Annotated in this window: 53 protein-coding genes and 1 pseudogene (1 of these 54 cut by a window edge); 25 read left to right on the forward strand and 29 right to left on the reverse strand. The window is 59.6% G+C overall.

The annotated features are described in order from the left end of the window. Positions 1-809 precede the first annotated feature (809 nt). From BMY73_RS18690 to BMY73_RS18710, 5 genes are all read right to left on the reverse strand, one after another. The gene (locus BMY73_RS18690) at positions 810-1,511 is read right to left on the reverse strand and encodes an ABC transporter ATP-binding protein (protein WP_062387842.1); all 702 of its coding nucleotides are present in this window, start codon (positions 1,509-1,511) and stop codon (positions 810-812) included. Further along, positions 1,512-2,279 carry a high-affinity branched-chain amino acid ABC transporter ATP-binding protein LivG gene (gene livG / locus BMY73_RS18695; RefSeq protein ID WP_092408935.1) on the reverse strand — a complete coding sequence of 256 codons (768 nt, stop codon included), beginning with the start codon at positions 2,277-2,279 and terminating at the stop codon, positions 1,512-1,514. Beyond that, complete coding sequence (locus BMY73_RS18700) at positions 2,279-3,541, reverse strand: high-affinity branched-chain amino acid ABC transporter permease LivM (protein ID WP_062387838.1); 1,263 nt, start codon at positions 3,539-3,541, stop codon at positions 2,279-2,281. Before BMY73_RS18700 ends, livG begins: the two co-directional genes overlap by 1 nt. Next, positions 3,538-4,467, reverse strand: coding sequence for a high-affinity branched-chain amino acid ABC transporter permease LivH (livH, locus tag BMY73_RS18705; protein ID WP_062387836.1), 930 nt, complete (start codon positions 4,465-4,467; stop codon positions 3,538-3,540). The genes BMY73_RS18700 and livH overlap by 4 nt, the downstream gene beginning before the upstream one ends. A gap of 217 nt (positions 4,468-4,684) precedes the next feature. Further along, entirely contained in the window at positions 4,685-5,812 is a 1,128-nt protein-coding gene (locus BMY73_RS18710) for a branched-chain amino acid ABC transporter substrate-binding protein (RefSeq protein WP_062387834.1), read from the reverse strand. 328 nt (positions 5,813-6,140) lie between these two features. On the opposite strand from BMY73_RS18710, the gene BMY73_RS18715 reads away from it, so the two are divergent. Further along, positions 6,141-6,440, forward strand: a complete 300-nt coding sequence (locus BMY73_RS18715) for a DUF2288 domain-containing protein (protein ID WP_175500215.1) — start codon at positions 6,141-6,143, stop codon at positions 6,438-6,440. A gap of 194 nt (positions 6,441-6,634) precedes the next feature. On the opposite strand, the gene BMY73_RS18720 is transcribed toward BMY73_RS18715, so the two are convergent. After that, a complete protein-coding gene (locus BMY73_RS18720) occupies positions 6,635-7,054 on the reverse strand; it encodes a YkgJ family cysteine cluster protein (RefSeq protein WP_092408937.1) in 420 nt (139 codons plus the stop codon). A gap of 280 nt (positions 7,055-7,334) precedes the next feature. On the opposite strand from BMY73_RS18720, the gene BMY73_RS18725 reads away from it, so the two are divergent. Beyond that, positions 7,335-8,690, forward strand: coding sequence for a spinster family MFS transporter (locus tag BMY73_RS18725; protein ID WP_092408939.1), 1,356 nt, complete (start codon positions 7,335-7,337; stop codon positions 8,688-8,690). Between the two features lie 155 nt (positions 8,691-8,845). Here the strand turns inward: BMY73_RS18725 and rapA are convergent, their stop codons facing one another. Next, a complete protein-coding gene (rapA, locus tag BMY73_RS18730) occupies positions 8,846-11,692 on the reverse strand; it encodes an RNA polymerase-associated protein RapA (protein WP_092408941.1) in 2,847 nt (948 codons plus the stop codon). A gap of 206 nt (positions 11,693-11,898) precedes the next feature. Here rapA and BMY73_RS18735 point away from each other — a divergent pair, with 206 nt between their 5' ends. The 3 genes from BMY73_RS18735 (at position 11,899) to ccoM (ending at position 12,752) form a co-directional block, all read left to right on the forward strand. Next, positions 11,899-12,273, forward strand: coding sequence for an aspartate-semialdehyde dehydrogenase (locus tag BMY73_RS18735; RefSeq protein WP_092408943.1), 375 nt, complete (start codon positions 11,899-11,901; stop codon positions 12,271-12,273). Positions 12,274-12,339: 66 nt separating this feature from the next. Then, positions 12,340-12,501 (forward strand): hypothetical protein, encoded by a 162-nt coding sequence (locus BMY73_RS28355; protein WP_092408945.1) that lies wholly within the window; start codon positions 12,340-12,342, stop codon positions 12,499-12,501. Between the two features lie 134 nt (positions 12,502-12,635). Then, positions 12,636-12,752, forward strand: a complete 117-nt coding sequence (gene ccoM, locus BMY73_RS28650; protein ID WP_062387817.1) for a cytochrome c oxidase subunit CcoM — start codon at positions 12,636-12,638, stop codon at positions 12,750-12,752. A gap of 930 nt (positions 12,753-13,682) precedes the next feature. On the opposite strand, the gene BMY73_RS18745 is transcribed toward ccoM, so the two are convergent. Both BMY73_RS18745 and BMY73_RS18750 read right to left on the reverse strand, forming a co-directional pair. Beyond that, positions 13,683-14,153: a MaoC family dehydratase gene (locus tag BMY73_RS18745; RefSeq protein WP_092408947.1), complete on the reverse strand. Its 471-nt coding sequence runs from the start codon at positions 14,151-14,153 to the stop codon at positions 13,683-13,685. A gap of 57 nt (positions 14,154-14,210) precedes the next feature. After that, complete coding sequence (locus BMY73_RS18750; RefSeq protein WP_092408949.1) at positions 14,211-15,155, reverse strand: alpha/beta hydrolase; 945 nt, start codon at positions 15,153-15,155, stop codon at positions 14,211-14,213. A gap of 212 nt (positions 15,156-15,367) precedes the next feature. Here BMY73_RS18750 and fadD2 point away from each other — a divergent pair, with 212 nt between their 5' ends. The 4 genes from fadD2 (at position 15,368) to BMY73_RS18770 (ending at position 24,749) form a co-directional block, all read left to right on the forward strand. Beyond that, complete coding sequence (fadD2, locus tag BMY73_RS18755) at positions 15,368-17,056, forward strand: long-chain-fatty-acid--CoA ligase FadD2 (protein ID WP_092408950.1); 1,689 nt, start codon at positions 15,368-15,370, stop codon at positions 17,054-17,056. A gap of 394 nt (positions 17,057-17,450) precedes the next feature. Next, positions 17,451-19,148 carry a long-chain-fatty-acid--CoA ligase FadD1 gene (fadD1, locus tag BMY73_RS18760; protein WP_092408952.1) on the forward strand — a complete coding sequence of 566 codons (1,698 nt, stop codon included), beginning with the start codon at positions 17,451-17,453 and terminating at the stop codon, positions 19,146-19,148. A gap of 309 nt (positions 19,149-19,457) precedes the next feature. After that, positions 19,458-23,369: an ATP-dependent RNA helicase HrpA gene (gene hrpA, locus BMY73_RS18765; protein WP_092408954.1), complete on the forward strand. Its 3,912-nt coding sequence runs from the start codon at positions 19,458-19,460 to the stop codon at positions 23,367-23,369. Positions 23,370-23,627: 258 nt separating this feature from the next. Continuing rightward, complete coding sequence (locus BMY73_RS18770) at positions 23,628-24,749, forward strand: beta-ketoacyl-ACP synthase III (protein WP_092408956.1); 1,122 nt, start codon at positions 23,628-23,630, stop codon at positions 24,747-24,749. A gap of 177 nt (positions 24,750-24,926) precedes the next feature. Here BMY73_RS18770 and BMY73_RS18775 read toward each other — a convergent pair whose 3' ends face one another. Beyond that, positions 24,927-26,210 (reverse strand): putative porin, encoded by a 1,284-nt coding sequence (locus tag BMY73_RS18775; protein ID WP_062387793.1) that lies wholly within the window; start codon positions 26,208-26,210, stop codon positions 24,927-24,929. Positions 26,211-26,488: 278 nt separating this feature from the next. Between BMY73_RS18775 and BMY73_RS18780 the strand changes: the two genes are divergently transcribed. After that, the gene (locus tag BMY73_RS18780; protein WP_062387790.1) at positions 26,489-27,616 is read left to right on the forward strand and encodes a GNAT family N-acetyltransferase; all 1,128 of its coding nucleotides are present in this window, start codon (positions 26,489-26,491) and stop codon (positions 27,614-27,616) included. 836 nt (positions 27,617-28,452) lie between these two features. Here the strand turns inward: BMY73_RS18780 and BMY73_RS18785 are convergent. The 4 genes from BMY73_RS18785 to BMY73_RS18800 all read right to left on the reverse strand — a co-directional run bounded on the left by BMY73_RS18785 (position 28,453) and on the right by BMY73_RS18800 (position 32,890). Next, the gene (locus tag BMY73_RS18785; RefSeq protein ID WP_092408958.1) at positions 28,453-30,312 is read right to left on the reverse strand and encodes an ABC transporter ATP-binding protein; all 1,860 of its coding nucleotides are present in this window, start codon (positions 30,310-30,312) and stop codon (positions 28,453-28,455) included. Positions 30,313-30,475: 163 nt separating this feature from the next. Next, positions 30,476-31,033 (reverse strand): peptidylprolyl isomerase, encoded by a 558-nt coding sequence (locus BMY73_RS18790; RefSeq protein ID WP_062390985.1) that lies wholly within the window; start codon positions 31,031-31,033, stop codon positions 30,476-30,478. Positions 31,034-31,170: 137 nt separating this feature from the next. Next, entirely contained in the window at positions 31,171-31,953 is a 783-nt protein-coding gene (locus BMY73_RS18795) for an alpha/beta fold hydrolase (RefSeq protein WP_092408960.1), read from the reverse strand. Between the two features lie 10 nt (positions 31,954-31,963). Continuing rightward, positions 31,964-32,890: a LysR family transcriptional regulator gene (locus BMY73_RS18800; RefSeq protein WP_092408962.1), complete on the reverse strand. Its 927-nt coding sequence runs from the start codon at positions 32,888-32,890 to the stop codon at positions 31,964-31,966. Positions 32,891-32,940: 50 nt separating this feature from the next. Between BMY73_RS18800 and BMY73_RS18805 the strand changes: the two genes are divergently transcribed. Both BMY73_RS18805 and BMY73_RS18810 read left to right on the forward strand, forming a co-directional pair. Continuing rightward, positions 32,941-33,255, forward strand: a complete 315-nt coding sequence (locus tag BMY73_RS18805; protein WP_062390991.1) for a hypothetical protein — start codon at positions 32,941-32,943, stop codon at positions 33,253-33,255. A gap of 159 nt (positions 33,256-33,414) precedes the next feature. Beyond that, complete coding sequence (locus tag BMY73_RS18810) at positions 33,415-34,014, forward strand: FMN-dependent NADH-azoreductase (RefSeq protein WP_062390993.1); 600 nt, start codon at positions 33,415-33,417, stop codon at positions 34,012-34,014. Positions 34,015-34,043: 29 nt separating this feature from the next. Here BMY73_RS18810 and BMY73_RS18815 read toward each other — a convergent pair whose 3' ends face one another. Beyond that, a complete protein-coding gene (locus tag BMY73_RS18815) occupies positions 34,044-34,259 on the reverse strand; it encodes a hypothetical protein (RefSeq protein WP_062390995.1) in 216 nt (71 codons plus the stop codon). 294 nt (positions 34,260-34,553) lie between these two features. Here BMY73_RS18815 and BMY73_RS18820 point away from each other — a divergent pair, with 294 nt between their 5' ends. Further along, positions 34,554-34,787 (forward strand): hypothetical protein, encoded by a 234-nt coding sequence (locus BMY73_RS18820; RefSeq protein ID WP_092408964.1) that lies wholly within the window; start codon positions 34,554-34,556, stop codon positions 34,785-34,787. 104 nt (positions 34,788-34,891) lie between these two features. Here BMY73_RS18820 and BMY73_RS18825 read toward each other — a convergent pair whose 3' ends face one another. After that, entirely contained in the window at positions 34,892-36,151 is a 1,260-nt protein-coding gene (locus BMY73_RS18825) for a mechanosensitive ion channel family protein (RefSeq protein ID WP_092408966.1), read from the reverse strand. Positions 36,152-36,330: 179 nt separating this feature from the next. Between BMY73_RS18825 and BMY73_RS18830 the strand changes: the two genes are divergently transcribed. Next, on the forward strand, positions 36,331-37,683 hold the full coding sequence (locus BMY73_RS18830) for a DEAD/DEAH box helicase (RefSeq protein WP_062391003.1): 1,353 nt from the start codon (positions 36,331-36,333) through the stop codon (positions 37,681-37,683). A 186-nt stretch (positions 37,684-37,869) separates the two neighbouring features. Here BMY73_RS18830 and BMY73_RS18835 read toward each other — a convergent pair whose 3' ends face one another. Continuing rightward, positions 37,870-38,145 carry a hypothetical protein gene (locus BMY73_RS18835; RefSeq protein WP_092408968.1) on the reverse strand — a complete coding sequence of 92 codons (276 nt, stop codon included), beginning with the start codon at positions 38,143-38,145 and terminating at the stop codon, positions 37,870-37,872. A gap of 181 nt (positions 38,146-38,326) precedes the next feature. Between BMY73_RS18835 and BMY73_RS18840 the strand changes: the two genes are divergently transcribed. Further along, positions 38,327-38,737, forward strand: a complete 411-nt coding sequence (locus BMY73_RS18840) for a hypothetical protein (protein ID WP_062391007.1) — start codon at positions 38,327-38,329, stop codon at positions 38,735-38,737. A gap of 370 nt (positions 38,738-39,107) precedes the next feature. Here BMY73_RS18840 and BMY73_RS18845 read toward each other — a convergent pair whose 3' ends face one another. The 4 genes from BMY73_RS18845 to BMY73_RS18860 all read right to left on the reverse strand — a co-directional run bounded on the left by BMY73_RS18845 (position 39,108) and on the right by BMY73_RS18860 (position 41,802). Beyond that, a complete protein-coding gene (locus tag BMY73_RS18845; protein WP_092408970.1) occupies positions 39,108-39,977 on the reverse strand; it encodes a DUF6279 family lipoprotein in 870 nt (289 codons plus the stop codon). Positions 39,978-40,041: 64 nt separating this feature from the next. Beyond that, positions 40,042-40,785, reverse strand: a complete 744-nt coding sequence (locus BMY73_RS18850; RefSeq protein WP_092408972.1) for a TorF family putative porin — start codon at positions 40,783-40,785, stop codon at positions 40,042-40,044. A gap of 161 nt (positions 40,786-40,946) precedes the next feature. After that, on the reverse strand, positions 40,947-41,432 hold the full coding sequence (locus BMY73_RS18855; protein WP_092408974.1) for a hypothetical protein: 486 nt from the start codon (positions 41,430-41,432) through the stop codon (positions 40,947-40,949). Between the two features lie 190 nt (positions 41,433-41,622). Further along, positions 41,623-41,802 carry a hypothetical protein gene (locus BMY73_RS18860; RefSeq protein WP_037012170.1) on the reverse strand — a complete coding sequence of 60 codons (180 nt, stop codon included), beginning with the start codon at positions 41,800-41,802 and terminating at the stop codon, positions 41,623-41,625. 379 nt (positions 41,803-42,181) lie between these two features. On the opposite strand from BMY73_RS18860, the gene BMY73_RS18865 reads away from it, so the two are divergent. Both BMY73_RS18865 and BMY73_RS18870 read left to right on the forward strand, forming a co-directional pair. Next, positions 42,182-43,018: a CvfB family protein gene (locus tag BMY73_RS18865; protein WP_062391016.1), complete on the forward strand. Its 837-nt coding sequence runs from the start codon at positions 42,182-42,184 to the stop codon at positions 43,016-43,018. Positions 43,019-43,176: 158 nt separating this feature from the next. Further along, positions 43,177-43,581, forward strand: coding sequence for a DUF2177 family protein (locus BMY73_RS18870; protein ID WP_092409024.1), 405 nt, complete (start codon positions 43,177-43,179; stop codon positions 43,579-43,581). Positions 43,582-43,754: 173 nt separating this feature from the next. On the opposite strand, the gene BMY73_RS18875 is transcribed toward BMY73_RS18870, so the two are convergent. Next, complete coding sequence (locus BMY73_RS18875) at positions 43,755-44,135, reverse strand: hypothetical protein (RefSeq protein ID WP_062391018.1); 381 nt, start codon at positions 44,133-44,135, stop codon at positions 43,755-43,757. Positions 44,136-44,389: 254 nt separating this feature from the next. Here BMY73_RS18875 and BMY73_RS18880 point away from each other — a divergent pair, with 254 nt between their 5' ends. The 3 genes from BMY73_RS18880 (at position 44,390) to def (ending at position 46,474) form a co-directional block, all read left to right on the forward strand. Next, the gene (locus tag BMY73_RS18880; protein ID WP_062391020.1) at positions 44,390-44,581 is read left to right on the forward strand and encodes a CsbD family protein; all 192 of its coding nucleotides are present in this window, start codon (positions 44,390-44,392) and stop codon (positions 44,579-44,581) included. A 243-nt stretch (positions 44,582-44,824) separates the two neighbouring features. Then, a complete protein-coding gene (locus BMY73_RS18885; protein ID WP_092408976.1) occupies positions 44,825-45,874 on the forward strand; it encodes a YihY/virulence factor BrkB family protein in 1,050 nt (349 codons plus the stop codon). Positions 45,875-45,934: 60 nt separating this feature from the next. Beyond that, positions 45,935-46,474, forward strand: a complete 540-nt coding sequence (def, locus tag BMY73_RS18890) for a peptide deformylase (RefSeq protein ID WP_092408978.1) — start codon at positions 45,935-45,937, stop codon at positions 46,472-46,474. 143 nt (positions 46,475-46,617) lie between these two features. Here the strand turns inward: def and BMY73_RS18895 are convergent, their stop codons facing one another. Together BMY73_RS18895 and BMY73_RS18900 are read right to left on the reverse strand one after the other, a co-directional pair. Beyond that, positions 46,618-47,448 carry a class I SAM-dependent methyltransferase gene (locus BMY73_RS18895; protein ID WP_092408980.1) on the reverse strand — a complete coding sequence of 277 codons (831 nt, stop codon included), beginning with the start codon at positions 47,446-47,448 and terminating at the stop codon, positions 46,618-46,620. 107 nt (positions 47,449-47,555) lie between these two features. After that, positions 47,556-47,957: a GNAT family N-acetyltransferase gene (locus BMY73_RS18900; protein ID WP_092408982.1), complete on the reverse strand. Its 402-nt coding sequence runs from the start codon at positions 47,955-47,957 to the stop codon at positions 47,556-47,558. 238 nt (positions 47,958-48,195) lie between these two features. On the opposite strand from BMY73_RS18900, the gene BMY73_RS18905 reads away from it, so the two are divergent. The 5 genes from BMY73_RS18905 (at position 48,196) to BMY73_RS18925 (ending at position 52,202) form a co-directional block, all read left to right on the forward strand. After that, entirely contained in the window at positions 48,196-48,972 is a 777-nt protein-coding gene (locus BMY73_RS18905) for a phosphate/phosphite/phosphonate ABC transporter substrate-binding protein (protein ID WP_092409026.1), read from the forward strand. A gap of 318 nt (positions 48,973-49,290) precedes the next feature. Continuing rightward, complete coding sequence (locus BMY73_RS18910) at positions 49,291-50,304, forward strand: ABC transporter substrate-binding protein (protein ID WP_092408984.1); 1,014 nt, start codon at positions 49,291-49,293, stop codon at positions 50,302-50,304. A 209-nt stretch (positions 50,305-50,513) separates the two neighbouring features. Next, positions 50,514-51,077 (forward strand): GNAT family N-acetyltransferase, encoded by a 564-nt coding sequence (locus BMY73_RS18915; RefSeq protein WP_256571217.1) that lies wholly within the window; start codon positions 50,514-50,516, stop codon positions 51,075-51,077. A 106-nt stretch (positions 51,078-51,183) separates the two neighbouring features. Continuing rightward, a complete protein-coding gene (locus BMY73_RS18920) occupies positions 51,184-51,702 on the forward strand; it encodes a hypothetical protein (RefSeq protein WP_092408987.1) in 519 nt (172 codons plus the stop codon). Positions 51,703-51,764: 62 nt separating this feature from the next. Next, positions 51,765-52,202 carry a nucleoside deaminase gene (locus tag BMY73_RS18925; RefSeq protein WP_062391028.1) on the forward strand — a complete coding sequence of 146 codons (438 nt, stop codon included), beginning with the start codon at positions 51,765-51,767 and terminating at the stop codon, positions 52,200-52,202. Positions 52,203-52,910: 708 nt separating this feature from the next. Here the strand turns inward: BMY73_RS18925 and BMY73_RS28920 are convergent. From BMY73_RS28920 to BMY73_RS18945, 5 genes and pseudogenes are all read right to left on the reverse strand, one after another. Further along, a complete protein-coding gene (locus tag BMY73_RS28920; protein WP_371914990.1) occupies positions 52,911-53,444 on the reverse strand; it encodes a methyl-accepting chemotaxis protein in 534 nt (177 codons plus the stop codon). Positions 53,445-53,450: 6 nt separating this feature from the next. Continuing rightward, positions 53,451-54,230 (reverse strand): annotated as a pseudogene (locus tag BMY73_RS28925) (PAS domain-containing protein); the annotation flags it as partial. 477 nt (positions 54,231-54,707) lie between these two features. Beyond that, entirely contained in the window at positions 54,708-55,709 is a 1,002-nt protein-coding gene (locus tag BMY73_RS18935) for a diaminopimelate epimerase (protein ID WP_092408989.1), read from the reverse strand. A 177-nt stretch (positions 55,710-55,886) separates the two neighbouring features. Next, positions 55,887-56,489, reverse strand: a complete 603-nt coding sequence (locus BMY73_RS18940; RefSeq protein ID WP_092408990.1) for a LysE family translocator — start codon at positions 56,487-56,489, stop codon at positions 55,887-55,889. Between the two features lie 54 nt (positions 56,490-56,543). After that, positions 56,544-56,755, reverse strand: the 3' portion of a protein-coding gene (locus BMY73_RS18945) for an AraC family transcriptional regulator (RefSeq protein WP_092408991.1). The gene runs 625 nt beyond the window's last position; 212 of the gene's 837 nt are visible here — the last part of the coding sequence; its start codon lies beyond the right edge, outside the window; the stop codon is at positions 56,544-56,546.

Genomic DNA, 56,755 nt, shown 5'->3' on the forward strand with positions numbered 1-56,755 from the left:
TCGCTTTCTTGATGCGTGCATCAATCGTCCGCGCTGCATTCTTAACTGTAGGAGCGTGGCTTGTCCCGCGATCTGCCGGGAACCGGCAGCAAAACCGGTGCATGCGGAGTGTCAGGTATAACCGGTTGCCTGATTTTGCTGCCGCTGCGCGCCAGATCGTCCGAGTGCGGCCCAGAGCAAGCTTGTTCCCACGGCCTCTGGTCAGAATCAAAAGCCGCGAGCCGTGTTAAATACCGATACCGTCTGGTGTAGGAGCGCGCTTGCCCGCGATCTGCCGGGAACCGGCAGCAAAACCGGTGCATGCGGCGTATCAGGCATAACCGGGTTGCCTGATTTTGCTGCCGCTACGCGCCAGATCGCGGGACAAGCCACGCTCCTACAAGAGAGAGGTGTGCGGGAAATGGATGCACGAACCAAGAATGCGAGGAGCGTTAGCTCCAGCCCGAGTTGCTCTTGTACGCGACAGTCCAGACACCACAAATCGCGACTTGGGCGCAGGCCAAACGTAGATGACGCGCAGTGGGTCGAGCGGCATGGATGCCGCGAGAGCGCCGTCAGGGCATGGATGCCCGTTCGGCGCGTGCCCACGGAGCGTCGTCGGAGTGCGGGAACCCGAGGAACGAGGGCCAAGCCAGGAGCAAAGCGTTTTTGGTTACTTTTGTCGCTTTTTACAAAAGTGACCCGCTGTAAGAGCGGAACCACATGTAGCCGTTACCGCAGCAACGGATATACACCCAGCCCCCATGCCCAATAAAAAGGCCCCCGAAAAGGGGCCATTTCTAAAGCTTTGCAAGCTGCAAGAGAAGGGTTCACCCCCCCAAATACGCATCCCGTACCTTCGGATCCACCAGCAACTCAGCCCCCGAACCCTGCATCACCACCCGGCCGTTCTCCAGCACATACGCACGGTCGGCGATTTTCAAGGCCTGGTTGGCATTCTGCTCAACCAAAAACACCGTCACACCATCCCGACGCAACTGTTCGACGATCTCGAAAATCTGCTGAATGATGATCGGCGCCAGACCCAGCGACGGCTCGTCGAGCAGCAGCAGCTTAGGCTTGCTCATCAGTGCGCGACCGATGGCGAGCATCTGCTGTTCGCCACCGGACATGGTGCCGCCGCGCTGGTTGAAGCGTTCTTTCAGACGCGGAAACAGGGCCAGCACCTTGTCCATCTGCTCTTGATAATCACCCTTGTCCGTGAAGAAACCGCCCATGGCCAGGTTCTCTTCCACGGTCAGGCGAGCGAACACGCGGCGGCCTTCCGGCACCACGGCAATGCTCTTGCGCATGATCACCGAGGACTCCAGGCCCACCAGCTCTTCACCCATGTAACGGATGCTGCCGCTGTGCGCGCGCGGCGAACCGCAGAGGGTCATCAGCAGGGTGGATTTGCCGGCACCGTTGGCGCCGATCAGGGTCACGATCTCACCCTGTTGCACGTCGATGCTGACGCCATGCAGCGCCTGGATCTTGCCGTAGAAGGTGGAAACGTTGTCGAACTGCAGCATTTACGCTTCCCCCAGGTAGGCTTTGATCACTTCAGGATTGTCACGGATCTGCTCGGGTGTGCCGTCGGCCAGAGGCGTGCCCTGGTTGATTACCACGATGTGGTCGGAAATGCTCATGACCAGTTTCATGTCGTGTTCGATCAGCAACACCGTGGCGTTGTGCTCGTTACGCAGCACGCCGATCAGCGCCTTGAGGTCTTCGGTTTCCTTGGGGTTCAGACCCGCAGCCGGTTCGTCTAGCATCAGGATGCGCGGACGGGTCATCATGCAGCGGGCGATTTCCAGACGACGCTGCTGCCCGTATGCCAGCGTACCGGCAGGGCGGTTGGCGAAGGCTTTGAGGTCAACCGCTTCGAGCCAGTGTTCGGCGTATTCCATGGCCTCGCGCTCGCTCTTGCGATACGCCGGCGTCTTGAACAGACCGGACAGGAAGTTGGTGTTCAGGTGACGGTGCTGGGCGACCAGCAGGTTTTCCACGGCGGTCATTTCCTTGAACAGACGCACGTTCTGAAAGGTACGCACCACGCCCTTGCGCGCGATCTCGTGACCGGCCAGCCCTTGAATCGGTTCGCCGTCTAGCAGGATGGTGCCCGCTGTCGGCTTGTAGAAGCCCGTGAGGCAGTTGAACACGGTGGTCTTGCCGGCACCGTTAGGGCCGATCATCGACACCACCTGTTTCTCGTTCACGGTCAGACCTACGCCGTTGACCGCCAACAGGCCGCCGAAGCGCATGCTCAAGCCCGAAGCTTGCAGAAGTGGACGGCTCATCAGCGTTCCCCTTTGAGTTTCATGACGGGACGCTGCATTGGCAGGAAGCCCTGAGGACGCCAGATCATCATCAGCACCATCAAGGCGCCGAAGCCCAACATCCGGTATTCGCTGAATTCGCGCAGCAGTTCAGGCAACAGAATCATCACCACCGCAGCGAGAATCACGCCCAATTGCGAGCCCATGCCGCCCAATACCACGATGGCGAGGATGATCGCTGACTCAAGGAACGTGAACGATTCCGGAGTAATCAGGCCTTGGCGCGCGGCAAAGAAGCTGCCGGCGAAACCGGCGAACGCGGCACCCAGGGTGAACGCGGAGAGCTTGATCACGGTAGGGTTCAAGCCCAGTGCGCGGCAGGCGATTTCATCTTCGCGCAGGGCTTCCCACGCGCGACCGATCGGCATGCGCAACAGGCGGTTGATTACGAACAGGGCCAACAGCGCCAGGAGCAGGGCGATCAGGTAGAGGAAGATCACCTTGTTGATGGAGTTGTATTCCAGGCCGAAATATTCGTGGAAGGTCTGCATGCCTTCAGCGGCCCTGCGTTCGAAGCTCAGGCCGAACAGCGTCGGTTTTTCGATGTTGCTGATGCCGTTCGGACCGCCGGTGATGTCGGTCAGGTTACGCAGGAACAGGCGAATGATTTCGCCGAAACCCAGCGTCACGATGGCCAGATAGTCGCCGCGCAGGCGCAGCACCGGGAAGCCCAGCAGAAAGCCAAAGGTCGCTGACGCCAGACCGGCCAGCGGCAGGCAGATCCAGAAACCGAGGCCGAAGTAATGCTGCAGCAGGGCATAGGTGTAGGCGCCGACGGCGTAGAAGCCGACGTAGCCCAGGTCCAGCAGACCCGCCAGGCCAACCACGATGTTCAGGCCCAGACCCAGCATCACGTAGATCAGGATCAGCGTGGCGATGTCCACCGCGCCACGCGAGCCGAAGAACGGCCAGACCAGGGCGGCGATGACGATTGCACCGAGGAACCAGCGCTGGGTCGACGGCAGGGTCAGGAAATTGCTGGCCTTGTCCGACACCAGTTGCTTTTGCGGGCGCGAACGCCACATGGCGCTGATCTGCTCATTGAACAGCACGCGCAGAAACATCAGCAACGCGGCGGCGAAAATCACCAGCACGGTGGTGGTGCTGGCACCGACAACCGCCAGGTTGACCCCGACGATGTCCAGTTTGAGCCCGAGAATCGGGTAAGCGACGGCCAGCACCAGCACTGCGCTGAAGAGGGCCGATTTGAGATTCCTGGTCATACTTTTTCAACCTCCGGACGGCCGAGCAGGCCGGTTGGCCGGAACAACAACACCAATACGAGAAGACTGAACGCCACCACATCCTTGTACTGGTCACCGAAAATGTCGGCGCCAAACGCTTCAGCCACACCGAGCACCAGACCGCCGAGCATCGCGCCCGGGATGCTGCCGATACCGCCCAGTACCGCTGCAGTGAAGGCCTTGATGCCGACGAGGAAACCGGCGTTGGGGTTGATCACGCCGTACTGCATGCTCAGCAATACCGCGGCGACCGCCGCCAGCGCCGCGCCGATGACGAAGGTCAGGGCGATGATGTTGTTGGTATTGATGCCGAGCAGGTTGGCCATCTTGATGTCTTCGGCACAGGCACGGCAGGCGCGACCCAGGCGGGAACGGGAGATGAACCACGTCAGACCGAGCATGGCCACTACGGTGACAATGAAGATCAGGATCTGCATGTACGAGATCACCACTTCGTGCGTGCTGCCGGGGCCGAAGACGAAGTTGCCGGGGATCAGGTTCGGGATCGATTTGTCCTTGGAGTCCTGCGACAACAGCACGGTGTTCTGCAGGAAGATCGACATACCGATTGCGGAAATCAGGGGGATCAGACGGTTGCTGCCACGCAGCGGACGGTAGGCAACCCGTTCGATGGCGTAACCATAGGCACTGGTCACCACGATACTGGCGACGAATGCAGCCGTGATCAGCAGGGGCAGGTTGTCCAGCCCGAGCATGGTCAGGCCCGCCAGGGCGATGAACGCCACGTACGAACCGATCATGTACACCTCGCCGTGGGCGAAGTTGATCATGCCGATGATGCCGTAGACCATGGTGTATCCGATGGCGATCAAGGCGTAAGTGCTGCCAATGGTCATGCCATTAACCAGCTGTTGGAAAAAATGATAGAGATCTATCTCGGGCATTGCCGCGCTCCTAAAAACCTTCTCGGTGTTCCACTGGTGAAGTCTTTTTCCCGCTCGCGCGTCGTGATCTACGTCCGCGTTCGGCACGAGCCCAGTGAATCACTGGTGCGGTTTCAAGATGTTCAGGGCATCAGGGTTCTTGTGAAACCCCGCGTCCCAACTAAAACAAAGCCCACTGCGGTTGCAGTGGGCTCCGGGTTCAACATGAGGCGTGTGATTACTTCACAGGGGCTTCAGTCTTGGTGCCATCTTTGTGCCAGGTGTAAACGACGAATTTGAAGTCTTTCAGGTCACCCTTGGCGTCGAAGGACAGATCGCCGGTAGGGGTCTTGAAGGTGCCTTTGTGGATGGCGTCAGCCACTTTGGCGGTGTCTTCGGACTTGGCGGCTTTGATGCCTTCGGCGATCACTTCAACAGCAGCGTAGGCCGGGAACACGAACGGACCGCTCGGGTCTTCTTTCTTCGCTTTGAATTCTTCTACCAGTGCCTTGTTGGCGGGGTCCTGGTCGAAGGACTTCGGCAGGGTCACCAGCAGGCCTTCGGAAGCGTCCTGAGCGATCTGCGAGATCGACGCGTTACCCACGCCTTCCGGACCCATGAAGCCGGCTTTCAGGCCTTTTTCCTGTGCCTGACGCAGGATCAGACCCAGCTCAGGGTGGTAGCCGCCGTAGTAAACGAAGTCGACGTTGGCTTGCTTCATTTTGGCGATCAGCGAGGAGAAGTCCTTGTCGCCGGCGTTGATGCCTTCGAACAGGGCGACTTTCACGCCGTCTTTTTCCAGCGTTTGTTTAACGGCAGTGGCGATACCTTCACCGTACTGCTGCTTGTCGTGGATGACCGCAACGATCTTCGGCTTGACCTGTTTGGCAATGTATTCACCCGCCGCCGGGCCTTGAGCGCTGTCCAGGCCGATGGTGCGGAACACCATTTTGTAGCCACGGTTGGTGATTTCCGGGCTGGTGGCCGCCGGAGTGATCATGATGACGCCTTCGTCTTCGTAGATGTCGGACGCAGGCTGAGTGGAGCTGGAGCACAGGTGGCCGACCACGAATTTCACGCCGTCGTTGACCACTTTGTTGGCGACTGCGACCGCTTGTTTAGGGTCACACGCGTCGTCGTATTCAACGGCTTCGAGTTTCTTGCCATCGACGCCGCCTTTGGCGTTGATGTCAGCGATGGCCATTTTGGCGCCGCTGAACTGCATGTCGCCGTATTGGGCAACAGCACCGGTCTTGGGACCGGCGATACCGATCTTGATGGTGTCAGCTGCGAACGAATGGCTGGCAACCCCCGCCAGAACCAGTGCGGCAAACAGCTTGGAAATCTGATTAATACCCTTAGTCATGATGCTCCACTCTTGCGTTGTAGTTTTTATAATCCTGACGGCCAAAAGCTGCAGGACCGGATTGATATATCCAGGCCACACCCCCGGCAACTGTACCGGAACAGTTTAGAGCGCCGGTCGAGCGCTTGAAAAGCTGGCTGCAGGGGGCAAAACCTGTTGATGTCGCTTAATCGAAAGAAAGATACACAATCAAGCCGGTCTATCGACGAACCGGAGCCGTCTATCCACCGACCTGAGCGAAGTTCTCTGCAATCAATCACTTGAATCCGGGTTTGTCGGCCGGGAAGGCGGCGCTATCATGACGCCGATTTTCCAAACGGTGAAACCCATGACGCAAGAACCTAGCACCCTCTATGCCAAACTGCTTGGCGAAACGGCCTCAATCTCGTGGAAAGAATTGCAACCTTTCTTTGCCAAGGGTGCCCTGTTGTGGGTCGAGCCTTCGCAGGATTTGATCGCGGTTGCCGAATCATTTGCCGAGAATGCCGAGGCGAAGGTCGCGGCCTGGCTGGGCACGGGGGAGGTCGGCAAGGTCTCTGAATCAACGGCTCTGGACTTGCTGGAGCGCGACCCGCCGCTTTGGGCGGTCGTGGTTGCACCTTGGGTGTTGATCCAGGAAAGGGCGTGAGGGTTGGTTGTGCGCTGATTTGGTGCGGACGCTGATGGCAAAGTGGGTAGGTTGGTAACTGACGGTGTGCACTTGGTACCGGAAGATCAATCCCTGCGGGAACGCCACCCCGGGGCGCTCCCACGGTTAAGAACGCGGCAGGGCGACTGATGCACTAATCATAAAAGTCTTGTGCAACGTGGGAAGAGGGCCCATTAAACCCTCAATTCAAACCCTCCGTCCTCCACGCATACTGATTCAGAAATCACTCCCGTCGACCATGCTGCTCCAGAAAGCACCGGCTGAATGATGGCCGCGAGCCCAAATGCTGCACGGGCAGCGTCACAGTCCGGATTGTGCTGGCCATCGGTCCATGAGGCCTCGAACTCTCTGCAGGTGCTGGAGCGCTGCGCGTAGATCGAGCAACGCGTTCCTGTCCCCACTTCCCCCTCAAGGGCGGTGCAGCGCACGGATTTGCAATCGGTTCCCAGCATCGCGACCCGGCTGGGGCTGATGCTGCTGACCAGCTCGTCGGGCACGGTTCCACCCGCCGATGTGCATTCTCCCCAAAAAAAAGACACACGAAAGTGTGAACAGCAGGCACCACAATTCAGGCACGGACTGGCTTCGGACATGGACGTTAACCGAGGAGAATGAGTCAGGAAAGGGGATGAATCGGCGGGCTATTCTAGGCTTTCCATGGCGGCTGGGAAGTAGGCCGAGAAAATATTTCTGGATGTGTATGACGCTTGAAATGCGCAGGCATGAGGGGAGTGTCTGGCCATCTGGAAACGCCCTTGAGATGGGCTTACATCAGCCTTGCGAATGATCAAAGACAAGGCCGGCATCCCTGACTAGATTCCATATCTCCGGCTTAGTGGTGTCTGGCCAAAAAAACAATAAAGAGATCGACACATGGATCATTCGACTCAGGCAGCGAACGCGTGGCGCATATTGTTTTTGCTGTTTCTGGCCAACCTGTTCAATTTCTTCGATCGCACCATCCCCGCGATCATCATCGAGCCGATCCGCAAGGAGTGGCTGTTGAGCGACTTTCAGCTGGGCATCATCGGTACGGCGTTTACCCTGGTCTACGCCATCGCCGGTTTGCCGCTCGGTCGCATGGCGGACAACGGGTCGCGCCGCAAGCTGATGGGCTGGGGGCTGGCCGTGTGGAGTGGTCTGACGGCAGTGAATGGCCTGGTCGGTAATTTCTGGGCGTTTCTGTTGGTGCGCATGGGCGTGGGCATTGGCGAAGCGAGCTACGCGCCTGCGGCCAACTCGTTGATCGGTGATCTGTTTCCTGCGCACAAGCGGGCACGGGCGATGGGGATATTCATGCTCGGCTTGCCGCTGGGCCTGTTGCTGGCCTTCTTTACCATCGGCGCGATGGTCAAGGCGTTCGACAGCTGGCGAGCGCCGTTCTTCATCGCCGCTGTACCGGGGTTGCTGCTGGCGGTGTTCATGTTTTTCATTAGGGAGCCCGCACGCGGCGCCGCTGAAAGCGTGGCGATGTCGCAGGAAAAGATCGACCGGCCAATCCGTCGCGTCTTGGCGGTCCCCACGTTCCGCTGGCTGGTGCTGGCGGGCCTGGCGTTCAACTTTGCGACCTACGCGTGCAACTCGTTCATGGTGCCGATGCTACAGCGGTACTTCCTGCTCTCGTTGCAGGACGCCGCGATGGCGACGGGGATCATCGTCGGTGTGACCGGGCTGGTGGGTTTGACGCTGGGAGGCTGGATCGCTGACAAACTGCACCAGCGTTTCGCCAACGGGCGACTCATGTTCGCGGCGTTGAGCATGGCCATCGCGTGCCTGTGTACCGGCTATTCGCTGCACGCCGGGCGCATCGAGATCGGTGTGTTCGTGGCTGTGTTCAGCGTTGGCTGGTTGTTTTCCTACAACTTCTATACCTGCGTTTACACGGCGATTCAGGACGTCGTGCAGCCTCGACTGCGGGCCACGGCGATGGCGCTGTTCTTTGCCGGGCTGTACCTGTTGGGTGGCGGCCTGGGACCGGTGGTGGTGGGTTTGCTGTCTGATCACTTTGCCCATTCGGCGATGTACGCCGCCCAGGTGGAACAGATGACCGAACCCTTCAAGGCGGTCGGCCTGCATGATGCGATGTACCTGATCCCGGTCGCCTTGTTTTTTGCGCTGGTATTCCTGGCGCGGGCGTCTAAATGCTTCAGCCGCGATGCGCAGCGGATGCGCGAAGGGATGGTGGCCGATGAGCCGGTGGGGCAGGGCGTGAAGCCGTCGGTGGTGTAACCCTGGTACGAAACTGTTTGCGAACCCCTGTAGGAGCGCGCTTGCCCGCGATGGCGTCGGCACATCCAACAGAGTGGGTGACAGACATACCGATATCGCGGGCAAGCGCGCTCCTACAGGTTTTGTGTTCGCCGCATCATCTGCGGCAAGGCGGGTTAACCCGCGACCAACACCCGAATCGCTTCCAGCCGAAGGGCCGCTTTGTCCAGCATCGCCAGTCCCTGCTCACGCAGTTCGCGCAGCGCGGTCAGTTCGCTGTCGCGAACGGTCGGGTTGACCGCTTGCAGTGCGGTCAGACGGGCCAGTTCTTCGTCGGTGTCGGCGGCCAGACGACGCTGTGCTTCCGCTACGCGTTCGGCATGTTTCGGTGCGATCTTGCTTTCGGCGGCGGTGATCTGCGGGTTGAGCACGTCGCGCTGGGCCTGGATGAACTTGTTGGCGCTGGCCCGCGGTACGCTTTCCAGCTGATCGTTCAGCGTGGCGAACGAGACGCGGCTCGACAGATCGTTGCCATTGGCGTCCAGCAGGCAACGCAGGGCGGCCGGTGGCAGGTAGCGCCCCAGTTGCAGCGAACGCGGTGCAACCACTTCACTGACGTAAAGCAGCTCAAGCAGCACGGTCCCCGGTTTAAGCGCCTTGTTCTTGATCAGAGCGACGGCGGTGTTGCCCATCGAGCCGGACAACACCAGGTCCATGCCGCCTTGCACCATCGGGTGTTCCCAGGTGATGAACTGCATGTCTTCGCGGGACAGCGCCTGGTTACGGTCGTAGGTGATGGTCACGCCTTCGTCGTCGCCCAGCGGGAAGCTGGCGTCGAGCATCTTCTCGCTCGGCTTGAGGATCAGGGCGTTTTCCGAATGGTCCTCGCTGTCGATGCCGAACGCGTCGAACAGGGTTTCCATGTAGATCGGCAGGGTGAACTGATCATCCTGCTCAAGGATGGCCTCGACCAGCGCCTCGCCTTCGCCTGCGCCGCCCGAATTGAGTTCCAGCAAGCGGTCACGACCGGTGTGCAATTCGCTTTCCAGGCGTTCGCGTTCCGTACGGGCCTCAGCCACCAGCGCCTGCCAGTCATCCTCGTCACCACCTTCCAACTGCGGCAATAGACGCGCGCCGAACTGATGTTGCAGGGCATTCCCGGTCGGACAGGTGTTGAGGAAGGCGTTGAGTGCTTCGTGATACCACTGGAACAGGCGCTCTTGCGGGCTGGTTTCCAGATACGGTACGTGCAGCTCGATGATGTGCTTCTGGCCGATTCGGTCCAGACGGCCAATACGTTGCTCCAGCAAATCCGGGTGAGCGGGCAGGTCGAACAACACCAGGTGATGGGCGAACTGGAAGTTACGGCCTTCGCTGCCGATTTCCGAACAGATCAGCACCTGTGCGCCGAACTCTTCGTCAGCGAAGTAGGCGGCGGCGCGGTCACGTTCCAGGATGTTCATGCCTTCGTGGAACACGGTTGCCGGGATACCGGAGCGCACCCGCAGTGCGTCTTCCAGGTCCATTGCCGTTTCGGCGTGAGCGCAGATCACCAGCACTTTGACGCGTTTGAGCATCTTCAGTGTGTCGATCAGCCAGTCAACGCGAGGGTCGAAACGCCACCAGCGTTCTTCTTCACTGGTTTCGCCCTGCGCCTGGAAACTGACTTCCGGGTACAGGTCGGCGTGCTCACCGATCGGCAATTCGAGGTATTCGGCCGGGCACGGCAGCGGATACGGGTGCAGCTTGCGCTCCGGAAAGCCCTGCACGGCGGCACGGGTATTACGGAACAGCACGCGGCCGGTGCCGTGACGGTCAAGCAATTCGCGGATCAGACGGGCGCTGGCTTCGGTGTCGCCATCGGCCACGGCACCCAGCAGTGCTTCGCCTTCGGCACCGAGGAAGCCGTGAATGGTCTTGTGTGCTTCCGGCGAGAGACGGCCCTGATCAAGGAGTTCCTGAACGGCTTCGGCGACCGGGCGATAGTTTTCGCTCTCGGCGCGGAAGGCGTGCAGGTCGTGAAAACGGTTCGGGTCGAGCAGGCGCAGACGGGCGAAGTGGCTGTCCTGGCCCAACTGCTCCGGCGTCGCGGTGAGCAGCAACACGCCGGGAATCACTTCGGCCAGTTGTTCGACCAGCGAGTATTCCGGGCTGGCTTTGTCCTCGTGCCATACCAGATGGTGCGCTTCGTCGACGACCAGCAAGTCCCAGCCCGCCGCGAACAGCGCGTCCTGGGCCTTCTCGTCGTCAACCAGCCACTCCAGCGACACCAGTGCGAGCTGGGTGTCCTCGAAGGGGTTGCTGGCATCGCTTTCAATGAAACGCTCGGCGTCGAACAGCGCCACCTGCAGGTTGAAACGACGACGCATTTCGACCAGCCACTGGTGCTGCAGGTTTTCCGGAACCAGGATCAACACGCGGCTGGCGCGCCCCGACAGCAATTGACGGTGAATCACCAGACCGGCTTCGATGGTCTTGCCCAGGCCCACTTCGTCAGCCAGCAAAACACGCGGAGCGATTCGGTCGGCCACTTCACGGGCGATGTGCAGCTGGTGGGCGATAGGCTGTGCCCGAACGCCGCCCAGGCCCCAGAGCGAGGATTGCAACTGACGGCTGGTGTGCTCCAGCGTGTGATAACGCAGTGAGAACCAGGCCAGCGGGTCGATCTGCCCGGCGAACAGACGGTCGCTCGCCAGACGGAACTGAATGAAGTTCGACAGTTGGGTTTCCGGCAGGGTGACCTGCTGGTTCTGTGCGTTGAGGCCGTGGTACACCAGCAGGCCGTCGACGTCCTCGACTTCGCGAACGGTCATCTTCCAGTTCTCGAAGTGGGTGATGGTGTCACCCGGCGAGAAACGGACACGCGTGAGCGGGGCATTGCGCAACGCATACTGGCGAGTGTCGCCAGTGGCCGGATAGAGCACGGTCAACAAGCGGCCGTCCTGTGCCAGAACGGTGCCTAAACCCAGCTCGGCTTCGCTGTCGCTAATCCAGCGTTGCCCCGGTTGATACTGCTGCGCCATGCTGCCTGACTCCCGCCTTGAAAAAGCCGACTATGTTAACGGAACAAGCCGCCCAGGCCAAAGCCACAATGTAAAAACGCCCGTATTTATTGGGTTTGTGGCCGTGCGCTAGCACTTGTTGCGAAAAACATAGTCCAAACTTCCTCTGCAAACGGCTCAAGTCGACGAAACGGCAGCCGACAGCTTGATAACAGGAGACCATTACCATGCTGCCACCGCTGATTCCCTTGAGTGCAGCCCCCGTGACTGCGCAGCAGGACCCGGTCAAGCCCACCCCGGACATTCCTCCCGTCGCGCCCGTGCAGCCGAGTTCCAGCGACAGCACGATTAACATGCGGGAGCGCGATCCCGAGCAAGCCCAGTTGCTGCTGCGCGAAGAACAGCGCCGACAGCAAAGGCGTCGCCGTGACCGTCGTGCTGCCGACCGTCATCCCGATCTTTCTGAAGACACCCTGAACGAACCCCAACACGCCGGCCCGGCCATGCCTGGGGATTACCTGAATGCGGACAATACCGTCCCGGTCGTACCGATCATCGACGATGAACCGCGTCAGGGCTTGTGGGTGGATTTGAAAATCTGAGGTGCTGGTCAGCGCCGCCGGGATTACGCATTATTGTCGCCATTGGACATTCTAGAGCAGCACGCCATGAGCGATGACGAAAAACTGGTAGACCTGAGTGTCGAGCGCGCCAAGCGTGTTCACGATCTCAATGACAAACGCCTCAACGAAGTGCGCCAGGCCTTCGAGCAGGCGATGCCGCTGGGCAAGGGCAAGAAAAAAACCAAGAGCAAGCCGAAAAAGCGCTAGACCTCCTTTCTTTCTCCGATCCGTCAGTGCGCGGTCGCTTCGATGCGTCGCGCCATTGACCTGGGTCAACACTTCTTCTGCGTCGCCTGCGTAATCTGAACCTATCGAACAGGGTCACAGCAGGAGGGGCGCTTATGTTTCTCGATCATGCAGTGATAGCGGGTGTGATGACGGTCATGCTGATGCTGAGTTTTTTTGCTGGGTTGTCACTGTTTATCTGGAGGGACTCGCACAAGCGCGGCAAGGATTGAGTCCCTTATAAAAAGAGCACGCAAGGCATTTTGGGCGACTTCGGTTGCCCATTTTTTTTGGGTGGGGGTTGGGAGACTTGCTAAGGGGGACTATCCATTGCCGCGGTAACGGCGGCTTAGGGTTCCGCCCTTACGGCGGGGCACTTTTGTAAAAGCGACAAAAGTAACCAAAAACGCTTTGCTCCTGGCTTGGCCCTCCTTCGTCGGGTACCCGCACTCCGGCGACGCTCCGTGGGCCCGCGCTGAACGGACATCCATGTCCTAGCAGCGCTCTCGCCGCATCCATGCGGCTCGGCCCACTACGCGCCGCCTGCGTTCGGCCTGCACCCAAGTCGCGATTTGTGGCGTTTGGACCATTGATGTCGAAGAGCACAAGCAGAAGCAGAATATCAGTCTGACGCAGTCCCTGTAGGAGCGTGGCTTGTCCCGCGATCTGCTGCGAAGCAGCAGTAAAACCGGACACCTTGGCAGTATCAGGTCAACCGCATTCACAGGATTAGCTGCCGGTTCCCGGCAGATCGCGGGACAAGCCACGCTCCTACGGTTAGGGGGTGGCGTGGGAGATGGATGCACGAATCAAAAAAGCGAGGAGCGTTAGCTCCAGCCCGTGTTGCTCTTGTACGCGACAGTCCAGACACCACCAAACGCGACTTGGGTGCAGGCCGAACGCAGGTGGTGCGGAGTGGGACGAGCGGCAGGGATGCCGCGAGAGCGCCGTCAGGACAGGGATGTCCGTTCGGCGCGGGCCCACGGAGCGTCGCCGGAGTGCGGGTACGACGACGAAGGAGTCGCCAAACCAGGAGCTGGACACTTGGTTACTTGGTGTCTTTTCAAGTAACCCGCCGAAGGCGGAACGCTTCTGCCGTTAGGCAGAACAAGATCATCGCCGCCTAAATTAAAGGATATACATCCGCCCTCAGCGCAACAAAATCAGCCCACCGTAATAACCGGCAACTCCGCCAGACTCACCGTCTGCTCCTTACGCGGTGCCAGAATCTCCGCCTCGCCATCCACCACCAACTCATCGTTCTGGTTGAAAACGCGCGTCGCGATCCGCACCCGAAACTTCGGCAGTTTTTCCAGAATCTCCAAACGCACCGTCAACGTATCGCCGATCTTGACCGGCTTCTGAAAGCTCATCTGTTGACCCAGATAAATCGTGCCCGGCCCCGGAAGCTCGCAGGCCACGGCGGCACTGATCAATGCGCCACTGAACATACCGTGAGCGATACGATCCCTGAACATGCTTTTGGCCGCAAACTCCGCATCCAGATGCACCGGGTTACGGTCGCCGGACATTTCGGCAAATAGCTGAATATGGCGCTCTTCGACCGTCTTGCTGTAGCTGGCGGTCTGGCCGACTTCAAGGGCTTCGTACGGCGTGTTGGTGACTTGGGTCATGTTGCGGTCCTGTAACGTGGAAATGAAAAATGGATACAGCGCTGAAATCCCGACAGGTCATTCGGTGCGGGGCGGTCGAGGTTCGCTGAGGGCCTGTTCGAGCCAGGCGAGTAAATCATGGGTCACCTCCTCGCGGTTGGTTTCGTTGAAGATTTCATGTCGTGCCTGCGGGTATAGCTTCAGCGTTACGCGCGCGTGATCGGTGCCCGTCAGCGCATGTGCCAGATCCTTGAGACGTTTGCCCTCGCTCACCGGATCACATTCGCCGCCGATGATCAGGATCGGCAGGCTTTTATCGATCTGCGCCAGACTGGATTTCTTGCTGACCTGTTGCAGCCCACCGAGCATGTCCAGCCAGAACTGGTTGGTGCAACGAAAGCCGCAGAGCGGGTCGCTGATGTATTTGTCGACTTCTTCCTCATCGCGACTGAGCCAGTCGAACGGCGTGCGCACCGGTTTGAAGGCCTTATTGAACGAGCCGAACGACAGGAACTCGATGATCGCGCTACGCCCTGTAGCGCCCTGTCGCCAGCGTTCGAGACGGGCGATCACGGCAGCGCTGCGGTAGAGCGACACGGGTTGGAAGTTCGAGCCGCTGAGCACCGCACCCTGGACGCTGGCGCTATGATGCAACAGGTACGCTTGAGCGATGTAGCTGCCCATGCTGTGCCCCAGCAGAAACACCGGGACGCTCGGATGACGCTGGCCGATCGACGCGCTGAGGCTGGCCAGGTCGCCGACCACTTTGTTCCAGCCGTCCCGGTCGGCATAGTGCCCAAGCACACCGTCGGCGGCGGTGCGGCCATGGCCGCGTTGATCGTGGGCATACAAGGCGAAACCCGCCTGAGTCAATGCGGCGCCGAGGCGGGCGTAGCGTCCGCTGTGCTCGGCCATGCCATGAGACAACATGACCACGGCCCGCGGTTCGGCCAGCGGCGTCCAGGCGTTGACGTACAGGCGGATGTGATCACGGGTGTCCAGCCAAAAAGCATCGTGTTCCATGGCGTTTCCCTGGCCCTGTAAAGATTTGTCTTGAAATAGCGCTCTCTCGGTCGCCTGATTGCAGTGTATAGCGCTTGTCAGATGGCAGCCTGATCACCCGCAAGATTCACGTCATTGATGACGATTTGCCTTCCTGGTGGCAACTGCTAACGTCCGGCAAGCACCTGCTTCATCGCGGTGTCAGCACTCTCAGGTAAGAGGATAAAAAGAACATGCAACCTGATTTCTGGAACGACAAACGCCCGGCGGGCGTTCTCTCCGAAGTGGACCTGCACGCTTACAAGTCCGTGGTGGAGGTGTTCGAGCGCAGTTGCAAGAAGTACGCGGACCGTCCGGCCTACAGCAACATGGGCGTGACCCTGACCTACGCAGAGCTGGAGCGACACTCGGCCGCGTTCGCCGGATACCTGCAGCAGCAGACCGAACTCAAGCCCGGCGACCGTATCGCCGTGCAGATGCCCAACCTGATCCAGTACCCCATCGCGGTGTTCGGTGCGATGCGCGCGGGCTTGATCGTGGTCAACACCAACCCGCTGTACACCGCCCGTGAAATGCGTCATCAGTTCAAGGATTCCGGTGCCCGCGCGCTGGTCTACCTCAACGTCTTCGGCAAGAACGTCCAGGAAGTCCTTCCCGACACCGACATTCAGTACCTCATCGAAGTGAAGATGGGCGATATGCAGTCGGCCGCCAAAGGCTGGCTGATCAACACCGTGGTCGAGAAGGTCAAGAAGATGGTGCCCGACTACGACCTGCCGCAGGCCGTGTCATTCAAGAGCGTGCTCAAACTGGGACGGGGCGATCATCTGCAGCGCGTTCAACTGGACCTGGAAGACATCGCCGTTCTGCAATACACCGGCGGCACCACCGGTTCGCCAAAAGGCGCGATGCTGACCCACGGCAATCTGGTGGCCAACATGCAACAGGTCTATGCCTGCATGCTCCAGCACGGCCCGGACGGTTTGCCGATTTTCAGGCAAGGCAGCGAGATCATGGTCGCGCCGCTGCCGATGTACCACATCTATGCCTTTACCTGTAATTGCATGTGCATGATGGTCAGCGGCAATCACAACGTGCTGATTACCAACCCGCGAGACATCGGTGGATTCATCAAGGAGCTGAAAAAGTGGAAGTTCTCCGCGATGCTCGGCCTCAATACCTTGTTCGTTGCATTGATGGATCATCCGGATTTCAAGACGCTGGACTTCTCCAGCCTGCGCCTCACCAACTCCGGCGGTACCGCGTTGGTGAAGGCCACGGCCGAACGCTGGCTCCAGCTCACGGGCTGCCCGATCGTGGAAGGTTACGGCCTGACCGAAACCTCGCCGGTCGCCACGGCCAACCCTTATGGCAACCTGTCGAAACTGGGCACGGTCGGTATGCCGGTGCCGGGGACTACCGCCAAGGTCATCGACGATGAAGGCGTTGAATTGCCGATCGGCGAACGCGGCGAGCTGTGCCTGAAGGGGCCGCAGATCATGCTCGGTTACTGGCATCGCCCTGATGCAACCGCGGAAGTGCTGGACAGCGAAGGCTGGCTGAAGACCGGGGACATTGCGGTCATCGATCCGGACGGTTTCATTCGCATTGTTGACCGCAAGAAAGACCTGATCATCGTGTCGGGTTTCAACGTCTATCCCAACGAGATCGAGGACGTCGTCTCGCGTCACCCGAAAGTCGCCAACTGCGCGGTGATCGGGGTGCCGGACGAGCGCTCGGGTGAAGCGGTGAAACTGTTCGTGGTGCCGAGGGATTCGAGCCTCACCTGCGAAGAACTCAAGGCGTATTGCAAAGAGAACTTTACCGGCTACAAGATCCCCAAACAGATCGTGCTGCGTGAGTCGCTGCCCATGACCCCTGTAGGCAAGATCCTGCGAAGAGAACTGCGCGACACCGCCTGAAGCGGCTATAAACAGAAACGGCGTGTTGAGAAACACGCCGTTTTTTATTGGCGCAGAAACAGGTGTATGAGCGCGCTTGCCCGCGAATGCTGTGTGTCAGAAGGCAATTATTTCGGATGTGCCGAAGCATTCGCGGGCAAGCGCGCTCATACAATTATTGAGCGTTTTCGACATTTAGGTTCATTGCTCTAAACGTGACGTTTAATTATTCAAGAGTCATTTTTGTGACTGCGTGGGCCTATATTGGCTCTAGTCGGCCTCTAGCAAAGCTGCTACGCTCGGCCCGCTTTTTGTCCTGTCGATAAACAAAAAGCTGTGGCTACATCATTCCAAACACAAGAAATCATCGCATCGAGCGGTGTGTAGAAACGCTGTCGCTGAGGAGTCGGCTTCCATGATCGAAAACTTCTGGAAGGATAAATATCCGTCTGGCATTGCTGCCGATATCGATCCGGACGAGTATCCAAACGTTCAGGCGGTATTGAAACAGTCCTGCGAGCGTTTCGCCAACAAACCTGCGTTCAGCAGCCTGGGCAAGACACTCACTTACGGTGAGATGTATGAGCGGTCCGGTGCGTTTGCCGCCTACCTTCAGCAGCACACCGACCTGCAACCGGGCGACCGTATCGCCGTGCAACTGCCCAATGTGCTGCAGTACCCGGTTGCCGTGTTCGGCGCCATTCGCGCGGGCTTGATCGTGGTCAACACCAACCCGCTGTACACCGCGCGGGAAATGGAACATCAATTCAACGACTCCGGCGCCAAGGCCCTGGTGTGCCTGGCGAACATGGCGCACCTGGCGGAAAAGGTCGTGCCCAAGACCGGCGTCAAGCACGTCATCGTCACTGAAGTCGCCGACCTGCTGCCGCCGCTCAAGCGCCTGTTGGTCAACAGCGTCATCAAGTACGTGAAGAAAATGGTGCCGCCGTTTCACCTGCCCAAAGCCGTCAAGTTCAACGACGTATTGGCGATGGGGCAGGGCAAGCCGGTCAACGATGCCTCGCCAAAAAGCAGCGACGTCGCGGTCCTGCAATACACCGGCGGGACGACGGGCGTGGCCAAGGGCGCCATGCTGACCCACCGCAACCTGATCGCCAACATGCTGCAGTGCAAGGCGCTGATGGGGTCCAACCTGAATGAAGGCTGTGAAATCCTGATCACCCCGTTGCCGCTGTATCACATCTATGCGTTCACCTTTCACTGCATGTCGATGATGTTGATCGGCAACCACAACATCCTGATCAGCAACCCGCGCGACTTGTCGGCGATGGTCAAGGAGTTGTCGAAGTGGAAGTTCAGCGGCTTCGTCGGTCTGAACACACTGTTCGTGGCGCTGTGCAACAACGCCGATTTCCGCAACCTGGATTTCTCCTCGCTGAAAGTCACCCTGTCCGGCGGCATGGCGCTGCAACAAGCGGCCGCCGAACGCTGGAAAGACGTGACCGGCTGTTCCATCTGCGAAGGTTACGGCATGACCGAAACCAGCCCGGTGGCGACGGTCAACCCGATCCAGAAAATCCAGATGGGCACCATCGGCATCCCCGTGCCGTCGACGCTGTGCAAGACCATCAACGACGCGGGCGAGGAATTGCCGCTCGGTGAAGTTGGCGAGCTGTGCGTCAAAGGCCCTCAAGTGATGAAAGGTTACTGGCAGCGCCAGGAAGCCACCGATGAAATGCTCGACGCCGACGGCTGGTTGAAGACCGGTGATATCGCGGTGATTCAGCCAGACGGCTACATGCGCATCGTCGACCGCAAGAAAGACATGATTCTGGTGTCCGGCTTCAACGTGTACCCGAACGAACTGGAAGACGTGCTGGCAACCTTGCCGGGCGTGTTGCAGTGCGCGGCCATCGGTGTGCCGGACGAGAAGTCGGGCGAGGCGATCAAGATTTTTGTGGTCGTAAAACCGGGGGCGACCCTGGCCAAGGAGCAGGTCATGGAACACATGCGCGCCAACGTCACGGCGTACAAGGTGCCGCGCAGCATCGAATTCCGCGACGCGCTGCCCACCACCAACGTCGGCAAGATCCTGCGCCGCGAGTTGCGTGACGAAGAGTTGAAAAAGCTGGCGTTGAAGAAGCCGGCCTGATTCACGGCAATACCGACAGACCCCGCCAGCGTGCGGGGTTTGTTGTTTTATGAACAACGCCGCTGTCTGTAGGAGCGTGGCTTGTCCCGCGATCTGGCGGGAACCGGCAGTAAACCCGGTTGATGCGGTGCAGCTGACACGCCGGGGTAGTCTGGTTTCATTGTCGCTGCGCGCCAGATCGCGGGACAAGGTGGAGCGCCACCCCGGCAGCCCCTACAGGCTTTATGCCAAACCGCAGATATGCATCATCCCCACCAAATCTGCGACAATCCGCGCCCTGCATTCAGATAGAAAAGACTTCGCGCCCTGATGACCGACGAATCGACCTCAATCGACCAACTGTATAAAAACCTCGACCACGCGATGATCAGTGATCGTCATCGCCTGCGTCGCCAGTTGCACGAACTGCGCAAGAAGCCCGACGAGGCGAAGCTGGCACAGTGGGTTGAGCGTGTCCAGGCGTCGTGCGCGCAAGCCGTGAGCCGTAAGCAAAGCGTGCCGACGATCCGCTACGACGAAAACCTGCCGATTGCCGCCAAGCGCGATGAGATCAAGGACGCGTTGCTCAAGCATCAGGTGCTGATCATCGCCGGTGAGACCGGTTCGGGTAAAACCACCCAGTTGCCGAAGATCTGCCTGGAAATCGGGCGTGGCCAGCACGGTCTGATCGGCCATACCCAGCCGCGGCGTATCGCGGCACGCAGCGTCGCCAGTCGGGTCGCTGAAGAAATCGGCACGCCGCTCGGCGCACTGGTCGGTTATCAGGTCCGCTTCGAAGACCAGAGCGACAGCAACACCCTGATCAAACTGATGACCGATGGCATCCTGCTGGCCGAAACCCAGCACGACCGTTTTCTCGAGCGCTACGACACGATCATTGTCGACGAAGCCCACGAACGCAGCCTGAACATCGACTTCCTGCTCGGTTATCTGAAAACCCTGCTGCCGCGCCGCCCCGACCTGAAAGTCATCATCACCTCGGCGACCATCGACCTGGAGCGCTTCTCCGAGCATTTCGACAAGGCGCCGATCATCGAAGTCTCGGGCCGGACCTTCCCCGTCGACACCTGGTATCGCCCGCTGACGTCTGAGCAAGACGAAGAGGGCAACAGCGTCGAGGATGATCTGACCGTCGATCAGGCCATTCTGGCGACCCTTGATGAGTTGGCGGCATTCGAGCGCAGCGAACGCAAGTCGCCGGGGGACGTGCTGGTGTTTCTGCCGGGTGAGCGCGAGATCCGCGACGCGGCCGAGATGCTACGCAAGGCTCAGCTCAGACACACGGAAATTCTGCCGCTGTACGCGCGCCTGTCGCCGGCCGAACAGCAGCGGATTTTCCAGTCGCATCCGGGCCGTCGCGTCGTGCTGGCGACCAACGTGGCCGAAACCTCGCTGACCGTGCCGGGCATTCGCTACGTGATCGACACCGGCACCGCGCGTATCAGCCGCTACAGCTATCGGGCCAAGGTTCAGCGTCTGCCCATCGAAGCGATTTCCCAGGCCAGCGCCAACCAGCGCAAGGGCCGATGTGGGCGGGTCGAGCCGGGCTTGTGTGTGCGGCTGTACAGCGAAGAGGATTTTCTCTCGCGCCCTGAATTCACCGATCCGGAAATCCTGCGCACCAACCTGGCGGCGGTCATCCTGCAGATGCTGCACCTGCGTCTGGGGCAGATCACCGATTTTCCGTTCATCGAGCCGCCGGACGGCAAGGCGATCAGTGACGGTTTCAACCTGTTGCAGGAGCTGTCCGCCGTCAACCGCGAGAACCAGCTGACACCGTTGGGTCGCCAGTTGGCGCGCTTGCCGGTGGACCCGCGCATGGGGCGCATGCTGCTGGAAGCGGCCAGACAGGGCAGCTTGCAGGAAGTGCTGATCGTCGCCAGCGCCATGTCGATCCAGGACCCGCGCGAGCGTCCGCCGGAGCGTCAGCAGGCCGCCGATCAGGCGCACGCGCAGTGGAAAGATCAGGATTCGGACTTCGCCGGGCTGGTCAATCTGTGGCGCGGTTTCGAGGAACAGCGCCAGGCGCTGACGGCCAGTCCGCTACGCAACTGGTGCCGTCGCAATTTCCTCAATTACCTGCGACTGCGCGAGTGGCGCGACTCCCATCGCCAATTGAGCCTGATCTGTCGTGACTTGCAGTTGACGGTCAACAAAGAGCCGGCCGACTACCCGAAATTCCACAAGGCGGTGCTCTCCGGCCTGCTCAGTCAGATCGGACAGAAAACCGAAGAGGGTGACTACCTCGGGGCGCGCCAACGGCGTTTCTGGGTGCATCCGTCTTCCGGGCTGGGCAGAAAGCGTCCGCAGTGGATCATGGCCGCTGAACTGGTCGAAACCACCAAACTGTATGCGCGCATGGTGGCGAAGATCGAACCCGACTGGATCGAGCCGCTGGCCGGGCATCTGGTCAAGAAAAACCACTTCGAACCGCATTGGGAGAAGAAGCGCGGTCAGGTCGTGGCCTTTGAACAGATCACCCTGTTCGGTCTGATCGTGGTCGGACGCCGTCCCGTGCATTTCGGGCCGATCGACCCGGTGGTGTCGCGTGAGTTCTTCATTCGTGAAGGCCTGGTGCGTGGCGAGATTCAGTCGCGCGCCAAGTGCCTGAGCGCGAACGCCCGGTTGCTGGAAGAGCTCGACGAACTGGAAGCCAAGGCCCGTCGTCGCGACATCCTCGCGGACGAAGAAACCCTGTTCCGTTTCTACGACGAGCGCCTGCCCGCCGAGATTCACCAGACCGCGACGTTCGACGCCTGGTACCGGATGGAGAGCCAGAAGAACCCGCAGTTGCTGATCATGCGCGAGGAAGATGTCCTCGCCCGTGAAGCCAGCGAGGTCACGGCCAATCAATACCCGGACACCTTGCGGTTAGGCGAGCTGACCTTGCCGTTGACCTATCACTTCGAGCCCAATCACCCGCGTGATGGCGTGACCCTGCGCGTGCCTGCACCGTTGCTGCTGTCGCTGCCCGCCGAGCGTCTGGAGTGGCTGGTGCCGGGCCTGCTGGAAACCAAGTGTGTGGCGCTGGTACGCAACCTGCCGAAGGCGTTGCGCAAGAACTTCGTGCCGGTGCCGGACTTCGTCAAGGCCGCCTTGCAACGCATGGTGTTCGCTGAAGGGTCGCTGCCTCAGGCGCTGGGTCGAGAGTTGCTGCGCATGACCGGTGCGCGTGTCACCGACGAGGCGTGGGCCGAGGCGGCGCAACAGGTGGAAAACCACCTGAAAATGAACCTCGAGGTGGTCGACGCCAACGGCAAGTTCCTCGGTGAAGGCCGCGACCTGGATGAACTGACCGCGCGCTTTGCCGAAGCCGGACAGGCCGCACTGGCCGTGCCGCAAACCGAAAAGAGCCAGCAACCGGTCGAAGCCAAGGGCTTTGCGGCGGTTGCGGAAAAGACGCAACAGAAGATCGCCGGCCTGTCGATGACGGTGTATCCGGCGCTGGTGGAAGAGGGCGGTACGGTCAAAGAAGGGCGCTTCTCGACCCAGACCGAGGCCGAGTATCAACATCGCCGCGCGTTGCAGCGCTTGTTGCTGCAACAGCTGGCGGAGCCTGCGAAATTCCTGCGCAGCAAACTGCCGGGGCAGACCGAGCTGGCGCTGTTGTACCGCGACATGGGCCGGGTCGATGGGTTGATCGAAGACATTTTGCTGGCCAGTCTGGACACCTGCATTCTGGAAGGCGAGGCCAGCTTGCCCCGTGATGGCGCGGGCCTCATGTCACTGGCCGAGCGTAAGCGTGGCAGCCTGACCGAGCACGCCGAGCGTCTGGCGAGACTGACGCTGGAAATCCTCAAGCTCTGGCACGGGCTGCAGAAACGCTTCAAGGGCAAGATCGATCTCGCCCAGGCCGTCGCCCTGAATGACATCAAAGGGCAGTTGGGCAGGCTGGTCTATCCCGGCTTCGTGCGCGAGACGCCGGCGCAATGGCTGAAGGAGCTGCCGCGTTACTTGAAGGCCATCGAGATACGGCTTGAGAAGCTGGGCAGTCAGGTGCAGAAAGACCGGGTCTGGAGCATCGAGCTCGGCAACCTGTGGGCGCAATATCAGGCCCGCGCCGACAAGCACGCCCAGGAAGGCAAGCGCGATGACGAATTAGTGGTCTACCGCTGGTGGCTGGAGGAATACCGCGTGTCGCTGTTCGCCCAGCAGTTGGGGACCAAAGTGCCGATTTCCGATAAGCGCCTGAGCAAGCAGTGGAGTCAGGTCGAGGGTTGAGCAGCGGCGCGATCTTTTTTGTACAAGCCGGCTCCCACTGCCTTCGGCCAGATTCAATAGCCCGTTCGCACTGCCCGATAGCGCCAAATCCCGGCCGATATGGCAAACTTCGCGGCTTAAAACCTCAACGCTGTATCCAGATTCATTCCCGAATACGGGAAACTTTACCGTTGCATTGGTACTGTCGTTCCAGAAAACAGCCAGCACCGTGCTTACGCAGGCCCTTTGCCTGCTGCCGTCAATAAGAGAGGAACGACCGTGTACGACGTCGTGATCAGTGGCACAGGGCTCTACACCCCGGCCAACAGCATTTCCAACGATGAACTGGTGCATTCTTTCAACGCCTACGTCGCTCAATTCAATGCCGACAATGCTGCCGCCATCGAAGCGGGCGAGGTTCAGGCGCTGACCGAATCCAGCGCCGCCTTCATCGAGAAAGCCAGCGGCATCAAAAGCCGTTTCGTCATGGACAAGGACGGCATCCTCGACCCGCAACGCATGAAGCCACGTTTGCCTGAGCGCTCCAACGACGAGTGGTCGATCCTCTGCCAGATGGGCGTCGCGGCCGCCGAGCAAGCCTTGCAGCGCGCGGGCAAAACCGCAGCCGACATCGACGGCGTGATCGTCGCCTGCTCCAACCTGCAACGTGCGTACCCCGCGATCTCCATCGAGATTCAGTCGGCACTCGGCGTTCAGGGCTTCGGTTTCGACATGAACGTCGCCTGTTCCTCGGCCACCTTCGGCATTCAGGCCGCATGCAACAGCGTCAAGCTGGGTCAGGCCCGGGCAATGCTGGTGATCAGCCCGGAAATCTGCACGGCGCACCTGAATTTCCGTGACCGCGACAGTCACTTCATCTTCGGCGATGCCGCCACCGCGGTCGTGGTCGAACGTGCCGACCTGGCGACCTCGGCACACCAGTTCGACATCGTCAGCACCAAGCTGCTGACCACCTTCTCGAACAACATTCGCAACAACTTCGGTTTCCTCAACCGCACGGCGGAGGAAGGTGAGGGCAAGCCGGACAAGCTGTTCGTTCAGGAAGGCCGCAAGGTGTTCCGAGACGTATGCCCGATGGTGGCGGAGCTGGTGGGTGCGCATCTGGAAGAGAACAGCCTGAGCGTCAACGACGTGAAGCGCTTCTGGCTGCATCAGGCCAACCTGAGCATGAATCACTTGATCGTGAAAAAGCTGCTGGGCCGCGACGCCTCGGTCGAAGAAGCCCCGGTGATTCTCGACAGCTACGCCAACACCAGCTCCGCCGGTTCGGTCATTGCCTTCCACACCTACCAGGACGATCTGCCAAGCGGCGCGCTGGGCGTTTTGAGTTCGTTTGGCGCGGGTTATTCGATTGGTAGCGTGATTTTGCGCAAGAAGTGATCGGGCTCTGCTCTTCCTAGTAGGAGCGTTGTATCTGCAAAAAAACAGCCCGAAGCTGACCTGTCGGAACGGATGATGGGGATCCGACAGGCCAGCTCCGGGCTGAAGTGTGGAGCGGCCTCAGGCGGCGGGAGCATGCCGCCTGAGGCTTTGACTTGAAGCTTGCAGCTGCTTGGCTTAGAACTTCGCAAGCACGTCCAGTTGCAGCGTGTTCGCATCGGCGTCGCGCTGGCTGGCCACGGCGTAGTCAGCCTTGGTCAGGAAGTAAGTGGCGCCAAGCGTGAAGTTCTTGTCGATGTCGTAGGAAACGCCCAGCTTATGGCCACGCGAACCGGTGGTGCCGTTGGCGAAGTCCGAGTCGGTGAACGCGCCAACCACGGCGTTACGCTGAGTATCGCGGTAGTTATAGTCCAGACCGAAACCAAACACTTTGGTTTTCACGCCGGTCAACCAGCCAGTGTCTTCGTCGCTGTCTGTGGCGTTGTTGACCACGTACTGGCCATACACCGACAGTGGAACGGCCAGGCCGTTGATGTCCACTTGACCGAAGCCTTCGATCAGACGGAAACGGTTGGTGTTGTTGCCGTTGACCGACAACGCAGCGGCGTCTTTGTCGTTCTGGTACTGGTAGATACTGCCGCCCACGGTCACTTTCAGCGCGTCGATCGGTGCGATCCTGGCACCCAATTGAGCGGCGTTCAGGCGCAGGTCGTTCTTGAACTGTGTACCGTCGCCGTCGATGTTGTCCTTGAGGGTGTAGTTACCGGCGCTACCAAACAGCTCGAAACCTTTGGTGATCGGCAGGCTGTAGGTAGCAGCCAGACCCTCCGGGTTGATGTCGCTATCCCAAATGATGTCGCCCATGCTGACCCAAGGCTGATTCATCTTGCCGCCAATGATGTGCAGGTTCTTGATAGCGTCAGGGTGGTAGTCGATGTAACCCTGATCCAGCCACAGGTCCTTCTTGACGAAGTAGCCGTCCAGATCCTGGTTGGTCGAACGAGCATCGTTGCTGCCGCCGGTGGCGATACGGATGCCGGTGCTGACTTGTGGGTTGATCTCGGTGTAGGCGCCCAGACGAGCACGGATACGCTGGCGGTCCTTGTCCTGGCTGTTGTTCTGGCCATCGATCTTGATGGTTTCCTGACGGACGCGAACGTCGCCTTTGAACTGGGTCTTCGCGGCCCAGGCGACTTTCTGTTCGAAGGCGGACAGCTCGGACGACTTGGCGGTGGTAGCGGCGGCGATCTGGTCGGCTGTCGCCTTCTGGGCCTGTTGTTGAGCCTGCTGATCCTTGGCGAGTTCCGCTTGCAGTTCGGCGTATTGGGCTGGCGAGATCGAGCCGTTGGCCTTGAGCATGTCGAGCAGTTTCGCGTCGACTGCGGCGCTGGCCGGAACACTCATGGCCAGCAACAGACCGCCACACAGGGCTGCCGCAGTTTTAGTGGAAGCAACACGCATATCAATCTCCGTAGATGAGAGGGATGACAAAGCCATCCAGGGAACAACCGACCGGGGGCGGACGGAAAAAAGTCTGGTCTTTAGAACCAGGAGCTCTAAAAACTGGCGCCAGTATTGCGGGCGTTTATGACACGGGGATGGCTATGTGATGGCATGTCGGTGACAGTTGCAGAGGTCGTTGAACCCGCGGTCTAGAGCGCTGTAAGGACAAATTTCATGTGTGGATGTGTTTGATAGGTGATACTGCGCGAACGTTGGCGAGGGGATGGGAGGGGGCGATGTCGTTACACCGGTTGGATGCACTGTCGGACCTGAAGCCCGAAGAATGGGATGCGCTGATTCCCGGCGACTCGCCGTTTCTGCGTCATGGGTTTCTTAGTGCGCTGGAAGACAGTGGCAGCCTGGGACCGCGTTCCGGCTGGCGTGCCGAGCATTTGCTGCATTACGAAAATGACCGGTTGATTGCCGCATTGCCGGCTTATCGCAAGTGGCATTCCTACGGCGAATACGTCTTCGATCATGGCTGGGCCGATGCCTGTCGGCGAGCGGGGATTGCCTACTACCCTAAGCTGCTGATCGCCGTTCCATTCAGTCCCGTCAGTGGTCCGCGATTGCTGGCAAAGACACCGGAGGACGGTCGGGAACTGCTGGCATGTCTGCCGGGGTACGCCGAGGCTGAAACGCTCTCCAGCGTTCACGTCAACTTCACCGACCCCGTGGCCGATACGCTGCTGGCCGAGCAACCGGGCTGGTTGCAGCGCATCGGCTGTCAGTACCACTGGCAGAACCGTGGCTACCGTGACTTTCAGGACTTCCTTGACGCACTGAGCTCGCGCAAGCGCAAACAGATGCGCAAGGAGCGCGAACAGGTGGCGGGGCAGGGCTTTGATTTCGAGTGGCTGGAAGGGCATGAGCTGAGTCAGGCCCATTGGGATTTCGTGTATGCCTGTTATTCCAACACCTACGAGGTCCGTGGTCAGGCTCCGTACCTGACCCGGGAGTTTTTCAGCCTGGTTGCCGAGCGCATGCCCGAAGCGATCCGCGTGGTGCTCGCCAGACAAGGCTCACGGCCCGTGGCGATGGCCTTCAGTCTGATCGGTGGCGACAGTTTCTACGGACGTTACTGGGGCTGCTTGGCCGAGTTCGACCGATTGCATTTCGAGACGTGTTTCTATCAAGGCATGGACTACGCCATCGCCAACGGCTTCCAGCGATTCGACGCGGGTGCGCAGGGCGAGCACAAGTTGATCCGGGGGTTTGAGCCGGTGATCACCCATTCCTGGCATTACCTGGCCCATCCGGGGTTGCGCGAGGCCGTGGCGGACTTCCTGACCCAGGAGCGCGCGGGAATTCTGGCCTACGCCGAGGAAGCGCGTGGGGCGTTGCCGTATCGGCAAGGTGAGTGACTGAGCCACGCTGCGGTGAATAGGCCTGACGCAGCTCTGTAGGCCGCCTTCGCTGCCCTCGTAACCTCGGACGTCTCCCACAGGGTCCTGGGTAGATGCACGAACTTGTGTCCAGACCGCAGACCTGTAGGAGCCGGCTTGCTGGCGAAGGCGGTGGGTCAGCACCATCAACGGCGACTGAAGCACCGCATTCGCGGCCCTCGTAACCTCGGACGGCTCCTACAGGGACGGCGTCGTTCTGGAGCCCTGAGGACGACGCGGATACTGTAGGAGCCGGCTTGCTGGCGAATGCGGTGGGTCAGCAACATCTAGGGTGACTGATCCACCGCATTCGCTGCCCTCGTAACCTCGGACGGCTCCTACAGGGACGGCGTCGTTCTGGAGCCGAGGACGACGCGGATACTGTAGGAGCCGGCTTGCTGGCGAATGCGGTGGGTCAGCACCATCAACGGCGACTGAAACACCGCATTCGCTGCCCTCGTAACCTCGGACGGCTCCTACAGGATTTGCGTTGTCCCAAAGACTTGAGCGCGACGCGGATACTGTAGCCGGCTTGCTGGCGAATGCGGAGGGTCAGCACCATCAGCGGTGACTGAAACACCGCATTCGCGGCCCTCGTAACCTCGGACGGCTCCTACAGGGACGGCGTCGTTCTGGAGGCCTGAGGACGACGCGGATACTGTAGGAGCCGGCTTGCTGGCGAATGCGGTGGGTCAGCCCCATCAACAGTGACTGACCCACCGCGTTCGCCCGAATTGCGGCCCATACCCTCGTAACCTCGGACGGCTCCCACCTGTTACTGGCACGTCCCGAAAGCCCGGTCACCAGAACGGCGACTACAACGACTGGGGTGCCACGGGGAAATCTTCCACCCCGACAAACCCACCGGTCTGATGCGCCCACAGCCGTGCATACAGCCCTTTGTGCGCGAGCAGTTCGGCGTGGGTGCCGCTCTCGGCGATACGGCCGTCTTCCAGCACGATCAGCCGGTCCATGCGCGCGATGGTCGAGAGTCGGTGCGCGATGGCGATCACCGTCTTGCCCTCCATCAGGGTTTCCAGGCTTTCCTGAATCGCGGCTTCGACTTCCGAATCCAGCGCCGATGTCGCTTCGTCCATGATCAGGATCGGCGCATCCTTGAGCAGCACGCGGGTAATCGCGATCCGCTGGCGTTGGCCACCCGACAGCTTCACGCCGCGCTCTCCGACATGCGCATCCAGCCCGGTGCGGCCTTCGGAATCGGACAACTGCGGAATGAACCCGTCGGCCCGTGCCTTGCGCATGGCCTCCCAGAGTTCGGCCTCGGTGGCGTCCGGCTTGCCGTACAGGAGGTTGTCGCGAATCGAGCGGTGTAGCAGCGACGTGTCCTGCGTGATCATGCCGATGTGCGAACGCAGGCTTTCCTGAGCAACGAGGGCGATGTCCTGATCGTCGATCAGAATCCGGCCACCTTGCACGTCGTACAGACGCAACAACAGGTTCACCAGCGTGGATTTGCCGGCGCCGGAAGGGCCGATCAAGCCGATCTTCTCGCCCGGCTTGATGTCCAGGTTAAGCCCGTGAATCACGCCCTTGCCCTTGCCGTACTGAAACTCGAGGTTCTCGAATTTCACCTCGCCACGGCTGACCAACAACTTCGGCGCGGCGTCGCGATCGGTGACACCGACCGGCTGGGAAATGCTTTGCAGGCCGTCCTGCACCATGCCGATGTTTTCGAAAATGCCGTTGACCACCCACATGATCCAGCCGGACATGTTGACGATGCGGATCACCAGGCCGGTCGCCAGCGCAATCGCGCCGACCGAAATCAACGACTGGGTCCACAGCCACAGGGCAAGGCCGGTGGTCCAGACGATCAGAATACCGTTCAGCGTGGTGATCACGGTGTCCATCTCGGTGATGACGCGACCGGCGAGCTGGGTCTTCTCGGTCTGTTCACTGATCGCTTCGCGGGCGTACTGTTGCTCGGAGCTGGTGTGGGCGAACAGCTTGAGGGTGGTGATGTTGGTGTAGCCGTCGACGATGCGTCCCATCAACTTGGAGCGGGCATCGGAGGACACCACTGAGCGAGCCTTGACCCGTGGCACGAAATACCAGAGCGCCAGGATGAAACCGAGAATCCAGCTCAGCAGCGGAATCATCAGACGCCAGTCGGCCTCGGCAAACAACACCAATGCGCCGATCGAGTAGATCAACACGTGCCACATGGCATCCACTGTCTGCACCGCCGAGTCACGCAGGGCGTTACCGGTCTGCACGATCCGCTGGGCAATACGCCCGGCAAAGTCGTTCTGGAAGAAGTTCACGCTCTGTTTGAGCACGTAACTGTGGTTTTGCCAGTTGATCATGCTGGTCATGCCCGGGCTGATCGTCTGGTGCACCAACAGGTCGTGCAAAGCGACAAAAATCGGCCGCAGGACCAGTGCGACGACCACCATCCAGGTCAGCTCCAGCGCATGGTCGCTGAAGAAATTGGGGTTCGGTCCGCCTTGCGCCAGGTCGATGATGCGGCTCAGGTAGCTGAACAACGACACTTCGATCAACGCGCCGATCAGACCGACCACGAGCAACGCGACAAAGCTGGGCCAGACCTGACGCAGGTAATAGACGTAGAACGCCATGACCTGATTGGGCGGGGCGGCGGTGGGGGCATCGCGGAAAATATCGATCAGTTTTTCGAAACGACGATAGAGCATTGGCTATGACGCCCACGCTTGAGCGGGCTCTCCTTTTGGCGGGACCGAAAAATGTCCCTTGTTCTGACCGCGTGAAGGCGCGATTGCTCGCGTTGATTCACGCTGTTTCATCCTGAAAAGTAAAAAGCCGGGCAAGCGCCCGGCTTCCGCGCACCTGACTAGCTTAGTTCACGACTTTGACCGATTTGATGAGTATCGGGTCGACGGGCACGTTCTGCATGCCGCCTTTGCTCGTTGTCTGGGAATTGACGATGGTGTCCACGACGTCCATGCCTTTGACCACTTTGCCAAAGACTGCGTAACCGAAGTCCCGCACGCCGTGGTCGAGCATTTCGTTGTCCTTGACGTTGATGAAGAACTGGCTGGTGGCCGAGTTCACATCGGACGTACGCGCCATGGCGATGGTCCCGCGCACGTTATGAAGGCCGTTGTCGGCCTCGTTCTTGATCGGATCGTGCGTCTGCTTTTGCATCATCTGCGCGGTGAACCCGCCGCCCTGAACCATGAAGCCCGGGATCACGCGGTGGAAGATGGTGTTGGTGTAAAAGTTTTCGTTGGCGTAGGTCAGAAAGTTCTTAGTGCTGATGGGGGCCTTGTCCTGGTTCAGTTCGATTTCAATCTGGCCGAGGCTGGTGTCCAGCACGACGTGGGGAGCGGGCGCTGCCATCAGATTGGAGGCGAACAGCACGGCAGCGGCGGAGAGGGCAATTTTTTTCAGCATTAGGCAAATGTCCTGAAAGTGATTTCGACTGCAAACAGCTGGCAAGGGAAGCACGTTTGCAGGGATTTTGACAGGGGCGGGTTCCCATAAATGGTATGGCCACTGCTCCGTGTGCAGTAGCCGGCTTGCTGGCGATTTTAATGTCCGCCCAGGAATTTCAGCAGCACCCGATTGAACGCTTCCGGCTGGTCCAGCGGAGTGGCGTGCCTGGAGTCTTCGATGACGATCAGTTCTGCATTCGCGATCAGCCGGGTGTAAGCCTGTTTCAGCGCCACCGGCGTGTAGTCGTGATCGGCCGTCACGATCAACGTCGGGCAGGCTATTCGCGACAGCTTGTCCTGCACGCCCCACCCCACGATCGCATTGAAACTGGCGAGGTAGGCGCGTTTGTCGTTCTGGGCCCAACGCTGGGCGATCTTGTTTCGCAATTCCGCCTGTTCAGGCTTGGGAAACAGGTTCCTGCCCAGCCCTTTGCCGATGGTCTCCATGCTGAACACCCGGGCCAGTAACCAGCGTTTGGCGAACTGACGAAAGTCGTCGAAGCTTTTGACCTTCACTTCGGGGGCACTGTTGACGATGGTCAGGCTCTTGAGCCACTGCGGCTGATCCACCGCCAACTGGAAGCCGATCATGCCGCCCATGGACAGGCCGACCAGATGCACCGGCCCCGGTTGCAGATGTTCCAGCAGCGCTACGATGTCGTCGCTGAAGCCGGGAATGCTGTAGCGCTCATGGGGTTTGTCCGAGCGCCCGTGGCCGCGCACGTCGACGGCGATCACCCGATAGTGCGCCGCGAGGGCCGGGATCTGGTATTCCCAGTCCTGGGCACTCGAGCCCAAACCATGAACCAGCAATACCGGGCTGCCATGGCCGTACGTTTCGTAATGCAGTGAACAGCCTTCGTGGTCGAAGTAGGGCATCGTTTACACCTCAAACCGCCTGTCGTGGCGCCGCGAACGCGGCATCCAGCGGTGCGGTGTCGAACGTCTGGATTAGTTCGATCAGGATCTGGGTAGCAGGTCCCAGCGGTTTGTCCTTGCTGGAATAAAGGTAGAAGGTCGGGCTGCGACTGCCACCCTTGTCCAGCGGCAGCACCTTGAGCACGCCTTCTTTCATTTCGCGCTCGATCATGTGCCGAGGCAGCCAGGCAAACCCCAGCCCGCTGCTCACAAACGTCGCGGCAGTCGCCAGACTGCCCACGGTCCAGCGCTGCTCGGAGCCCAGCCAGCCAACGTCCCTTGGCTGGTTGCGACCCGAGTCACGAATCACGACCTGCAACTGGCTTTCCAGGTCCTGAAAGGTCAGTTCGCGCTGCATCTGGTGAAGCGGGTGTTCCGGGTGTGCAACCGCGACAAATTCCACGGAGCTCATTTCGGTGCCCAGGTAGCCCGGGATATTGAATCCGCTGATTGCCAGGTCTGCCACGCCCTCGAGCAAGACCTCTTCAACGCCGGACAGTACCTCTTCACGCAAGCGCACCCGGCAGCCGCGACTCTGCGGCATGAACGCGGTCAGGGCACGGACCAGCCGGGCGGTGGGATAGGCCGCATCGACGACCAATCGAACCTCGGCTTCCCAGCCTTGCTCCATGTGGTGAGCCAGGTCCTCCAGTTGACTGGCGTTTTTCACCAGTTGACGCGAGCGACGCAGCAGCACCTCACCGGCCTCGGTCAACACGGCCTTGCGGCCATCGATGCGCAGCAATGGCACGCCCAACTGGTCCTGCATCCTGGCGACGGTGTAGCTCACCGAGGACTGCGAGCGGTGCAGGGCTTCGGCGGCCTGGGCAAAACCGCCATGGTCGACCACGGCCTGCAATGTGCGCCATTGATCGAGGGTCACGCGGGGCGCTTTCATCTTTCGCTCCTGTTGTCCTAAGCTGGCGGTCCAATAATGAGGACTGCCGCATGAAAAAATTCTGTTGTGTGTTGCTGGCGATGCTGCCCCTGAGCGCCTTTGCCTACCCGATCGATGTGGAGAAGCACATCAACGGCGTGCAAATCGACTACAACAGCCACGACACCGCTTACGACATCGGCAACATCACGGTGAACAACTATGGCGACGTTCCGGCCAAGTGCACCGTGGTCTTCAGCAATGGCCCGGAGGCGCCGCGCACCCGTCGGGTACAGGTCGCGCCGAAGAGCAGCACTGACGTCACGGTTAAATTCAGCCGCGAGATCGTCAAGCTGCGCATCAAGCTCAGCTGTGAACCGCAATAAGCTGGCAATCCGGTGACAGGAGAGACTAGTGCCCTTCTGTCGACGAAACAAATTATTAGATATTTAGAAGCAGTTTTTTACGCTTTTTAATCGATCTGGTCACGTTTAACCTTCTCTCCATCGAATTCATTCACACCCATTCGCTGGAGGCCACACCCCATGTCTCGCGTCCTGATCATCGAAAGCAGCGCCCGTCAGCAAGACTCCGTCTCCCGTCAACTGACTCAGCAATTCATCAGCCAGTGGCGCGCCGCCCATCCAGCCGACGACATCACCGTGCGTGATCTGGCGGTCAAGCAGGTCCCGCACCTGGACATCGATCTGCTGGGTGGCTGGATGAAGCCGGAAGGCCAGCGCAGCCCGATCGAACAGGCCGCACTGGATCGATCCAACGAGTTGACTGAGGAGTTGGTCGCCGCGGATGTCGTGGTGCTGGCTGCACCGATGTACAACTTCGCGATTCCCAGCACGCTGAAATCCTGGTTTGACCATGTGCTGCGCGCCGGTGTGACCTTCAAATATGGCGAGACGGGACCTCAAGGCCTGCTGACCGGCAAGCGCGCTTACGTGCTCACCGCACGCGGCGGTATCTATGCTGGCAGCACGCTGGATCACCAGGAACCGTATCTGCGTCAGGTGCTGGGGTTTGTCGGTATCCACGACGTCACGTTCATTCACGCCGAAGGGCTGAACATGGGCGGCGACTTTTCCGAGAAAGGCCTGAATCAGGCTGTCGCCCGGCTCGCTGAAGTGGCCTGAGACCCTGCCGCACCGGACTTAATCGTCAGTTAATCCTGGCGCGTGATCATCCTCGCGTTCATCGACTCTCCCTTGGCACTTGAAACGCTCCTGAGTGCATCGCCCGATAGACCCGCCACCTTGCGTCGGGTCATCGGGTTTTTTATTGCCTGCTCAATACGCACGCTGTTTGTAGGCGCGCGCTTGCCCGCGATAAGTTTTTCAGCCACATAGATGTATTGAATGCCCCGGTCAATCGCGGGCAAGCGCGCTCCTACAGGCGTGAAGACTCAGAAAATCTCAAGACAAGGTTGCCCACCGCAGCCGCGGATGATGTTTTTCCGGTCGCGATCAGTTATCCACGCCTCGCCAAACACGCCTTACAGCGCCGAGACACTTGAGCTAGACACCCCGCACGACTGCATCATCGGGACTGATGTTTGATATTCCCAAGCGTGGTTTTTCATGCGTCGGCCAACCGAATAGATTGGCTCCAACGAAACGAATCACCGACTTACCGAATACCCAACTTACTAAACAGTTCAGCGGAGATCTCAATCATGAAAAAATCAATTGCCTTCGGTTTCGCACTTTCCATCCTGGCTGCGGGTTCTGCTTTCGCCAGTCCTGAAAAGACCTATCAACGTGCGCTGGTCGATGCTTCCAGTGCAACGGTTCTGGACAGCAAAGTCGCCAGCAAAGAGGCGTTCAAGCCTTTCGACAGTAAGTCGTCCAGCACAGTGATCGTCGCTGACAACCGTAAAGAGTTCGGTTCGAGCTATCAGCGTTACTGAGTGCACCGTCCAGTCCTACTTGAACGCACAGCAACAGCCCGGCCGATGCCGGGCTTTTGCTGTGTGCTGAAACAGGATCGACACGGGTCCGACAAGGACAGCGCTCAGGCCTGCTGCTTTGCCAATCCCACTCGCATGTCCATTCCGCTCGGCTGTTGATACAGGCTCAGGCCGAACTCGGGCAACACCGCCAGCAGGTAATCGAAGATGTCTCCCTGAATGCGTTCGTAATCCGCCCAAGTGGTGGTGCGGGTGAAGCAGTAGATTTCCAGCGGAACGCCCTGAGCAGTGGGTTCCATCTGACGCACCATGCAAGTCATGTCGGGGTGAATGTCCGGATGACTCTTCAGGTACGCCAGGGCGTAGGCGCGAAAGGTCCCGATGTTGGTGATCCGACGGCGGTTGGCCGAAAGCTCGGCGACGTTGCCATGAGCTTCGTTCCACGCCTTGAGTTCGGCCTTCTTGCGGCCCATGTAATCGGTGAGCAGTCGCACCTGCGTCAGTTTTTGTTCTTCGGCATCGGCGACGAACCGTACGCCGCTGGCGTCGATGAACAGGGCGCGCTTGATCCTGCGTCCGCCGGCTGCCTGCATTCCGCGCCAGTTCTTGAACGACTCGGACATCAAGCGCCACGTGGGGATGGAGACGATGGTCTTGTCGAAGTTCTGCACCTTGACCGTGTGCAGGGTGATGTCCACCACATCACCGTCGGCGCCGACCTGAGGCATTTCGATCCAGTCGCCCACCCGCAGCATGTCGTTGCTGGTCAACTGCACGCTGGCAACGAACGACAGCAGCGTGTCCTTGTACACCAACAGAATCACCGCCGACATGGCACCCAGGCCTGACAGCAGCAGCAACGGGGAGCGGTCGATCAGGGTCGCGACGATGATGATCGCGGCGAACACGTACAGGATCATCTTCGCCAGTTGCACGTAGCCTTTGATCGAGCGGGTTCTGGCGTGTTCGGTGCGGGCGTAGATGTCGAGCATGGCGTTGAGCAGTGCGCCGACGGTGAGCATCATGAACAGGATGGTGAAGGCCAGCGCGACGTTCCCCAGCACGTGGCTGACGGTCGGGTTCAGGGCGGGCACCAGGTTGAGCCCTAACTGGATGACCAGTGACGGGGTGATCTGCGCCAGCCGGTGAAACACCTTGTTGTGCAAAAAATCGTTGAGCCAGAACAACGCGGGTTGGCGCCCGAGCGCCTTCATGGCGGACAGAACGATGAAACGCACCAGACGCCCGAGGGCGAATGCCGCGACCAGCAGGATCAGCAAACCCAGGGTTGTGCGCAGCATCGGCTGGTTGTCGAGCATGTCCCAGAGGTCCTGGGCGCGCAGCCAGAGGGAGTGAGTGTCCATGAGGGGCATGATCTCCAGATAAAAATGGGGGGGAGATTAGAACATTGTTGCGGCAGGGAAAGCTGCATGGAGCAATTCCCGTAACAAAATAGGCCCATCGAGGTAAAGAAACTCGGCGAACACGGCTTAAACCGGTAACCTATGCGACTGTTTTTTTGTATTCCGCCGAGGTAACACCCGTGTTCTCCCAATTCGCCCTGCACGAACGCCTGCTCAAAGCCGTGGCCGAACTCAATTTCGTCGAGCCTACGCCTGTGCAAACAGCGGCCATTCCGCTGGCGCTGGAAGGACGTGATCTGCGGGTGACGGCACAGACTGGCAGCGGCAAGACTGCCGCGTTCGTATTACCGATGCTCAATCGCCTGATGGGCCCAGCCAAGGTGCGCGTCGACATTCGCGCGTTGATCCTGCTGCCGACCCGTGAGCTGGCCCAGCAGACCCTCAAGGAGGTCGAGCGGTTTTCCCAGTTCACCTTCATCAAGGCCGGTCTGATCACCGGTGGCGAAGACTTCAAGGTTCAGGCCGCCATGCTGCGCAAGGTGCCGGACATCCTGATCGGCACGCCAGGCCGTTTGCTGGAGCAACTGAACGCCGGCAACCTGGACCTCAAGCAGGTGGAACTGCTGGTGCTCGACGAAGCCGACCGCATGCTGGACATGGGGTTTGCCGAAGACGTCGAGCGACTGGCCGGCGAGTGCGCCAATCGTCAGCAAACCATGCTGTTCTCCGCCACGACCGGTGGTTCGGGTCTGCGCGAAATGATCGCCAAGGTGCTCAAGGATCCACAGCATCTGCAGGTCAACAGCGTCAGTGAGCTGGCGGCTGGCACGCGCCAACAGATCATCACCGCCGACCACAACGTTCACAAGGAACAGGTGTTGAACTGGCTGCTGGCCAATGAGACTTACCAGAAAGCCATTATCTTCACCAACACCCGCGCCATGGCCGACCGTATCTACGGCCGTCTGGTGGCGCTGGAGTACAAGGCGTTCGTGCTGCACGGCGACAAGGACCAGAAAGATCGCAAGCTGGCGATCGATCGCCTGAAGCAGGGCGGCGTCAAGATCCTGGTGGCCACTGATGTTGCGGCCCGTGGTCTGGACGTTGATGGCCTGGACATGGTCATCAACTTCGACATGCCGCGCACTGGCGATGACTACGTTCACCGCATCGGCCGCACCGGCCGTGCGGGTGGAGAAGGTCTGGCGATCTCGCTCATTACCCACGGTGACTGGAACCTGATGTCGAGTATCGAGCGCTACCTCAAGCAGAAGTTCGAGCGCCGTACCATCAAGGAAGTCAAAGGCACCTACACCGGGCCGAAGAAGGTCAAGGCATCCGGCAAAGCCGTGGGCGTGAAGAAGAAAAAGACCGATGGCAAAGGTGACAAGAAGGGCGACAAGAAGAAAACCGCCGCCAAGGGCCCGACCAAACGCAAGACGGTGAACCGTCCGAAGGCCGATCCGCTGGTGAGCCAGGACGGTCTGGCACCGTTGAAGAAGCGCGTTACCCGTCCTCCGGTCTCGGAATAACCGTCTGCTGTATTCGAAAATCCGTGCACCGTTGCTCTGTGCACGGAACCACTGTGGGAGTGAGCTTGCTCACGAAGACGTCAGTCCTTTCGCGCGATCTTTTGCGATTGAACGTCAGCTTTCCTGAGCAAGCTCAGTCCCACAGGTGCGATGTTCCCCGGTGAGTGACCACCGCCAGCATTGCGCTTATCCATCCGCCTTCTTCGCCGCTTCATCCATCTCCTTCAATCGCTGATCGATCAACTGGCACTTGTCCGGCAGGTCCTTGCTGGCGGTTTCCAGTTGCATGTCCTTGATCTCCTGATTCAGCTCCTTCGCTTTCGCGGGATTTTGCTGGGTCAGCTTTTGAACCTCCTGCGCCAACTGTTCCCGTTTGGCCTGGGCTTCCTCAAGCGTACAGGCCCAAGCCGGTGCGGCGGCCATCAGCGTCAGGGCGGCCGTGATACTCATCAGGGTTTTCATGATTGCCTCTGTTTCCATGACGGGCTTACTGAATGGAGAGGGCGGGCGAGGTAAAAGTTCAGCATGTGACCGCTGGGCCCTTGGGCTGAACGGGGGGCGTGGTACCCGGTCACACCTCAAGAGCGTGAAGCCCGAACACCGGACGTCACGGGTCAACCCTATCCTTCCTGGAGGTTGGAATATGTCTGCTGAATCCATCAACACACGCTATGACTGGGACTTGATCGAGCGCCTGTTGCATGAAGTCCAGAACAGCGCCGACAAGCCGTTCGCTCCGCGCAAATACGCTGAAGAACATGCGGCGGCCAAAGCGGCCGAGGGCGAAAGCACAGGCAATCTGGACACCTTGAAAATGGAGGCCGCGGACCTTGAAGCGTTATTGTTCAAGCGCGGCTTCATTGAATCGCGGCCGGAAGAGGAGGGCGGCAATGGCGAAAACTTCGTACTGACCCCGCGCGGCTCAAGCCTGCTGGCGATGATCGACAGCAGCATTCCCGGCAACGACCACCCTCGCCAAGTGCTGGACGAACAAGCCGATGCGCTGGATCCTGATACGTTCGATGAAGTGTCGTCCAAGCCGCAAGTAGCTTGATTTCGGCCTAATGTCTGCACCTGTTTCTGTTGGAACCGGCTTGCTCGCGACTGCAATGGGTCAGCAACATCCAGGGTGACTGATCCACCGCATTCGCGGCCCTCGTAACCTCGGACGGCTCCTACAGTATCCGCGTCGTCCCAAAGACTTGAGGACGACGCGGATACTGTAGGAGCCGGCTTGCTGGCGAATGCAATGGGTCAGCAACATCTAGGGTGACTGATCCACCGCCTTCGCTGGCCTCGTAACCTCGGACGTCTCCTACAGGGAATCGCGTCTTTCCAAAGACTTGAGGAGGACGCTGGCACTGTAGGAGCCAGCAGGTCGACTCCTGCCAGTCGTGCGAGCGCGTGCACATCGTCCGGCATCATTACGCTTTCTTGGCCCCTTTCAAGCAGCTCAAGTTCGTGAAGTCCTGGCGCACATCGGCGATTTTGTCCAGGAGCTTCTGGCGCTGTTCCGGTGAGCTCTGGGCCACCAGATCGGTAATCAGCGAAATGGCCGCCTGTTCGGTGTGGTCGTAGGCTTGCCGGTACTCCGGTGTCCAGAAGGTCTGGCGATCCTGAAGCAGCTTTGCAATCTTCTGATCAAACCCCGGCGCCTGACGCTGCTTGACCGCCGTCAGCAGCAGAGACTGCCAGTGCGCGCGGTTATCGATCCACAAGCGATTCTGCTCGCCCAGTGAGGTCGACCATTGCAGGACGCGAGCTTTCTGCGCCGGATTCAGTTTGCCAATCCACGGGTTGAGGCGTTTTTCCATGCGTTGAGCGCGGTCGCGGATTTGTTGATCCAGCGGTTGGTCGACGAACTCCGACTCATGCTTGCGCATGTCTTTCGCGAATGCGGCTTCCATCTCAGCCACTTGCTGGTCATCCAGTTGACGCAACAGTTCGACCGCTGACGGGGTGATTTCTCGGGAAATAGTGGCGATGGCCTGCCGTGCTTCGGCCGTGCGCGCTTTGAGCTGCGTTTCGTTGACCTGATTGCTCTCAACCATGCCTTGCAAACGATCGAGCCAGGTCAGGTAATCGGGAATCTGTGTGCTGCAATGCCAGCTCAGGTGTTCCTTCAGACGTTCATCGAGCCAGTCTTTTTGCGTGGAATCCAGATCCAGATAATCGTTGAGCGACCAGGGAATGATCAGATCCAGATGCCGGTACGTGAGACCAATCTGGCTGCAGCCTGTGATCAACAGCAATCCAAGCCACAGCGAAATGCAGGTCTTCAACACGATGCGCATGACAGCTCCTTGCCGGGTTCGTCTCCCAGTTATAGAGCCAGTCAGGCCATACCAGTTCAGCCCGTCAGAAAAACGAGCGCACGACCTTCAGTGTCACGGCACTTTCGCATTGGCTGTTGTGCCCGCTGTAGGCGCTGCAATCGGCGCCGTTGAGGCTGGAACCGCTGTACATCAGGTTCATGTCCATGCCGAGCCAGGGGCGCGAGACATTGAACGACCAGTCGTTGTACGCGCTGACAGCGCCGCCGCCGTCAATGATTGCGGGCGAGTCGAGCTGATGATTGCCGTACTGCATGCGCACGTCCAGCCCGAGATACGGCAGGCCGCCAAAGTCGAGGAACAGCGTGCTGTCCTGGCGCCCTGCGTCCGTACTTACCGCCGTCCCGATGCGGCTATCGAAAATACGAAAGCCTGCGTACAGCTCGTGACTGTCGATCTGGTCCGTGTTGGGGTAGCTGTAGCGAATGACGCCCAGTTCATAGCCCAACGTTTTGTCGAAGGGCTTTTTGAAGCCCATGTAGGAGTCGACCTCAAGGTTGGTGTCGGGTGAAAGACCGGCACTGGGCGACCACTGCCCAAGGTAGAAGCCGCTGTCGTGAGTCAGGTCCAGTCCGCCGTGAAAGGCAGTGTCACCGTTGCCCGGCGTCACGAGGCCTTGAGCCATAGTACGGCTCGGGGTGGTGCCGAGCTTGAGGCTGAAGTCGCCCAGTTCCCGTTCTATCACTTGAGCATTGGCGGGCTGGTACACCGCCACGGCGCAGGCAAACACTGCACCGGTCCAACGGGAAAAACAGCGAGCATAAGGCATGCTTCACTCCTTTCAGTTTCAGAGGAGTGGATCGAAGGTGTCATATCGTCAGGCGACAGGGCCGGATAAGAACCGCGAGCTAGAGCCTCGCAAGCATACCGGCGAATGATGCGATGAATCTACCGCTGGTCGATTCGTCGCAGAAAATCTGAACTTTGCGATCACTTGTTGGGCGAAATGAGCTTGTTCACCACGATCAGCGCCTGCGCAAATGAGGGATAGCCGCTTTTGGCGACGTCCAGCTCGTCGTACCGCGACCGGTAGACTTTCGCTTTTTCCTGATCCAGCACGGCAGTGCGCTCGGCGAGCAGCGCGATGGCCAATGGGTACTTGCGATCGGCAGAGTCCTTCAGCCTGTCGGTCACCTGTTGCTCATCGGCGCCCTGGCGAATCAGCAGCACCGCCTGATAAAACTCCGCCTCTCCGGTGGTGTCCTGTTTTGCCGCGCGTTTGAGCAAGGCACTGGCCAGCTCGTAGTTGTCCTCGCGCCGCTCATTGATCAGCAGTTTGGCCTGAAGCATGTCGTTTTGATAAAGCAGATAGTCCGTACGGCAGGCGCTGCCTGGCGTCGTGGTGTCACACCCGTGTGTTGCACAACCGCCCAGGCCAAGGCAGAACAGGGCGCCGAAGAACATCCATTTTTTCATATCGGTTTCCGCAAAGACGTCCAGTGATCAGGGCATCGTCCTGTCTGTTCTGTGGACACGCCAGTCCGAGACTGGGACGAGTGGTCTATGAGCAGACAGTAAAGCAGAGCTTTGCTGGAACGAAGGAGCGATGGACCTGGCGCTTTGTGATCAAAGCGCCTGGATGTCGACCGCGCGGGCGGGGAAAGATTTACTTTTTACCGAGGGAGATCTGTTTCGACGGGCCGAAGGTCTGGCCGCTCACGCCTTTGGCGATCTGCTGAATCTCGCCACCGGATTTCAGGAAAGCCGCGATTTGTGCGTTGATCGAATCGCTGGTTTCAACGGCAGGGGCTGGCTTGGCTTTCGAATTGGATGCTTTTACACGCATGGCTGCTATTAACCTATATAAAATTAATACGGCCGGCCATCTTATCGGAATGCGCGAGAAATTGCTTGGTAAATATCGCTGCGGACCTTAGACCGATTCATCGTGAAGAAGCAAATCATTTCGCAAAAATGCCTGCTAAATGCCTGTTTTAATTACCAACGGCCGCGCCGTCAATGTCCAGAACTGCACAGAATAATCGTTGCATAGTCGACTCCCCACCTGACGAATGGACCAGCAGGCAACCGAGCCAAAGGATGGATTTTCATCAAGGCCTTGATTTTCAAGGCATGCGCGGTCGCTTGAAATCGGCACGGCGGCGAGCGGCAACGCAAAGGCAATCTCGGGTAGAATGCCGCCCACGCAATGAGGGTATCTGGACATGGCTTTAGTCGGACGTTACAACAGTTTGCAAGTGGTCAAACACACTCACTTCGGTTTATATCTGGACGGGGCGCAGGACGGCGAAATATTGCTGCCCAATCGTTATATTCCCAAAGATATTCCCAGTGAAGATGAGGATTGGCTCAACGTCTTTATTTATCTGGACAGCGATGACAAGTTAATTGCCACCACTGAAAAACCGAAAGTTCAGGTCGGTGAATTTGCCAGTCTTAAAGTGGTTGAGGTCAACAGTATCGGCATCTTCCTCGACTGGGGGTTGCCGAAGGACCTGTTGCTGCCGTACTCCGAAGAGAAGCGTCCGCTGAAAGCCGGTGATTACTGCGTGGTGCATGTCTACCTGGACAAGCACACCCGCCGTATCACCGCGACTACGCGGCTGGACCGCTATTTGGACAAGGTGCCGGCCAACTACACGGTCGGTCAGGAAGTGGACTTGCTGGTGGCGGAAGAAACCGCGATGGGCTTCAAAGCCATCATCAACAACAAGCATTGGGGCCTGATCCACAAGAATGAAGTGTTCAAGTTCCTGCGTTCGGGCAAACAGGAAAAGGGCTTCATCAAGGAAGTGCGCAGCGACGGCAACATCAGCCTGAGCCTGCAGCCGGTTGGCGAGCAACTGTCCAGTAGCCTTAACACCAAGATCCTGGACAAGTTGCGTGAGAACAACGGCGTGTTGCCGGTGAGCGACAAGAGCGACCCGGCCGTGATCAGCAATCTGTTCGGGGTCAGCAAGGGCAACTTCAAGAAGGCGATTGGGGCCTTGTACAAGCAGGGGCAGATTGTGATTCATCCCGACCGTATCGAACTGGTCTGATTGATCTGATCTGATCTGATCTGATCTGATCTGATCTGGGCGTGCGTCATCGCCGAGCAAAAAGTGCAACGCTTCTTGCAGCTATCGGCGATGACGCAGGGTCACAGCCTTGAGCGTGCCCTCCGGTGCGCCACCCTGCCGACTTCGAGGCTCTGCTCATGAAACGATTTCTTAGCGCTTATCTGCCGACGCTTCTCGCGTTTCTGGTGCTCGACGGTCTTTGGTTGGGCGTGCTGATGGGGCCGACTTACCGCGACTGGCTCGGGCCACTGATGCTGGCGCGACCGGTGATCTTTCCCGCAGTGCTGTTCTATCTGATCTATATCGTTGGCATCGTGCTGATCGGCGTATTGCCGGGTGTCGGACGAGGAAGCCTGCGGCGTGCGGCGGGCTACAGCGCGCTGCTGGGACTGATGGCTTACGGGACCTACGACCTCACCAACTGGGCGACCTTGCAGGGCTGGCCTTCGCAACTGGCGCTGGTGGACTGGGCGTGGGGCACGTTTGCATCGGGTGTGGCGGGGGCGGTGGGGTATTGGGTGAGCCGCAGGTTCAGCGCCTGACACGGCATTGGCAGGGCATGGCTTGTCTCGCGATCTGTCGGGAAGCCGGCAGTGAATGCTGTTCGCGCGGTGTATCAGCCAGAACAGCGGTGTCTGGATTTGCTACTGCTGCGCAGCAGATCGCGGGACAAGCCACGCTCCTACAGAATTGATGGGCGTCTGGCCGTCGGTGATTAATTCTGTACGAACGCCGCAAAGCTCAGGTTCGCGCCGTTCGGGCGCATGTCCTTGAGGTACGAATCCTTGTCCGCGGAGAGCTCCAGGCTGACCGTCGATTTGCGTTTGCCTTCATTGCGGATCACCACGCCGTCCTTCTGTTCTCGCAGGAATTTGGTGGTCACCTTCAAGTGAATCAATTCGTCGGTGCTCGGCGTGTGCAGCAGCAGGTGCAGCCATTCGTACTGGCCCACCGCGAGACGGCTCACGGGCAGGTCGAACCACCAGATGTTGCGCTTGGGGTCCAGCACGGCGAAGTGGGTGTTGTTGGTGCCCAGTACGGCGCCACCCAGTTGTTCATTGCGGCGCGCAATGGCTTGCTGCTTGTCGATTTTCATAGCGTTCCTGTGGATCTGAATCTGTTGAACCCGTGTGTGCAGGATAGGCACCGTCCGGCTCGGCCGCGCATTCTCCGGGGTTGTCGGGCAAACATAAAGTCAAAACTGTCGGTGCCGCGCCGTGGTGCGATGAAAAGCCCAGTTACACCTGCACCTTCACCACTCGGAAAAATAATTGAAACTCTGGGGCGCCGCAGCGACTCAACCATTACGTCGAGGTTATGACACCTGATTAATGACCCTGGAGAATTCTCATGAGCAGCACTGGCGATAAAGTTAAAGGCATGGCCAACGAAGCAGCCGGTAACGTCAAGCAAGGCGTCGGCAAAATGACGGATAACGATAAATTGCGCGCTGAAGGTAAGGCGCAAGAGCTCAAAGGCGAAGCTCAGCAAGCGGTCGGCAAAACCAAAGATGCTGTGAAAAAAGGCGTCGACAAGGCCTGATGGCCTTCGCGCTTCGGGTGTAGCCCACCTCAAGCGAACGCAGCGTGACCTGTAGCGGCCATCCAGTGATGGCCGTTATTGTGTCTGGCCCAAGGTGCCTGGAAACATATCGGTCGTGGCAAAAGTGCTTAACTCAAGGTAAAAAGCCGGCCCAGTGCGGCGTGGCTACGGAATTTCAAAGCGTTTGCCCGCTCGTATAGGTAAATGTGCTTCAGATACGTCTACGTCGCGAAAGGAGACGCCATGATATTCCCGGATTTGCGCCAGCTACCTTTGAAGACGGTGTTGGTCAGAACGGTTAAAGAGTTTCTCGATGACGAGATGTCGACGTACGCCTCGGCGTTGGCTTATCAGACGCTGTTCTCGCTGTTTCCCTTTTTGCTGTTCCTGATCGCCCTGATCGGTTTCCTTCACCTTCCTGACTTCTTCAGCTGGCTGCGTCTGCAGTCCGAACTGGTGCTTCCGCCTCAGGCGCTGGATCAGGTCAACCCGGTGATTGACCAGTTGCAGCAGTCCAAGGGCGGCTTGCTTTCGATCGGTATCGTCATCGCGCTTTGGAGTGCGTCTGCTGGCGTGCGCTTGATGATGAGTGCGATGAATGCCGCGTATGACGTGGTTGAAGCGCGCCCGGTGTGGAAGCGTCTTCCGTTGTCCGTGCTGTACACCATCGGCTTTGCCGGCATGCTGCTGGCGGCTGCGGCGCTCATGGTCTTGGGCCCGCAGGTGATGGGCTGGCTGGCGGCGCAGATCGGCATGGAAGATTTCATCGTGACCTTGTGGACCATCGTGCGCTGGCCGGTGATCGTCCTGCTGCTGATGGTCTCGGTGGCGATGATGTATTACGTCATGCCCGATGTTGAACAGGAATTCCGCTTTATCACGCCGGGCTCGGTGCTGGCCGTCGTGGTCTGGATCGTCGCCTCGCTGGGTTTTGCCTGGTATGTGAAAACCTTTGCCAACTACGATGCCATGTACGGCAGCATCGGTGCGATCATCGTGCTGCTGCTGTATTTCTACATTTCCGCATCGGTGCTGCTGTTGGGCGCGGAAATGAATGCGGTGATCGAGCACATGTCGCAAGAGGGCAAGGATAAGGGTGAAAAGGCCGCCGGTGACGGCGGTGTCGACGCCGAGCCGCGAACTGAAGTGCCAGCGGGTCAGAAAAGGCATGTGTCGGGGCTGGGTCGCGATCACAGTCGCGACTACGTTGACCACCACAGCGAGCATGGCGATCACAGCCACGACCACGATTACGACCCCCATTTGCATCCGCTCAAGACTGACAAAACCTGATCGATACTGTGGCAGGATGCGCATTCGTTCAGCGCATCCGCCCTTTCAAAAGGTCCTTCCATGATTCGTGAAATTCTCAAGATGGGTGACGAGCGCCTGCTGCGCATCGCGCCGCCCGTGCCGGAGTCGATGTTCGGCTCCGATGAGTTGAAGTCTCTGATCGACGATATGTTCGAAACCATGCGAAGCGTCGGCGGCGTCGGGTTGGCAGCGCCGCAGATCGGTGTCGACCTGCAGCTGGTGATTTTCGGCTTCGAACGCAGTGAGCGTTATCCGGAGGCGGAGGCCGTGCCGCAGACCATCCTCCTCAACCCGCTGATCACACCGCTTGAACCGACCCTCGAAGAGGGCTGGGAAGGTTGCCTGTCGGTCCCGGGTTTGCGTGGCGTGGTGGAACGTTACGAGCACATCCGCTACGAAGGTTTCGACCCCGACGGCAAGCCCATCCAGCGCATCGCTCGGGGGTTCCATGCGCGTGTGGTTCAACACGAATGCGATCACTTGATCGGCCGTCTGTACCCGTCACGCATTACCGATTTCAGCCGCTTCGGCTTCACCGAAGTGCTGTTCCCCGATATGGACCCGAATGCGGATGATTGAAGATGGCGCCGTTTCGGTGTGAGTCCTGCGGACTCGCACTGCGGCCAGCGGCCAACGACGTTACACGAGTCCGCCGCTGCCGGAACCGGCAGCAAAGTCAGCACACGCGACACATCTGACACTGTTCCCAACAGTCAGCGCCATTACTTCACGGGCTTGATAAACCGCAATGTCATCCGGTCCGACTCGCCGATCGCCAGATACTTCGCTTTATCCTGCTCGCCCTTGACCAGTGTCGGTGGCAAGGTCCAGACGCCGTCGGGGTAATCCTTGGTGTCTTTCGGGTTGGCGTTGACCTCGCTTTCACCCGCGAGCGTGAAGCCCGCTGCCTGGGCCAGTTTCACGACATAGTCGGTGGGCAGATAGCCGTTGTGTGCGTTGTCCTGCGCGGTCGTTCCGGGTTTGGCCCGATGATCGACCACACCCAGTGTGCCGCCCGGCTTCAGCACGTCATAAAACGCTTTGAAGGTCGCGGCTTCGTTACCGGCATCCACCCAGTTATGCACATTACGGAAGGTCAGGACCGTGTCCGCTGACCCTGGCTTGCCGAACACCGGAGCCTTGGGCGTATACGCCACGACGTCGACCTTGCCGTAATGGGCGGGGTCCGCGGCGTATTTCTGCTTGAGATTGTCAGCGGATTTTTTCGCGTAATCGCTGACGGAAGGGTCAACGATCGCCGCGACGTAATGGCCTTTGTCCTTGAGCAATGGCGCCAGCAATTCGCTGTACCAGCCATTGCCGGGAGTGATTTCAATGACGGTCTGGTCGTCGCGCAGGCCAAAGAATTGCAGGGTCTGTTCCGGGTGGCGGTACTGATCGCGTGCGGCGTTCTGCGGAACGCGCCAATCGCCGTTGAGTACGGTGGCGAACTGTTCGTGGCTGATGTTCGAGGAGGAAGCGGGGGCGGCAGCAACGGCCAATGTCGATCCGAAAACTGCAACCAGCGAATAAGCCAATAGCGTCGGTTTCATGTGCATCCCGTTCAATGGCAAAAGGTGATGAGCGAGGCTAGCACGCGGGATTCAGGTGTGGATCACACATTTGGTTTGGTCGAGTGCGCAAACAGATCTAAGCCGGATCAGCGGTTGTGAACCAGCGCAACCAACGTTTTGGTTTGCCGATAGCGCGTCAGGCGATCCGCCAGTTCGCGTGGCAGGTGCTCTGTCGCGACAAACCCGAGCCGCTGATAAAACCCGGCCAGCTCGGGGTCACAGAACAGCCAGACCGGACCGTCCACCTCGTCGAGCGCTGCGGCGATCAAGCGGCCAGCGACTCCCTCTCTACGCCGAGACGGCGCCACGAACACGCCCGTCAGCCAATGTCCGCCGGCCATGGGCGTGAGGTTCAGCGCGCCTGCGATCTCGTCGTCTTTCGCCACCCACAACGTTGCCTCACCCTTGCCACGCATGGACGAACGATGCGCGCGGTAGAACTTGTCCACCAGCGGACGTTGAAGATCGGGTACGGGATAACACTGCATGACGCACCGGGTTCAGGCTGGGCATTCGGGCCTACGTTCTACCGTCATAGCCCATCGATCTACAAGATTTTCCTGCGCCGTTGCACAGAGGGTTATCAGCGAGTACGCGGGGACCGGCGACGGTTGGCACGCAGCGGTGGTCTTCTGGTGCCTGGGTATGCTGAACTGTTTCGGCGCCACAACGCTCAGTCCGATCGACAGCCCTCAACATCCTCATGCCTGGTGCCGGTGCTCGAACATGTCCCAAGGTTTCGCCGAATTATTGATGTACGTCGCTCCGCCACGCGTGCAAACCGCTCAGGAGGCATGGCTCGCGCGCGTCCTCGAGTTACTGTCGGCTGAGCGTCTGGAGGCGCAAGGGCTCGACCTCAGGCAGCTGTGGCTGTCTCCGGCATTGCTGCTCGCGCAGACGTGCGGCTATCCGTTGATGACCCTGTTGCGCGGACACGTGCAGGTGGTCGGTCATCCGGTCTATCAACTGCCCAATAGCGCAGCTGGCAATCATTGCAGCCTGCTGGTGGCGCGATCCGAAGATCCTCGTCAGCAGCTTGAAGACTTTCGTGGCAGTCACGGCCTGCTCAATTCCCGCGATTCAAACTCCGGCATGAACCTGTTTCGCCACGCATTGGTGCCGCTGCAAAAGGACGGGCGCTTCTTTGCGCAGGTGTCGTTGACCGGCGGGCACCGCAACAGCCTGGCTGAGATCAAGGCGGGAAGAGGCGACCTGGCGGCCATCGACAGCGTGACGTTCGACTATCTGGCCAGAGAGACGAGTGAAGAGGTGGCGGGCATCAAGGTCATCGGCCGTACCGCTCACGCGCCATGTCTGCCCTACATCACACGGGTGGAGGCAGATGGGGCGGCGATCCGCCGGGCGATGAATCAGGCGTTGAAGGACCTGCCTGACGTTGCCCGTGTACTGGCGATTGATGAGGTCATACCTGCAAGCGAAGCGGATTATGAAGTGCTGCTGGATTACGAGCGGGAAGCGCATGTATTCGGTTTCGACCTATAAAAATCCACATCGCCTCCGAAACCTTCCTTCAATGGCTGGCAATGGCTGGCTTCACCCACGGTCGTCCCCATTCGACAGCCTCGCGCCTGGACCGCGGATATAATCGCCTGCCCGCCACGGTCAACCGACCGTCGTGCTCTCTCGCGGCACCGGCATGACTACCCCTAGATTTCGCAGCGTCCGGGCATTTCAACACGCTCGTTCAGTGTCTGCGTCGATAAAGCTGAAACCTGTTGCCTGCGCGCTTGTCTGGAATGAAGCGTGTGCTGTGCTAAACCCTACTCAGCCTTTTCTATTCTTGAGCCACGAGAGACCACAATGACCTCGATCAAACACCTGCTCGGCGCTTCGCTGTTGGCACTGTCCGCGTTGTCCGGTTCAGCCCACAGTGCGGAGAAAACCGCGCCGATCCACTTTGGCGACATCACGTGGGAAAGCGGCAGCCTGATCACCGAAATCCTGCGCACCATCGTCGAGAAGGGTTACGGTTACCCGACCGACAAGCTGCCGGGCAGCACTGTGAGCCTTGAGGCCGCGCTGGCCAAGAACGACATTCAGGTGATCGGCGAGGAGTGGGCCGGACGTAGCCCGGCGTGGGTCAAGGCCGAGGCGGAAGGCAAGGTCCATGGCCTGGGGGACATTGTCAAAGGCGCGACCGAGGGCTGGTGGGTGCCGGAGTTCGTGATCAAGGGCGACCCCGAGAAGGGCATCAAGCCGCTGGCGCCGGACCTGAAGTCGGTGTCCGACCTGCCCAGATACAAGGACGTGTTCAAAGACCCTGAATCGCCGGACAAGGGGCGCTTCCTCAACAGTCCGACCGGCTGGACGTCGGAAATCGTCAACACGCAAAAGCTCAAGGCCTACAAGCTCAACGACAGTTACGTGAACTTCCGTACAGGATCGGGCGCGGCACTGGATGCCGAAATCGCTTCGTCCATCCGTCGGGGCAAGCCGGTGTTGTTCTACTACTGGTCGCCGACCCCGCTGCTCGGTCGCTTCAAGCTGATCAAGCTGCAAGAACCGCCGTTTAACGAGGCCGCCTGGAAGACCCTGGCCGACGCCAGCAACCCCAACCCGATCGGCTCCAGCTCGCTGGCCGCGCATTTGGCGATCGGCGTGTCGGAACCCTTTTATAAGCAGTACCCGGATCTGGTGAGCTTCTTCAAGAAGGTGGATCTGCCCATCGACCAATTGAACAAGACCCTGGGCGAAATGAGCGAGAAACGCCTGGAACCGTCTGATGTGGCTAAAACCTTCCTGAAGGATCACCCGGAAATCTGGACCACATGGGTTCCGGCCGATGTGGCGAAGAAAGTGACGGCGGGGCTGTAACCGGTTTTCCGGCCGCCCTACGTGTGGGAGGGACGACGGGAGGTGACGCAGCTTGCGAAAGCGCTGTGTCAGGCACAAAGCATTCGCCACCGTCGTAACCTCCGGCAGCTCCCACAGGTTCAGTGTGACGGGCAGGATCAGCGTGAACCTTTAAACTGGCGACCCACCTTTTCCTGCGCCATGCTCAAGGGCGGTCATTCGATCCACCCTTGAGCCCCGCCATCATGAACATGCCGACGCCTTCCGTTAACACCGAACGCCTGATCCTTCGCGAGCTGGTGCCTGATGACACTGCGGCTCTGGCCATGATTCTCGGTGATCCCGAGGTCATGCGTTATTCAGTGCGTGGCGTGCTGTCCGAACAGGCCACGCATGAGTTTATCGACTGGTGTCGGTGCTCCTATCGTCAACACGGTTTCGGGCCGTGGGCCGTGGTGGACAAGTCGACATCAACCTTGGCCGGATTCTGCGGTCTGAATGCAGAGCGCGTAGACGACGCCGATGAAATCGAAGTCGGCTACCGGCTGGCGCCCGGGTTCTGGGGCAGGGGACTGGGCACCGAAGCGGCACGTGGAGCGCTGGCTCATGGTTTCGACACCGTGGGAATCGATTCGCTGATTGCGATTGTCCAGCCCGCTAACGTCGCATCGGTCAAGGTCATCCAGAAGCTGGGTTTCGGCAGCTACATCCACAGTCAGTACCACCGGCAGGGCGTCAGGATCTACCGCATGAACGCGCAGCAATGGTCGTCGCGGCCTTGTACGCGAGGTTGATGGCCAAGGGTTGTGCACCTCGCCGAGTGGCAAACCATTGCTCAACGGCTGACGTCAACCGTCGTCAGTGAGTTGATCACACAGATAAAGTCGCCGGGGAGAGGACATGGGATTTAGCAGACCGACTGCGTTGATGATGTTGAACGTGGCAGCGGGGTTGTTGTTCGGCCTGCTGCTTGAGGTGCCTGGTGTTGCGCTGGCCGCTGAAGCCGCCCCCGTTCCTGTGGTTCCACCCAGCGCGCTGGCGTTCGTGCAGGACCGGCATCTGGGCGAGAGCCTGGGCTGGCTGGGCTATCAGGTGGCGTCGCGCACGGTGACGTTTGCCACGATCGTCGAGACAGTCGGCCGTACCAAGGCCCAGGAAATCGTTCAGGACGAATTGCAGTACTTGCAGCCTCAGTATCAGCAGGAGTGGGACCGCAACCTGGCGGCGGCCTATGCAGCGTCGTTCACCCCCGAAGAACTCACCGCGCTTAATGTCGGTGATCCGCCGCAGGACATTGCCAATAAATTCCGCACCAAGCAGCGTGACGTCGGCATGGACATGAAAGGCCGCTCCAGCGAGCTGCTCAAGGTCTATGTGTCCACGGCGCTGGACAATGCGCTGAAAAAAGCCAAGCCTTAACGCCGCATGCCCCGTGGATTCGGGGCTGAATTTTTCTGAATCAACACGGGGAAGGAAAGACCATGGACCCATTCATGCAGGCGGCCATTGAAGAGGCGCAAAAGGGATTGGCCGAGGGCGGGATTCCCATCGGGTCGGTGATCGTGCACGACGGCAAGATCATTGGCCGCGGGCATAACCGTCGGGTTCAGGAAGGCAGTGCGATCAAGCACGGTGAAATGGACGCCTTCGAGAACGCTGGCCGCCAGCCGGCGAAGGTCTACCGCGAAGCGACGCTCTACACCACGCTTTCACCCTGCGCGATGTGCAGCGGCGCCATCTTGCTGTACGGCATCCGCAAGGTCATCGTCGGTGAAAACGAGACGTTCATGGGCGAGGAAGACCTGCTGCGCTCACGCGGTGTGCAGGTGGACGTGGTGCATAACGCGACCTGCATCGGCCTGATGAAGCAGTTCATCGCCGACAAGCCCGAGTTGTGGAATGAAGACATCGGGGAGTAAGTCGTGGGGCGCCGGCTTGCTGGCGAATGCGTTGGGTCAACAACATCAATGGTGACTGACCCACCGCCTTCGCTGCCCTCGTAACCTCGGACGTCTCCTACAGGGTCCGGGTTGAAGCACGAACACGTGTCCAGACCGCAGACCTGTGGGAGCCGGCTTGCTGGCGAATGCGGTGGATCAGCGAGATCACCATTGACTGACCCACTGCATCGCGGCCCTCGTAACCTCGGACGTCTCCCACAGCGTCCGGGTTGAAGCGCGAACACGTGTCCAGACCGCAGACCTGTGGGAGCCGGCTTGCTGGCGAATGCGGTGGGTCAACAACATCGATGGTGACTGACCCACCGCCTTCGCTGCCCTCGTAACCTCGGACGTCTCCCACAGGGCACCGGGTGGATGCACGAAATTGTGTTCAAACCGCAGACCTGTGAGCCGGCTTGCTGGCGAATGCGGTGGGTCAGCAACCTCGATGGTGAATGAACCACCGCATTCGCTGCCCTCGTAACCTCGGACGTCTCCCACAGGGAACGCGTTGTTTCGAAGACTTGAGGACGACGCTGATACTGTGGCCGGCTTGAACTGGCGAATGCGGTGGGGCAGCGACATCACCCGTGACTGACCCACCGCCTTCGCTGCCCTCGTAACCTCGGACGTCTCCTACTGAGCCCGGGTTGATGCACGCACTTGTGTTCTGCCGCAGCGCGCCGCTTATTCGATATGCAACGTCGAGTTGAACTGGCTGATGGCATCCACCACATGCCGCGAGCCTTGCTGGATCTCCAGAATCACTTCCCCGGCCTCGTTGGCCAGCTCGACGCCGGTGTCTGTCCGGCTCAGGCTGGACTGCATGCTCGAGACCGCACTTTTGGCCAGCTCATTGTTCTGTCGCACCACGTCGACAATTTCCACCGTCGCCTTGCTGGTTCTGGCCGCCAGGCCCCGCACCTCGTCGGCGACCACCGCGAAACCACGCCCGTGTTCTCCGGCACGCGCCGCCTCAATGGCGGCGTTGAGTGCCAGCAGGTTGGTCTGGTCGGCAATTCCGCGAATGGTCTGCACGATGGTCGCAATGACCTCCGACTGTTTGTTCACGGCATCGATGCTGCGTGCCGCTTCATTAAGGTCGGCCGAAATCTGCTCGATCACTTCCACCGTTTGCTGCACCACACTCGAGCCTTTCCGCGCGCACGCGTCAGTACGTACCGAGGTGTCGTGCGCCGTGGTCGCGGCACAACGCTGCACAGTGACCTGCTCGGTAATGTCGCTGGCGAATTTCACTACTTTGTACAAACGGCCGTTGGCGTCGAATAACGGGTTGTAGGTGGCTTCCAGATAAACGCTCTCACCCAGTTTGTTCACCCGTTCGAATCGATGGGCATGATATTCGCCCCGGTTCAGTGAGGCCCAGAACGCCTTGTACGAAGGCGACTCGACTTCAGCCCGGGTGCAGAACAGGCTGTGGTGCTGGCCGATGACCTCGTTGAGCGGGTACTGCATCGTCTTCAGGAAATTCTCGTTGGCGGTAATGATCCGGCCGTCCGGACTGAATTCGATGATCGCCATCGAGCGACCGATCGCATCGATCATGCTCTGGTTTTCATGGTTCTTCTGCGAGCGAACGGTGATGTCGGCAGCGACCTTGATCACGCTCTGGACTTTGCCGTCACTGTCGAACACCGGCATGTAACTCGCTTCCAGCCAGATCTCGCGCCCTGACTTGTCCAGGCGCATGAACGTCCCGCACAGTGGTTCGCCACGGGCCAGGTCGCGCCACAATTGAGCGTAGGCGTCGCTGTCGCAGAAGGCTTTTTCGCAAAAGATCCGGTGATGTTTGCCCACCAACTCACCGGGCTGATAGCCCATGGCGAGACAGAACTTCTCGTTCGCCTCGAGGATGATGCCGGCGGGCGAAAACTCGATCATTGCCATGGAACGGCTGATCGCCGCCAGCTTGGCCTTCGATTGGCAGAGGTCCGCGGTTGATACCTGCAATTGGGCTTCGATGGCTTTGCGGTGTGAATTGAACATCTGCCATCTACCTCACTGATTGCAAAACGCGGTCGACGTGACCGACTTCCTGGATGGGCTGTTACGAGAGTCGACCTTTTAGCGGCGAGCTTGAGTCATGGCGGTATGACATCTGTCCGCAGCCTGTCAGGACGTAAACGGCTGAAAGGCGCGTGGCAGAGCGATCTGGAGGCAATTGAACACGTGCTTTCCAGTAGTCTGATGACCGTCGGCGCGATCAAAGGTCGCGGATGAGCGGGTTGTGCCGGAAGGTCCATATAAGGCGCCTGACGTCCATGGTCGGTGACCAACGCCGCAGCGCGTTGAGCGGGTTGGGGTGGCTGCGAATGTTCAGATCATAGACAACGGGGAAACAGATGCAATCACAGTAGTGGCATTTTCACACTCAACTGCGTGCGTGTTCGCAAATCACCAAAAACGACCTGCGCTGTCTGTGACGAAGACAGCGCTTCGGCCCGAAATGTCAGCCTCAACGCTTCAATGCTGACGGTGTGCCGCGCCGAACAGCTGGACTTGCTGCAACCGCCCGTCTTCTTCAACCAGGCGTACCGGCGCTGTCCCGCCGGGCATGACCACGTCCACCAGACCTGCCTGAACCCAGCCGCTCAGCCATGCTGCGGAGGCAACCGCGCTGGCGCTGGTGCCGGAAGACGCCGTTGGCCCTTCGCCGCGTTCGAAGACGCGGGCCAGGATCCGGTTCGGCGCAGCTTTCGCGGCCCATTGCAGGTTGATGCCGGCGGGGCATGGATCGCCTTCGCCCAAGTCTCCGGCGGCAAACGCGATGCGGGTCAGTGCGTCGTTCAGCGGCTGCTCGTGCAATTGTTCAAAGGTCGGCAGCGAAGACGCGTCGGCGACCAGCGTCACGCAATGCGGATTACCGACCCGGACGAAGACGCTGGTCTGCCAGTCGGGATGCAGACGGGCAAGACGCTCGACTCGGCTGACCGGGTGTTGATCCAGCAGGGTGTCGCTCACGCCCGGACCTTTGGCGCCGACTGCCGGCGCACCGAACCCCGGCGTACCGATGTCCAGCCAGAACCCCGAGACACCTTCGATGACGGCCGGGACGACTTGGGTCGGGACCGGGCTGGCCGAGTCGCTGTTGTCGTGATGAACCCTCAGGGTGAAACCGTCGTCGCTCAATGTCCGGCGAGCGTCGGTCAACGACTGGGCGAAGATGGTCAGACCGTTGCCACTGCGTTCGGCGAGGGTGCCGTCGGTGTTGACGATCAGCACATCAAACGGCGCAGTGTCCTGAAACGGACCGACCAGCAGGCCGTCCGAGCGATGCGCTTTGCTGCCGGCAGGGCGTTGACCTTCGGGCCAGTCGCAGATGGCTGCGACCGCCTTGGCGGTCCATGCTCGCCGAGCCAGCGCGGCGTCAGAGGCGGATTCAGGGACGTCGATGCCCAATGAACGCAACGCATCAGGCGAAATCACGGCGTAGATATTGCCGCGTGCATCGTAGAAGGGGGCCATGGCGGGTCCGGGGGGCGGCATTGGAAAACCGCTATTAAATCAGGCTTTTCATCCTGGTTTGGACACCTCTTTTTTGGAAACAGCGGACACCGGTCGATCGTTCCCACGCTCCGCGTGGTCACGCAGCCACTGACGCTCCGCGTCAGCCAGGATCAGACGATCAACGGGCGCTGTTGCTCACATCACCAGCGTCAACCACGCGGACACCAGCAACAGCACCGCCATGGCCTGGTTGAACCGCTTCATGCTCTGCGCCGAGCGGCAGAATTTCGCCGCGCTGACACCCAGATACGCCCACGCGGTCATGCAAGGAATCGACACCAGGAAGAACATCAGCGACAACCACATCACGCGTAACAGGCGGTCGGCGTCTGTGCCCGCGAACACACTGACCACCGCCAGGGCCATCATCCAGGTCTTCGGGTTGACCAGTTGCAGACTGGCCGCGCCCCAAAGGCCCAGCCGCGGGCCGCTTTTCGCCTGAGAAGGATCGACCGCTTCGGCTGGCGCACTGAAGATCTGCCACGCGAGCCAGGTCAGCCACGCGATCCCGATCCACGACATCACCGTCTGGACCTGCAGATGCCGCGCCAGCACATCCCCTAATCCTGTCCCCACCATCAGCACCAGCAAGGCCGCTCCGCCGCAGGCGCCCAAGACAATCGGCGCCGTGCGCAGCAGGCCATACCGCGAGCTGTTGGTCAGCACCAGAATGTTGGTCGGGCCGGGAGTGATGGAAGCGACGAAAGCGAACAACAGGAATGGCAGAAAGGTGTGCATGGGACGACTCGGCAGCGATTGAACAGGCAGAGATGATCGCGGCAGGTGCGGGTGTCAGTCTGGAAGAATTGAGCAGCGTCTGCGGTAGTCGGCAGGGGTCATGCGATAGGCGCGCTGGAACCAGCGACCGAGGTGGCTCTGATCGGCAAACCCCAACGCGGCCGCAACCGTGACGGGCAGTTCGCCACGGGCCAGCAGACGCCGGGCGCGGGCCAGACGCAACTGGATCAGATAGGCGTGTGGCGCCAGGCCGAACGCCGCCTTGA

It is taken from the genome of Pseudomonas sp. NFACC02 (assembly GCF_900110765.1).
In the GTDB taxonomy this organism is placed as follows: domain Bacteria; phylum Pseudomonadota; class Gammaproteobacteria; order Pseudomonadales; family Pseudomonadaceae; genus Aquipseudomonas.

Bases quoted from the DNA above. Each gene is read 5' to 3' on its own strand.
- BMY73_RS18690 (WP_062387842.1), bottom strand. From the start codon at position 1,511: ATGCTGCAGTTCGACAACGTTTCCACCTTCTACGGCAAGATCCAGGCG.
- livG (WP_092408935.1), bottom strand. From the start codon at position 2,279: ATGAGCCGTCCACTTCTGCAAGCTTCGGGCTTGAGCATGCGCTTCGGC.
- BMY73_RS18700 (WP_062387838.1), bottom strand. From the start codon at position 3,541: ATGACCAGGAATCTCAAATCGGCCCTCTTCAGCGCAGTGCTGGTGCTG.
- livH (WP_062387836.1), bottom strand. From the start codon at position 4,467: ATGCCCGAGATAGATCTCTATCATTTTTTCCAACAGCTGGTTAATGGC.
- BMY73_RS18710 (WP_062387834.1), bottom strand. From the start codon at position 5,812: ATGACTAAGGGTATTAATCAGATTTCCAAGCTGTTTGCCGCACTGGTT.
- BMY73_RS18715 (WP_175500215.1), top strand. From the start codon at position 6,141: ATGACGCAAGAACCTAGCACCCTCTATGCCAAACTGCTTGGCGAAACG.
- BMY73_RS18720 (WP_092408937.1), bottom strand. From the start codon at position 7,054: ATGTCCGAAGCCAGTCCGTGCCTGAATTGTGGTGCCTGCTGTTCACAC.
- BMY73_RS18725 (WP_092408939.1), top strand. From the start codon at position 7,335: ATGGATCATTCGACTCAGGCAGCGAACGCGTGGCGCATATTGTTTTTG.
- rapA (WP_092408941.1), bottom strand. From the start codon at position 11,692: ATGGCGCAGCAGTATCAACCGGGGCAACGCTGGATTAGCGACAGCGAA.
- BMY73_RS18735 (WP_092408943.1), top strand. From the start codon at position 11,899: ATGCTGCCACCGCTGATTCCCTTGAGTGCAGCCCCCGTGACTGCGCAG.
- BMY73_RS28355 (WP_092408945.1), top strand. From the start codon at position 12,340: ATGAGCGATGACGAAAAACTGGTAGACCTGAGTGTCGAGCGCGCCAAG.
- ccoM (WP_062387817.1), top strand. From the start codon at position 12,636: ATGTTTCTCGATCATGCAGTGATAGCGGGTGTGATGACGGTCATGCTG.
- BMY73_RS18745 (WP_092408947.1), bottom strand. From the start codon at position 14,153: ATGACCCAAGTCACCAACACGCCGTACGAAGCCCTTGAAGTCGGCCAG.
- BMY73_RS18750 (WP_092408949.1), bottom strand. From the start codon at position 15,155: ATGGAACACGATGCTTTTTGGCTGGACACCCGTGATCACATCCGCCTG.
- fadD2 (WP_092408950.1), top strand. From the start codon at position 15,368: ATGCAACCTGATTTCTGGAACGACAAACGCCCGGCGGGCGTTCTCTCC.
- fadD1 (WP_092408952.1), top strand. From the start codon at position 17,451: ATGATCGAAAACTTCTGGAAGGATAAATATCCGTCTGGCATTGCTGCC.
- hrpA (WP_092408954.1), top strand. From the start codon at position 19,458: ATGACCGACGAATCGACCTCAATCGACCAACTGTATAAAAACCTCGAC.
- BMY73_RS18775 (WP_062387793.1), bottom strand. From the start codon at position 26,210: ATGCGTGTTGCTTCCACTAAAACTGCGGCAGCCCTGTGTGGCGGTCTG.
- BMY73_RS18780 (WP_062387790.1), top strand. From the start codon at position 26,489: ATGTCGTTACACCGGTTGGATGCACTGTCGGACCTGAAGCCCGAAGAA.
- BMY73_RS18785 (WP_092408958.1), bottom strand. From the start codon at position 30,312: ATGCTCTATCGTCGTTTCGAAAAACTGATCGATATTTTCCGCGATGCC.
- BMY73_RS18790 (WP_062390985.1), bottom strand. From the start codon at position 31,033: ATGCTGAAAAAAATTGCCCTCTCCGCCGCTGCCGTGCTGTTCGCCTCC.
- BMY73_RS18795 (WP_092408960.1), bottom strand. From the start codon at position 31,953: ATGCCCTACTTCGACCACGAAGGCTGTTCACTGCATTACGAAACGTAC.
- BMY73_RS18800 (WP_092408962.1), bottom strand. From the start codon at position 32,890: ATGAAAGCGCCCCGCGTGACCCTCGATCAATGGCGCACATTGCAGGCC.
- BMY73_RS18805 (WP_062390991.1), top strand. From the start codon at position 32,941: ATGAAAAAATTCTGTTGTGTGTTGCTGGCGATGCTGCCCCTGAGCGCC.
- BMY73_RS18810 (WP_062390993.1), top strand. From the start codon at position 33,415: ATGTCTCGCGTCCTGATCATCGAAAGCAGCGCCCGTCAGCAAGACTCC.
- BMY73_RS18820 (WP_092408964.1), top strand. From the start codon at position 34,554: ATGAAAAAATCAATTGCCTTCGGTTTCGCACTTTCCATCCTGGCTGCG.
- BMY73_RS18825 (WP_092408966.1), bottom strand. From the start codon at position 36,151: ATGGACACTCACTCCCTCTGGCTGCGCGCCCAGGACCTCTGGGACATG.
- BMY73_RS18835 (WP_092408968.1), bottom strand. From the start codon at position 38,145: ATGAAAACCCTGATGAGTATCACGGCCGCCCTGACGCTGATGGCCGCC.
- BMY73_RS18840 (WP_062391007.1), top strand. From the start codon at position 38,327: ATGTCTGCTGAATCCATCAACACACGCTATGACTGGGACTTGATCGAG.
- BMY73_RS18845 (WP_092408970.1), bottom strand. From the start codon at position 39,977: ATGCGCATCGTGTTGAAGACCTGCATTTCGCTGTGGCTTGGATTGCTG.
- BMY73_RS18850 (WP_092408972.1), bottom strand. From the start codon at position 40,785: ATGCCTTATGCTCGCTGTTTTTCCCGTTGGACCGGTGCAGTGTTTGCC.
- BMY73_RS18855 (WP_092408974.1), bottom strand. From the start codon at position 41,432: ATGAAAAAATGGATGTTCTTCGGCGCCCTGTTCTGCCTTGGCCTGGGC.
- BMY73_RS18860 (WP_037012170.1), bottom strand. From the start codon at position 41,802: ATGCGTGTAAAAGCATCCAATTCGAAAGCCAAGCCAGCCCCTGCCGTT.
- BMY73_RS18865 (WP_062391016.1), top strand. From the start codon at position 42,182: ATGGCTTTAGTCGGACGTTACAACAGTTTGCAAGTGGTCAAACACACT.
- BMY73_RS18870 (WP_092409024.1), top strand. From the start codon at position 43,177: ATGAAACGATTTCTTAGCGCTTATCTGCCGACGCTTCTCGCGTTTCTG.
- BMY73_RS18875 (WP_062391018.1), bottom strand. From the start codon at position 44,135: ATGAAAATCGACAAGCAGCAAGCCATTGCGCGCCGCAATGAACAACTG.
- BMY73_RS18880 (WP_062391020.1), top strand. From the start codon at position 44,390: ATGAGCAGCACTGGCGATAAAGTTAAAGGCATGGCCAACGAAGCAGCC.
- BMY73_RS18885 (WP_092408976.1), top strand. From the start codon at position 44,825: ATGATATTCCCGGATTTGCGCCAGCTACCTTTGAAGACGGTGTTGGTC.
- def (WP_092408978.1), top strand. From the start codon at position 45,935: ATGATTCGTGAAATTCTCAAGATGGGTGACGAGCGCCTGCTGCGCATC.
- BMY73_RS18895 (WP_092408980.1), bottom strand. From the start codon at position 47,448: ATGAAACCGACGCTATTGGCTTATTCGCTGGTTGCAGTTTTCGGATCG.
- BMY73_RS18900 (WP_092408982.1), bottom strand. From the start codon at position 47,957: ATGCAGTGTTATCCCGTACCCGATCTTCAACGTCCGCTGGTGGACAAG.
- BMY73_RS18905 (WP_092409026.1), top strand. From the start codon at position 48,196: ATGTCCCAAGGTTTCGCCGAATTATTGATGTACGTCGCTCCGCCACGC.
- BMY73_RS18910 (WP_092408984.1), top strand. From the start codon at position 49,291: ATGACCTCGATCAAACACCTGCTCGGCGCTTCGCTGTTGGCACTGTCC.
- BMY73_RS18920 (WP_092408987.1), top strand. From the start codon at position 51,184: ATGGGATTTAGCAGACCGACTGCGTTGATGATGTTGAACGTGGCAGCG.
- BMY73_RS18925 (WP_062391028.1), top strand. From the start codon at position 51,765: ATGGACCCATTCATGCAGGCGGCCATTGAAGAGGCGCAAAAGGGATTG.
- BMY73_RS18935 (WP_092408989.1), bottom strand. From the start codon at position 55,709: ATGGCCCCCTTCTACGATGCACGCGGCAATATCTACGCCGTGATTTCG.
- BMY73_RS18940 (WP_092408990.1), bottom strand. From the start codon at position 56,489: ATGCACACCTTTCTGCCATTCCTGTTGTTCGCTTTCGTCGCTTCCATC.